Annotated in this window: 44 protein-coding genes and 1 pseudogene; 18 read left to right on the forward strand and 27 right to left on the reverse strand. The window is 64.9% G+C overall.

Annotated features, from left to right (window positions below):
* Nucleotides 1-138 precede the first annotated feature (138 nt).
* The 10 genes from Q4G50_RS07330 to eccCa form a co-directional block, all read right to left on the reverse strand.
* Complete coding sequence (locus Q4G50_RS07330) at nt 139-717, reverse strand: hypothetical protein (protein WP_303377000.1); 579 nt, start codon at nt 715-717, stop codon at nt 139-141.
* 276 nt (nt 718-993) lie between these two features.
* Entirely contained in the window at nt 994-1,572 is a 579-nt protein-coding gene (locus tag Q4G50_RS07335) for a hypothetical protein (RefSeq protein ID WP_303377001.1), read from the reverse strand.
* A 95-nt stretch (nt 1,573-1,667) separates the two neighbouring features.
* Nucleotides 1,668-2,597 carry an RHS repeat-associated core domain-containing protein gene (locus tag Q4G50_RS07340; RefSeq protein ID WP_303377002.1) on the reverse strand — a complete coding sequence of 310 codons (930 nt, stop codon included), beginning with the start codon at nt 2,595-2,597 and terminating at the stop codon, nt 1,668-1,670.
* 58 nt (nt 2,598-2,655) lie between these two features.
* A complete protein-coding gene (locus tag Q4G50_RS07345; RefSeq protein WP_303377003.1) occupies nt 2,656-6,651 on the reverse strand; it encodes a DUF6531 domain-containing protein in 3,996 nt (1,331 codons plus the stop codon).
* A gap of 57 nt (nt 6,652-6,708) precedes the next feature.
* Entirely contained in the window at nt 6,709-6,999 is a 291-nt protein-coding gene (locus tag Q4G50_RS07350) for a WXG100 family type VII secretion target (RefSeq protein WP_303377004.1), read from the reverse strand.
* 30 nt (nt 7,000-7,029) lie between these two features.
* Nucleotides 7,030-7,365, reverse strand: coding sequence for a WXG100 family type VII secretion target (locus tag Q4G50_RS07355; protein ID WP_303377005.1), 336 nt, complete (start codon nt 7,363-7,365; stop codon nt 7,030-7,032).
* Nucleotides 7,366-7,497: 132 nt separating this feature from the next.
* The gene (locus Q4G50_RS07360) at nt 7,498-7,800 is read right to left on the reverse strand and encodes a hypothetical protein (protein WP_303377006.1); all 303 of its coding nucleotides are present in this window, start codon (nt 7,798-7,800) and stop codon (nt 7,498-7,500) included.
* Nucleotides 7,800-8,129: a hypothetical protein gene (locus Q4G50_RS07365; RefSeq protein ID WP_303377007.1), complete on the reverse strand. Its 330-nt coding sequence runs from the start codon at nt 8,127-8,129 to the stop codon at nt 7,800-7,802. The genes Q4G50_RS07360 and Q4G50_RS07365 overlap by 1 nt, the downstream gene beginning before the upstream one ends.
* A 39-nt stretch (nt 8,130-8,168) precedes the next feature.
* Entirely contained in the window at nt 8,169-8,885 is a 717-nt protein-coding gene (locus Q4G50_RS07370) for a hypothetical protein (RefSeq protein WP_303377008.1), read from the reverse strand.
* Between the two features lie 196 nt (nt 8,886-9,081).
* Nucleotides 9,082-13,113 carry a type VII secretion protein EccCa gene (gene eccCa / locus Q4G50_RS07375; protein WP_303377009.1) on the reverse strand — a complete coding sequence of 1,344 codons (4,032 nt, stop codon included), beginning with the start codon at nt 13,111-13,113 and terminating at the stop codon, nt 9,082-9,084.
* Between the two features lie 52 nt (nt 13,114-13,165).
* On the opposite strand from eccCa, the gene Q4G50_RS07380 reads away from it, so the two are divergent.
* The gene (locus tag Q4G50_RS07380) at nt 13,166-14,563 is read left to right on the forward strand and encodes an EsaB/YukD family protein (protein WP_303377010.1); all 1,398 of its coding nucleotides are present in this window, start codon (nt 13,166-13,168) and stop codon (nt 14,561-14,563) included.
* Nucleotides 14,564-14,615: 52 nt separating this feature from the next.
* On the opposite strand, the gene Q4G50_RS07385 is transcribed toward Q4G50_RS07380, so the two are convergent.
* On the reverse strand, nt 14,616-17,339 hold the full coding sequence (locus Q4G50_RS07385; RefSeq protein WP_303377011.1) for an ATP-dependent Clp protease ATP-binding subunit: 2,724 nt from the start codon (nt 17,337-17,339) through the stop codon (nt 14,616-14,618).
* A gap of 227 nt (nt 17,340-17,566) precedes the next feature.
* Between Q4G50_RS07385 and Q4G50_RS07390 the strand changes: the two genes are divergently transcribed.
* Nucleotides 17,567-18,124, forward strand: a complete 558-nt coding sequence (locus Q4G50_RS07390; protein WP_303377012.1) for a CAP domain-containing protein — start codon at nt 17,567-17,569, stop codon at nt 18,122-18,124.
* Between the two features lie 234 nt (nt 18,125-18,358).
* Here the strand turns inward: Q4G50_RS07390 and Q4G50_RS07395 are convergent, their stop codons facing one another.
* The gene (locus Q4G50_RS07395; RefSeq protein WP_303377013.1) at nt 18,359-18,733 is read right to left on the reverse strand and encodes a hypothetical protein; all 375 of its coding nucleotides are present in this window, start codon (nt 18,731-18,733) and stop codon (nt 18,359-18,361) included.
* A 159-nt stretch (nt 18,734-18,892) separates the two neighbouring features.
* Between Q4G50_RS07395 and Q4G50_RS07400 the strand changes: the two genes are divergently transcribed.
* The gene (locus Q4G50_RS07400; RefSeq protein WP_303377014.1) at nt 18,893-19,543 is read left to right on the forward strand and encodes an ATP/GTP-binding protein; all 651 of its coding nucleotides are present in this window, start codon (nt 18,893-18,895) and stop codon (nt 19,541-19,543) included.
* Nucleotides 19,540-20,007 (forward strand): hypothetical protein, encoded by a 468-nt coding sequence (locus Q4G50_RS07405; RefSeq protein WP_303377015.1) that lies wholly within the window; start codon nt 19,540-19,542, stop codon nt 20,005-20,007. Before Q4G50_RS07400 ends, Q4G50_RS07405 begins: the two co-directional genes overlap by 4 nt.
* Here Q4G50_RS07405 and Q4G50_RS07410 read toward each other — a convergent pair.
* The gene (locus Q4G50_RS07410; protein WP_303377016.1) at nt 20,004-21,425 is read right to left on the reverse strand and encodes an MDR family MFS transporter; all 1,422 of its coding nucleotides are present in this window, start codon (nt 21,423-21,425) and stop codon (nt 20,004-20,006) included. The genes Q4G50_RS07405 and Q4G50_RS07410 overlap by 4 nt on opposite strands.
* 83 nt (nt 21,426-21,508) lie before the next feature.
* Here Q4G50_RS07410 and Q4G50_RS07415 point away from each other — a divergent pair, with 83 nt between their 5' ends.
* The 6 genes from Q4G50_RS07415 (at nt 21,509) to Q4G50_RS07440 (ending at nt 28,532) form a co-directional block, all read left to right on the forward strand.
* Nucleotides 21,509-23,374, forward strand: coding sequence for a hypothetical protein (locus Q4G50_RS07415; RefSeq protein ID WP_303377017.1), 1,866 nt, complete (start codon nt 21,509-21,511; stop codon nt 23,372-23,374).
* A 261-nt stretch (nt 23,375-23,635) separates the two neighbouring features.
* A complete protein-coding gene (locus tag Q4G50_RS07420; RefSeq protein ID WP_303377018.1) occupies nt 23,636-24,625 on the forward strand; it encodes a hypothetical protein in 990 nt (329 codons plus the stop codon).
* Between the two features lie 3 nt (nt 24,626-24,628).
* Nucleotides 24,629-25,771, forward strand: coding sequence for a hypothetical protein (locus Q4G50_RS07425; protein WP_303377019.1), 1,143 nt, complete (start codon nt 24,629-24,631; stop codon nt 25,769-25,771).
* Nucleotide 25,772: 1 nt separating this feature from the next.
* Complete coding sequence (locus Q4G50_RS07430) at nt 25,773-27,266, forward strand: hypothetical protein (RefSeq protein WP_303377020.1); 1,494 nt, start codon at nt 25,773-25,775, stop codon at nt 27,264-27,266.
* 9 nt (nt 27,267-27,275) lie between these two features.
* Nucleotides 27,276-28,346, forward strand: coding sequence for a hypothetical protein (locus tag Q4G50_RS07435; protein WP_303377021.1), 1,071 nt, complete (start codon nt 27,276-27,278; stop codon nt 28,344-28,346).
* 9 nt (nt 28,347-28,355) lie between these two features.
* Nucleotides 28,356-28,532 carry a hypothetical protein gene (locus Q4G50_RS07440; protein ID WP_303377022.1) on the forward strand — a complete coding sequence of 59 codons (177 nt, stop codon included), beginning with the start codon at nt 28,356-28,358 and terminating at the stop codon, nt 28,530-28,532.
* A gap of 447 nt (nt 28,533-28,979) precedes the next feature.
* On the opposite strand, the gene Q4G50_RS07445 is transcribed toward Q4G50_RS07440, so the two are convergent.
* The gene (locus tag Q4G50_RS07445; RefSeq protein WP_303377023.1) at nt 28,980-30,296 is read right to left on the reverse strand and encodes a DUF418 domain-containing protein; all 1,317 of its coding nucleotides are present in this window, start codon (nt 30,294-30,296) and stop codon (nt 28,980-28,982) included.
* Nucleotides 30,297-30,569: 273 nt separating this feature from the next.
* On the opposite strand from Q4G50_RS07445, the gene Q4G50_RS07450 reads away from it, so the two are divergent.
* Complete coding sequence (locus Q4G50_RS07450) at nt 30,570-31,697, forward strand: hypothetical protein (protein WP_303377024.1); 1,128 nt, start codon at nt 30,570-30,572, stop codon at nt 31,695-31,697.
* Nucleotides 31,698-31,701: 4 nt separating this feature from the next.
* Here the strand turns inward: Q4G50_RS07450 and lysS are convergent, their stop codons facing one another.
* Complete coding sequence (gene lysS, locus Q4G50_RS07455) at nt 31,702-33,270, reverse strand: lysine--tRNA ligase (RefSeq protein WP_303377025.1); 1,569 nt, start codon at nt 33,268-33,270, stop codon at nt 31,702-31,704.
* 118 nt (nt 33,271-33,388) lie between these two features.
* Between lysS and Q4G50_RS07460 the strand changes: the two genes are divergently transcribed.
* The 3 genes from Q4G50_RS07460 to Q4G50_RS07470 are packed head-to-tail and all read left to right on the forward strand — an operon-like array spanning nt 33,389 to nt 35,054.
* On the forward strand, nt 33,389-34,351 hold the full coding sequence (locus tag Q4G50_RS07460; RefSeq protein WP_303377026.1) for an SPFH domain-containing protein: 963 nt from the start codon (nt 33,389-33,391) through the stop codon (nt 34,349-34,351).
* Nucleotides 34,352-34,546 (forward strand): hypothetical protein, encoded by a 195-nt coding sequence (locus Q4G50_RS07465; RefSeq protein ID WP_085549359.1) that lies wholly within the window; start codon nt 34,352-34,354, stop codon nt 34,544-34,546.
* Between the two features lie 10 nt (nt 34,547-34,556).
* On the forward strand, nt 34,557-35,054 hold the full coding sequence (locus tag Q4G50_RS07470; RefSeq protein WP_303377027.1) for a DUF456 domain-containing protein: 498 nt from the start codon (nt 34,557-34,559) through the stop codon (nt 35,052-35,054).
* Between the two features lie 111 nt (nt 35,055-35,165).
* Here Q4G50_RS07470 and Q4G50_RS07475 read toward each other — a convergent pair whose 3' ends face one another.
* Both Q4G50_RS07475 and Q4G50_RS07480 read right to left on the reverse strand, forming a co-directional pair.
* On the reverse strand, nt 35,166-36,590 hold the full coding sequence (locus tag Q4G50_RS07475) for an alkaline phosphatase (protein WP_303377028.1): 1,425 nt from the start codon (nt 36,588-36,590) through the stop codon (nt 35,166-35,168).
* A 160-nt stretch (nt 36,591-36,750) separates the two neighbouring features.
* Nucleotides 36,751-37,926, reverse strand: coding sequence for a globin domain-containing protein (locus Q4G50_RS07480; protein WP_303377029.1), 1,176 nt, complete (start codon nt 37,924-37,926; stop codon nt 36,751-36,753).
* 205 nt (nt 37,927-38,131) lie between these two features.
* On the opposite strand from Q4G50_RS07480, the gene Q4G50_RS07485 reads away from it, so the two are divergent.
* The 4 genes from Q4G50_RS07485 to Q4G50_RS07500 all read left to right on the forward strand — a co-directional run bounded on the left by Q4G50_RS07485 (nt 38,132) and on the right by Q4G50_RS07500 (nt 43,387).
* Nucleotides 38,132-40,213 (forward strand): PhoX family phosphatase, encoded by a 2,082-nt coding sequence (locus Q4G50_RS07485; RefSeq protein WP_303377030.1) that lies wholly within the window; start codon nt 38,132-38,134, stop codon nt 40,211-40,213.
* 240 nt (nt 40,214-40,453) lie between these two features.
* Nucleotides 40,454-42,169, forward strand: a complete 1,716-nt coding sequence (locus tag Q4G50_RS07490; RefSeq protein WP_303377031.1) for a carbon starvation protein A — start codon at nt 40,454-40,456, stop codon at nt 42,167-42,169.
* A 4-nt stretch (nt 42,170-42,173) separates the two neighbouring features.
* A complete protein-coding gene (locus Q4G50_RS07495; RefSeq protein ID WP_303377032.1) occupies nt 42,174-42,437 on the forward strand; it encodes a cory-CC-star protein in 264 nt (87 codons plus the stop codon).
* Nucleotides 42,428-43,387 (forward strand): ArsA family ATPase, encoded by a 960-nt coding sequence (locus tag Q4G50_RS07500; RefSeq protein ID WP_303377033.1) that lies wholly within the window; start codon nt 42,428-42,430, stop codon nt 43,385-43,387. Before Q4G50_RS07495 ends, Q4G50_RS07500 begins: the two co-directional genes overlap by 10 nt.
* A 71-nt stretch (nt 43,388-43,458) precedes the next feature.
* On the opposite strand, the gene Q4G50_RS07505 is transcribed toward Q4G50_RS07500, so the two are convergent.
* The 10 genes and pseudogenes from Q4G50_RS07505 to Q4G50_RS07550 form a co-directional block, all read right to left on the reverse strand.
* Nucleotides 43,459-43,686 (reverse strand): hypothetical protein, encoded by a 228-nt coding sequence (locus Q4G50_RS07505; RefSeq protein ID WP_303377034.1) that lies wholly within the window; start codon nt 43,684-43,686, stop codon nt 43,459-43,461.
* A 318-nt stretch (nt 43,687-44,004) separates the two neighbouring features.
* A complete protein-coding gene (locus Q4G50_RS07510) occupies nt 44,005-44,313 on the reverse strand; it encodes a hypothetical protein (RefSeq protein ID WP_303377035.1) in 309 nt (102 codons plus the stop codon).
* 119 nt (nt 44,314-44,432) lie between these two features.
* Nucleotides 44,433-44,759: a hypothetical protein gene (locus tag Q4G50_RS07515; protein WP_303377036.1), complete on the reverse strand. Its 327-nt coding sequence runs from the start codon at nt 44,757-44,759 to the stop codon at nt 44,433-44,435.
* Between the two features lie 2 nt (nt 44,760-44,761).
* A complete protein-coding gene (locus Q4G50_RS07520) occupies nt 44,762-45,565 on the reverse strand; it encodes a pantoate--beta-alanine ligase (RefSeq protein WP_303377037.1) in 804 nt (267 codons plus the stop codon).
* The gene (locus Q4G50_RS07525) at nt 45,562-46,266 is read right to left on the reverse strand and encodes a hypothetical protein (protein ID WP_303377038.1); all 705 of its coding nucleotides are present in this window, start codon (nt 46,264-46,266) and stop codon (nt 45,562-45,564) included. The genes Q4G50_RS07520 and Q4G50_RS07525 overlap by 4 nt, the downstream gene beginning before the upstream one ends.
* Nucleotides 46,266-47,078: a DUF6779 domain-containing protein gene (locus Q4G50_RS07530; RefSeq protein ID WP_303377039.1), complete on the reverse strand. Its 813-nt coding sequence runs from the start codon at nt 47,076-47,078 to the stop codon at nt 46,266-46,268. The genes Q4G50_RS07525 and Q4G50_RS07530 overlap by 1 nt, the downstream gene beginning before the upstream one ends.
* Before the next feature lie 10 nt (nt 47,079-47,088).
* Nucleotides 47,089-47,556 (reverse strand): DUF3180 domain-containing protein, encoded by a 468-nt coding sequence (locus tag Q4G50_RS07535; protein ID WP_303377040.1) that lies wholly within the window; start codon nt 47,554-47,556, stop codon nt 47,089-47,091.
* Nucleotides 47,553-48,029: a 2-amino-4-hydroxy-6-hydroxymethyldihydropteridine diphosphokinase gene (folK, locus tag Q4G50_RS07540; RefSeq protein ID WP_303377041.1), complete on the reverse strand. Its 477-nt coding sequence runs from the start codon at nt 48,027-48,029 to the stop codon at nt 47,553-47,555. The genes Q4G50_RS07535 and folK overlap by 4 nt, the downstream gene beginning before the upstream one ends.
* Nucleotides 48,029-48,421, reverse strand: a complete 393-nt coding sequence (gene folB, locus Q4G50_RS07545; RefSeq protein ID WP_303377042.1) for a dihydroneopterin aldolase — start codon at nt 48,419-48,421, stop codon at nt 48,029-48,031. Before folB ends, folK begins: the two co-directional genes overlap by 1 nt.
* A pseudogene (locus Q4G50_RS07550) lies at nt 48,414-48,542 on the reverse strand (dihydropteroate synthase); the annotation flags it as partial. The gene folB and the pseudogene Q4G50_RS07550, both read right to left, overlap by 8 nt.

A 48,542-nucleotide genomic window follows, 5' to 3' on the forward strand; every position in this document is an offset into this window, starting at 1 on the left:
CTCCCCAGTGCAAGATCATCCGCAGAGAGACGATTCACGAGAATGTTGGGATTGTTGCCGACGGCTGATAAGACATTGGTGTCATGCCGCACCCCCAACTCCAGGACGCCGCCGCTATCACCGGCGGGAAAAGTACTGTCACTGAGATTCCGGCTCCGGCAGCCACATGTTCAATCCCCGCTCTGAGGCGATCTTCAGTACCCGTTCCCGGCTGAACGAGGTCTTCGCATACGGGCGGGTGATGAAAGGTGCAACGCTATCCCACTGCTCCTGTGTGAAAAGACGGGCCGCTTCAGTGTTAAGCAAAGTTTGAGCGTGGGCATCCATGTACGGGAACAGATCCACCAGATCAGCCACCCGCTTTTTACTCGTCCCCACAACAATCCTCAACCAGGAGACCAGAGCGGCCGAACCATTCCTATCGTCTGGGACTTCACGCAACGCCGCTGTCATCTGCTCCCACATGTCCCGATGATGCGGTTTGATGTGCTCCCGCAGCCCCCACCCGAAATCCGAGATCGCGTACGGGCAGTCCCGTAGAGCACGGACTACCGCCGCCGCCTCTGAAAGATAGGCACGAACCAACTCATCCGAGACCGAGTCATAGCGACGAGGCAGCGGGGCGGGTAGTCCCGCTTCCACCAGAGCCCGATTCACTCTTTCGGCAATGAGCCTTAACTCCTCGTTGTCCCGCTGAATAGCAGAATAATCTTCCATACCTGAATTCCTCCTAAATGAGTTTATTGATCCGACTGCGCAACAGAGCACATGGGCAGCGCACCGCCGCTTTGATGAGAGGCGTTGTCGGCCTGCTAGACGAAGAACTTCACCGTGTCACTGTCAATGAGATGTTGTCTCCCCAGTGCAAGATCATCCGCAGAGAGACGATTCACGAGAATGTTGGGATTGTTGCCGACGGCTGATAAGACATTGGTGTCATGCCGCACCCCCAACTCCAGGACGCCGCCGCTATCACCGGCGGGAAAAGTACTGTCACTGAGATTCCTGCCCCGGCAGCCACATGTTCAATCCCCGCTCTGAGGCGATCTTCAGCACCCGTTCCCAGCCGAACGCCTCCCTCGCATACGGGTCGGTAATCAAAGGCGCAACGCTATCCCACTGCTCCTGTGTGAAAAGACGGGCCGCTTCAGGGTTGAGCAATCTCTGAGCTTCTCCATCCATGTACGGGAACAAGTCCACCAGATCAGCCACCCGCTTTTTACTCGTCCCCACAACAACCTTCAGCCAGGAGACCAGAGCGGCCGAACCATTCCTATCGTCTGGGACTTCACGCAACGCCGCTGTCATCTGCTCCCACATGTCCCGATGATGCGGTTTGATGTGCTCCCGCAGCCCCCACCCGAAATCCGAGATCGCGTACGGGCAGTCCCGTAGAGCACGGACTACCGCCGCCGCCTCTGAAAGATAGGCACGAACCAACTCATCCGAGACCGAGTCATAGCGACGAGGCAGCGGGGCGGGTAGTCCCGCTTCCACCAGAGCCCGATTCACTCTTTCGGCAATGAGCCTTAACTCCTCGTTGTCCCGCTGAATAGCAGAATAATCTTCCATACCTGAATTCCTCCTAAATGAGTTTATTGATCCGACTGCGCAACAGAGCACATGGGCAGCGCACCGCCGCTTTGATGAGAGGCGTTGTCGGCCTGCTAGACGAAGAACTTCACCGTGTCACTGTCAATGAGATGTTGTCTCCCCAGTGCAAGATCATCCGCAGAGAGACGATTCACGAGAATGTTGGGATTGTCTGCGACGGTTGATAAGACATTGGTGTCATGCCGTACCCACAACTCCAGGACGCCGCCGCGATCACCGGCGTATGCGACAGCATCTTTGAGCTGCTGGGTATTGGCAAGATTCTTGACGTTCTTGACCTCTACCAGGTTCGCCTTGTAAGAACCGTCGGAGATCCGCAGTCCGTGGAGACCATCGTAATTGAGCCTTCTCCCGATCCCGTTCCGCCGCCCCAAGTCCCGCAGCTTTATATCAGTTGCCACCTCACCGATCTTGCCCTGGTTGAGAATATTCTTGACCCAATGCGGGGCATTAAGCGGGTACTGATACAACCCGAACTCGTCATACCAGGTGACTGGACTAGTCACATACGCCTGCGCTGAGGCCAAGTTGGCACTGGCCCCCATGGGGTCCTGAGCTCCATACACCCCCAGGTGCGGGCTGTAGTACCGGAAACGGTTGTACGCCCATCCGGACTCCTCATCCAGGTACTGTCCACGGAACAGCCAGGGGCACCGCGCCGTGCCCTGCCAGGCCCGACGTCCGAAAGCACTGTGCCGGGATACCCCGACAAGCTCACCGGTGCCAGGATCGAGCAGTTCCTGCGGGGCACCCGCAAGATCCGTGACCACCACATGGGATGCAATCGTGCCCACCCCACCGGAACCAGCCGAAGTCATGTCGATCTGCGCCGTAAGGTCCGTGGTGGCCGGATCCCGCACCCATACCAGGGAATCACCTACCTGGCCATCCTCGCCTACAGTCACCTGCTCGGCCACCAAATCGTTACCATGATGAAGGAACACTTTCCGCGACATAACTCGCCCGGTCGCCTGGTCAATCATCTCCTTGGCGACACGTCGTCCCAGGCCGTCATACAAGTAGCGCCATCCCCTGCCGGGCTCATCCGAAGACTCGAAAACCCACCGGCTGGCCGGTCGCCTCGTAGTAGAACTTCTGCACCAAGGGAGGCCTAGACACCCGACGGGTACGAGTCGTGGTGACACGCCCGGCGTCGTCATAGCTCACCGAGGTCCGGCCCACTCTGACCGGCATGGTGCCACCGAATTCCGTGTTCTCTCCCGCCTTGACCCGCACGCCGGCTGCGGAATAGCGGAACTCTTCCAACGCGCTGTCCGCCTCCGGTGTATCCCCGAAGCCGTGCATCTGGTTCGCGGTGATCCGTCCCAGGTTGTCGTGCTCCAGGTGGCGCGTTCCCCGGAGGCGGTCGTCGATCTGCTCCAGAACATTGTCGGCCCGCCACCCGTACAGACGGCTCACCAAATCCTCGGTGCCGGCCGCACGCGGCGTCCGAGTGCACAGCGTGTCCGAAACGACGCGCCCCCTTTGATCATGCTCGAAATGGCGGGCCACATTGCCCGTCGACCAGGTGTTTCGATGTTGTCGGGAATCGACTCCCAACCGGACGTCGAGAACCTCTCGACCATCAACATGCACCCGCTGGCCCACGATGCCTCCGGACCCGTCCCGGGTGTAAGTCTCCAGGTACTCCGTATCATCGGGGAACACCATTGCCTGGGTCGACGATCCTACGGAGGAATCGACACCCTCCCGCGTGGTGAACGATTCCCCGGAGCTCAGAGTCACCGTCTCCCCGGTCCTCCGCCCGAAGGAGTCGAGCAGAAATTCCACTGAGGCGGACTTGTTGACCACTGAAAGCAACCGGCCCAGAGAGTCCCTGCGATAATGCACGGTATCGAAGGCTGTCTCGACCCGCGTGAGGTGGCCGTCGGCGTCATAATAACGGGTCGCGGAGCCTGCGGCGTCCTGTTCCACCGACCACCAGCCGTCTGGGTCGATGTCGAACTCGGAAATGAAGCCGTTGAAATCGGTTTCCCTGATCACTTCCCCGTCGCGGTTGCGCTCGTAGGTCCAGGTCCTGCCGTCAGCATTGGTCACACAGGTCAGTTCCATCTGAGTGTTGTACTCGAAGGTGGTGATCCCACCTGCCACATCCTCCACCGCGCGTGCCTTGTCAAAGACGGTGAACTGTGTCCGGGTGACTCGTCCCAGTTCATCCACCCTCTCCACGGCGTTACCTTCACCGTCGTAGACGACGGTAGCGCTGGTCCCGTCGGGGTGGGTGATCTGATAGGGCCAGCCCTCCGGGGTGTAGTCGATGCGGGTACAAGATCCGTCGGGTTCCATCACCTCGACAGGGAGCCCGTGCACGTTTCTCGTGTAGCTGGTGCGCCGACCGGCGGCATCGGTAACCGCGAGGATACGTCCTGCATCATCGCACTCGATGTGGACGACGCTCCCGTCAGGTTCGGTCACCGCCGTCGTCACTGCACCGCTGCTCCGCCACTCGACGTCGAAAAGCCGGGTGGCGCCGTCCGGCGCGGTCATGGACGTCACCAGACCTGCCGCGTCGACAGTGAACAGGGATTCCTGCCCGTCTCGCCCGATCACGCGGGAAGGGTTGCCCCAGGCGCCGGGCTCAATGACGATGTCGCTGCCGTCCGAGTATTCCTCTCGGATAACCAGCCCTTCATCATTTATGTGCGTTCTTCGCCACGAACCGGTTGGCCCCAGGTCACACACGATGTCGTGCCACTGGTTGTACTCGCGATCGAGAGCAGCTCCCCGGGGGGTGATCACGCGCCACACGTCACCGTTGGCTGTCGCGCGGTACACAGTGGGGCGCAGCTGACCCAACATGGAGTCAAACAGCCATTCCTCGGGGACCTGGTGATGGTCCTCGGACCGCGCCCCGTCACGCCCCCGTCCTGTGAGGCCGGCCGCGCGCAGACCGCCTGCCCGGAGCGCCTGGACCAGGGGGAGGCCCTCCAGCCTCTCGAGATAGTCCTCCACGACGCTGTCGCCGAGGTCGAGCGGGTCACCCCGGAACTGACCGACCGCTTCAATGGCGACGCACAAGGTGCCAGCGACCGGAGCATCATCTCCATCGTCGGGCAGCCACACCACGGCATTGGGGAACATTCCCCCTGTACCGACCTGGGACACCACCCGACCTGCGTCATCCAACCGGTAGTGGTAGGACACGCCGTTGCGGTCGGTCCACGTGCGGAGACGACCCTGTTCATCGTAGATATAGGACAACTGCCCGGCCGCCGAGTTGATCACCCGCAGGAGTTCACCCGCCGGGCCATACTCGTAGCTGATGAGTCGTTGCGGGCTGTCCCCGGAAGGTGCATCGGTGTGAGATACCCACACCCCGGCCACCCGGGACACGCGCTCGTCCCACGTCAGCGACAGTGTCGTACCGTCGGAACGGCGCAGGCGGACCATGTGACCGGTGGACTGGGAGTAGTCGTACTCGATCCAAGCCCCGGTGTGATGGACCTCGGCAGAGATGCCGATTTCGATTGCTTCGCCCATCTGCTCCGCGAGCGAACCGGTGCGGATGCCCATTCCCACCCGCGATCCGGTCAGGGCCGGGGAGTCGTCCGCGACCGGGGCGGATGGCCGACGTTCGGCAGCCGTCCCGGCGATCGCGAACACCCACGTCAGCCCCTGGCGGATGTCCCTCACGCGGTAGGCTCCATCGGAATAGGACAGCCGCCACGGGCGACCGTCGGCAACTACTTCGGTCCCGTCGTGGAGGGTAGCCGGGAATGTGATCACGGCCCCGTCCGGTGCGACCATGAGAACCTCTTCGGGCAGCACCTCCAGGCGGACGTCCATCCGCGACACCCAGCGCGGACCCAGCGCCCGACCCAGCTGGTGCCCCGAGTTGCAGTTGCGGTCGATCACGAGCGGTAAGACACCGTCAATGCGGACATCCTCGACGAAATCGACGATGACCCCAGACGCCATGTCCACCGGTTCCAGACCTTGCACGCATTTGCTTCCCTTGGCCAGTGCCTTGACCGCTCCTTCCCCGAGACTTTCCGCCCCGGCTCGAACGCGAATTGCTGTGTCCGAGAATCTGGTGGACATCTTCGCAGCCATCGGGCCCAACTTGCCGAGTTTCGCTAGTTTCGCCAACCCACCCACGGCACCACAAGTGACCAGATCGAAGAGGAACTCCCCCCAGGACACCTCGCCGCAAGCAGCCAGCAATCCCTTCAGTCCGACTCCCACCCCGATGAAGATCGCCCCCAACACCTGCAGTCCCGGGATAAACAACATGATCGAACCGATGATCTGCAACGCATCGGAGATGATCTTCAGCAGCTCGGCATGCTCACCCACCCAGTCCTTGATGTCCTGCCACAACGCGGCCAGGCCCTCCGGGTTCTCCTCGAAGCGCTTGCGTGCCTGCGCCTGTACCACCGCCACCTGCGCGGTGACAGCCGCCCCCAGCTCCGCCTTGATCCCCTGCGAGGAGGCGATATCCCCCTCCCATACAGCCACCGCCGCGCTATGGCGGGCCTGGGCCGCCACGAACGCGGACTGCGCTGCGGCCGCATCAGCCTGCGCGGTGGCCGCCGCCGCCGCGGTCGCCGCATTCACACCCGGAATAAGCGAGGTGGCTACCGCCGACGCCGTCGCCGCCTGCGCCGTCACCGCCGCCCGGGCAGCATTGAACTCTGCGGTGTTGTACCCCGCCACCGCGGCCTGGACCTCCGCGTGATCAATCACCGCCTTGAGCACCAAGGTCTCCATGAGCCCCAGTGCCTCCACGAGAGCTACCTGGTAGCGGCCAATCGCCTCACCGACGCCGGAGTGCGCCTGACCGGTGATATCCAGATGCGACGGGAACTGGGCGTGGACCAACTCCCGGTAACGATCACCCTCGGTGCCGATGAACCCACCATCGTTGATACCGCGCATCGCCGCAGCAGCCGTCAAGGCCTGCTCACCAAAGGCCACCCACCGGGCAGACGCGATACCAACCTCGCCGGGGTTACCACCGACGTGAAACTCCGAGGCCTTGTAATGAGCGAAAGGAAGCAAGGGCATAACCGGCATGACGATCAGGGACCTTTACTGGTAGCGGGGAGGGAAGCGGGCGTCGATTAGCAGGGTCTAGCCCTGGATGGCGGCGGAAGCGCGACCGCGGGTCTCGGCGACCGACGACGTGTTCTCATCAAGAGCTGCGCGGACCTGGCCGAGAATCTCCTTGATGTTGTTCGCCGCGGAGGACCAGCGGCCGTGGATGCCCTGATACTCCTCCTGCTCAGACCCTTCCCAGGCGGAGGCGAGCTTGCGAATGTCGGAGTCCATCTCAGAGAGGGTCGACTCGATCTGACTCATGACGGACTGCAGCTCCTGCGAAGAGGCGTCGGCGTCGGAATTGTTATACGCGTACACAGACATGATGAATATTCCTGTTCTTTCTTTGGGGCGCTACAGAATGGCGCCGTCGTTGAACTGCATACCGGCGAACTTCTGCTGGAGAGCGGACGTCTGCTCCTCCTCGCCGGCCTGGTAGGCCTTACCGGCCTCGTCGACACGGCCCGTCAACTGCTCTAGGGCCTGATTGACCTTGTCCATGTTCTCCTTCCACGCCTGGGTCATGTTGTCCCAGGCAGCAACGGAAGAACCCTTCCAGGACGCCTTCAACGGTTCGATGGCGGACATGAACTTGTCTGACTGCGCCTTCAACGACTCGTGATTGGCCTGCAGAGAGGACACATGGGAAGAAACTGCTGAATGTTCAACTGAGAGATGCTCGGAAGACACGATTTCAATCCTTTACTGGTAGATGTACGACAATCGGGGGTTGACAACGTGCACCCCGGATGAGGGGGTTTCATCGCCTGGAGATGACCGACCTCCAGGAACGTCACCGGTGGCACGCCGGTCGGGCAGGGATCAGGTGGTGGATTCCAGGACCTCCACGATCGCGGTGCGGACCTCGGTGTTGCCTGTCTGGAAGGTCTCCAGCGCCCGTTTCATATCCCGCAGGATGCTGGACATGCTCCCCAACCCGGAGCGGATCTGCTGGTTGAGCTCGTAATAGGCATCCGCTTCCACCGCCACCCACTCCGGGCGCAAAGTTTCCATCTGCAGGTCCATCGCCTCGATAGTCTCCGCGATGGAGGTGGCTGTGTCCGAGGCACTGGAATTGGAATCATCAGCGAGAGAATCCGTGAACGCGTACACACCGGCGGACATCAGCCCTGCCCTCCCTCACGCAGGGCAGCAGCAAAGTCGTTGAAGCCCTGCGCACCCTGGGTGTCAAAATCCCCTACCATCTGGGCGATGGCACCGGAGACGTCACCGAGGACACCGACGTTGTCGATGAGCGTGCGACGCGACGCCTCCCACTCCTGGAAGAACTCCGACACCGCCTCCCGCATCCGATGCCCATGCACATCATCGACCCCCATGATCGGAGCCACCCCCTGCTCCACGGAATCCAACTCAGTACGCATGGACGTCAATTGAGAGGCCAGTGTCTGCAGCTGCTCAACCGGCACCTGGATATGGTCACTGAAACTCACCGGTACTTCCCTTCCTGCTCATGTAAGCGACGCAATTCATCACCGCACCGACACCAGACCTGCAGAATTTACGGCCACCTCACGGCCCTCCGCGCCCTCCGGAGCTTTCGCCCCGATCCGCTCTCCCTGCCCTCCGGGAACCACCCGCACGCTGTTGACCAGGCGGGCGACCACCTCGCCGACGATCTCGGCCAACTCCACTGTCGGGGCCGACCCGGAGATGATCAGCGTCCAGGTAGAATCCGGCAGCGGCAGATAGCCCTGGCGGGTGTACACGGGACGGCGATTGGTCAAGGGTCCGGAGAGTGCCTCCTGGTGTACGCTCAGCCAGGAGTTGCCCTCAGGAGTGCGCTTGATCTGCGGGTCCAGGTGGGCGAAAGCGTGCTGCGCGGGGGCCAGGCTGGCCCGGCGCGGCGCGGAGTCCTCCCACCTCAGTAAAAGGGTGGCGGCGGATACGGTGCCGTCGTCGAGAAGCCCGGGGAGGACGAGGGTGAGCAGCACCCCGGCGTCCTGGGCGGCGGTCACGGTGTGGGTGAGCTGCTCGCGGATGAGGCGTTTCTCGGCCGCGCGGAGACGGTGGCCGGGAAGATAATCCTCCGCGATGCGCTCCGCCTGCGACCGCCAGGTGGCGGGATGGGTGTCCAGGAGGATCCACGTGGAGGGCAGCTGCACCCTCCACAGGAGATCCGGCCGTGGGGCGGCAGGGTGGAACTCCAGCAGGGGGACATCGGCTGCGAGGTCGTGATCGGCACTCACGCAGGGCGCTCCTTGTGGTCCAGGTGACGTTGACAATGGCTCACCCGGCAGAATGCCCCAATCCGCGCATCGTGTCAGTTCGAAAACACCGATTCACAGAGTTGACCTGCGAAATCTCAACTATCCATATGGCGCAGGCAGGATTGTCTCAACTTATCTCAACTTTCCCCGGGAACCCCTCCCGCGGGAACTGCTTTTACACCCCCTCGCTTCCGCCCGAGTGATACGCCAGCTGCACCATGCGAACCCGCCCAGCACGGTCCACCCACTGGGCACGTCCCGGCGGTAGCTCGCGGAGGTACACCTTGGGCCAGATCGCCCCCTCCTGACGGTCGCCGGAGAGCAACAACCCCTGCGCGCCCGCCTCGCGCACCCCCTGAATGAGCGGATCGTAGCTGGCACGCGACATGCCCGTCGAGCGCCGGGCGACAATGACGTGAAGCCCGAGGTCGGCGGCCTGCGTGAGAAAGGGCACAAAGGGACGCAGCGGATTGCTGGAGCCCTCAAGCATGTCCACATCGTCGATGACCAGGTAGATGTCTGGACCCGTCCACCACGATCGGGTGCGGAGCTGTTCGACGGTGACATCCGCCGGCGGCAGTCGCCGTTCCAGTTCCTTGACAATGCCCTTCGTGAGGATGTCCGCCGACTTGTGCGTTCCGGCGTAGTCACCGAGAAATGGTTCGGGCACGAATCCCAGCAGCCCTCTCCGGAGGTCGAAGACACCGAACATGACCTCACCGGGCTTCTTCTCACGGATGATCTCACTGATGAGTGTGCGCAGCGTGGAGGTCTTTCCGGTACGAGCATCGCCGACGATAAACAGGTGCCGCTGCGCACCGTCGAGATCGAATCGCACCCGCTGGAGAGTAGACTCCGCCACTCCCACCAGAGCCGGCGGGGCGCCGCGCTGCCCGGTCACCAGGTCGGCGTAGGTGACCATGTCGGGCAACATGCGTACCGACGGTGCCGTGGCCCCCTGCCAGGCACCGGCCACGGCGGCCACCAACGCACCGGGGGTGTTCTCCCGGATAACGTCGGGCTGGTCGACGGTGGGCAGCGAGACTTGACTGTAGAGCTCATCCGGTGTCAGCGCCCGGCCGGTGGGTTGCCCCTTCAAAGTGGCGGCTGGGCGGCGGCCGACGGAGGAGTCGATCGGATCATTGAGTTCCATTTCCACCCGCGTGCCGATCACCGCCTGCACCGGCAGCTTGAAGTCCGCCCACCGTCCCGAGGCGGCCACGACATGTATACCGTAACCGAGTCCACGTTCTGCGAGCTCGGTGACGGTGTCGGCGAGGTCATCGGCATCCCGCCGGAGCGCCGCCCACCCGTCGACGACGAGGAAAATGTCGGCAGCAGGCAGTTCGGGCAGCTGCCCGGCGGCATGCATGTGGCGCATCTGCTCGATGGAAGAGATCTCGTACGCTCCGAACAACCGCTCCCGCTCGGTGAGGAAACCGCGCATCTCGGCGATAAGTCGGCGGAGTTTGTCCTCGTCGAAACGGGTGGCCACGTCACCGACGTGCGGCAGGCCCACGAGGTACCCGAGGGCACTGCCAGCCATGTCGAGTATGTAGACGTTGACCTCCTCCGGCGTGTGTGTGAGAGCGAGGGAGGTGACCAGGGTGCGCAGGACGGTGGTCTTGCCGGACTGCGGAGCTCCCAGGACCGCGACGTTGCCGCCAGCCCCGGACAGGTCGAGGACCATCGGCCCCTGCCACTGGTCAAGCGGATTGTCCTTCACCCCGAGGGGGACGTGCAGCAACGCTTCTCGACGCCCCGTCAACCCCCGGTCCGAGGTCAGTTCCAGGCGTCCCAGCGCGGCCTCCAGCCCCGCTGCCTCCGGCAGCGGTGGCAGCCAGATCTGGCGGGTCCGCTCGGCCGCGGGGGTGAGACGGGAGACGACGAGGTCGAGGGTGATGCGGGAGGAGCGGACCGGTGGTTCCCGCAGAGCCAACTGGGTGCGGTGGGCCTCTGCCCGGCGCGTCAGCCAGGCCTCGGTGGTGTTGCTCAGTTCCAGGGGCATGGGAACATCCGGCAGTTCGCGGTCGATCCGGCTAGCGGTGGACTGGTAGGTCCCCGAGACGTAGGCGGCCTTGAAGCGCTGGAAGATGTCCGGGTCGACCTTGAGGTAGCCGGAGCCGGGAATCGGTGGCAGTTCATGGGCATCGGTGGTGCCGATCGCCTGGCGGGATTCCTGGGCGGAGAAGGTGCGCAGGCCGATGCGGTAGGACAAATACGATTCGAGACCCCGCAGCCGTCCCTCCTCCAGCCGTTGGGAGGCGAGCAGGAGGTGGATTCCGATGGAACGACCGATGCGGCCGATCTGCACGAACAAGTCGATGAACTCGGGTTTAGCTGCGAGCAGCTCACCGAACTCGTCGATAACGACGAAGAGGACGGGAAGCGGGTCGCTGGTTTTCCCTTCGGCACGTAACTGCTGATACTGGCCGACATTGGCCAGGTTGCCGGCCTCCTGCAGGACCCGCTGGCGGCGCTGGATCTCCCCGAGGATGGAATCGTGGAGGCGATCGACGAGGCCGACGCCCTCCTCCAGGTTGTCCACAATGGCGGCAGTATGCGGCAGGGACTCCAGACCGGCGAAAGTGGCGCCACCCTTGAAGTCGACGAGCACGAGAGAGAGCAGTTCCGGCGGGTGGCAGACCACCTGGGAAAGGACAATGGTGCGCAGAACCTCGGACTTGCCGGAACCGGTCGCCCCGACACACAGGCCGTGCGGACCCATACCGCCCTGCGCGGACTCCTTAATGTCGAGCGCCACTGGCGCCGCGGCTGCGTCGATGGCGAAAGGCACAGCCAGAAACTCCTCGCGGGGGCGGGGGGCCCATGCCTGCCGAATGTCGTAGGTGGCGAAATCCTCGATACCGAGCATGGCATCCAGCCCGATGGTCTGCTCCAGCGGGGCAGCGGGGGTGGCGTCCTCCACCAACCGCAAAGGTGAGAGCACGCGGGCAACGGACTCAGCGAGGGAGACGGGCACGGCGTCGAGACGCCCGGCGGAGCCACCGTAGAGCAGACGTTCGACGTAGCCCGCCGGCCCCTTCTCCGGTTCGCGGATCTCACCGCGGTCGAGCAACTGTACGCGGAAGGCGCGGTTGGCGTCGAGAAGCACGCGCACATCGACGTGGGAGGGTTCGAGATGCTGGACGGAGGACGTGGCCAGCACCGTCACCCGCGCGTGGTCGGCGCTGGACAACTCCCCGAGGCGTTCAGCCAACCAGGCACCGTGGGGGGAATCCATGTCGACGACGACCAGCAGGGACGCCTCATCCAGGGACTGCGCGCCGAAGCGGGACTTTTCTTTCAGCTCGGCGGCGCGGCGGGCGATCTCTGTCAGCAAAACGGTAGCGGATTCCTCGTCGTGGGAGACCCCGCGGCGACCGATGGGCCCGTCGAAGTGCTCCTCGTCGAGCAGGTGCGGCAACCACAGCGCCCACGAGCCGGTCCCCCGCTCAGACAGGGGTAACGCCAGGTGCATCCGCAGGTCATCGGGAGCATGGAACACCGCCGCCTGCAGCAGCAGCGCACGGACCGCTTCCGCCGTCACCTCCGGCGGGCCCACGAGTGAGACCACGCCACGGGCGGGGACCGCCAGAGGTAGGGAATCGATGGAGCGTGTTCGCCGCAGCATCCGTTCCAGGTGGGCCTGGGCGACCGGCTCCACAACCTGCATGGGGTCACCACCGGGACGCACCTCAACCCCGCACGCCACCTCGCCGGTGCCCACCCCGAGGCGCAGAACGAGGAAATCCTCATCACCACGACGTCGCTCCCACAAGCGGTAGGGGTCACGCACCACATCGCTGAGCGCCGTGGGCGCGGGGTTGCGCAACGCGGCCGCGCGCTGTTGATCCGCCGCCCGGGCACGCACCTCCTGTTCCTTTTCCTGCAGGTGCTCCAAGAATCGGGTCCGCTCCTCCTCCGCCCGCTTCCGGCTGCCGGTGCGGCTGCGGATGAACATGGCGATGGCGGCCAGCAGCATGAGGAAGAACATCACCGCACCCACCGCCATGCGGATGGGGCTGCCGGAGGACATCATCATGAGCACCATGCCGGCGCCACCGACGACGGGCATGAGCATCATGAGCACGTTGCCACCCCCTCCACCACTGCGGACGGTGGGAACCGCCGCAAGGTCGACGGCATCTTCGGCGACCACGCTGCGCTGGAGGCGGGCCGGGCGGTGAACGATCCGAATACTCATGGACAGTCAGCCTATCCGCCCTTTGTCAGGCAGGCATGAGAGTATGTCCGGCATGGCCCCGATGTTCATCCGACTCAGCGTGGTGCGCGACGATCGGCAGCTCGACGTCAGTCTCCCCGCGCAGCGACCCGTCATCGACTTCCTCGATGACACCATCGCCCTCCTCAACCAGCGTGACAGCGAACCGGCCGCCCCCGGCGACACAGTCACCCACGCCCACACCTGGGCCCTGTCCTCCCCACTGACCGGCACCATCGCCCCCACCGCCACGCTCGCCGAACACGGCGTCACCGACGGGCAGCGCCTCTATCTCACCCCGCGTATCGACGCCGCCCACTCCCCCTTCGTCGACGACATCATGGCCGAAATGCGCGACACCGTCTCCGACACCCAATGGAGCTGGTTCGGCGCCTCCCGCTCGGCGGGTCTGCTCATTGCCGGCGTCATCCTCCTCGCCCTGCTAGGCGGGGCGGCCGCTGCGTACACCCTCACCGGTCCCGCCGAGTGGAGTAACACCCGCCTCATCGCCACCGGGGTGCTCGCTACCCTCGGCCTCACCGGCACCGCCCTGTCCTTCTGGCAACCACAGGGGTGGCTGCGCTGGGCAGGGCTGAGCCTTCCGTTGAGCGCGGCCATCATCGCCCTGCCGCTGCTCAGGGTGCTGCCTTCCGCGCAGTTCTGGCCCTGGTGGGTGGCCACCATCGCGGTGACCGCACTGGTCGTGCCCTGGGCCACCGGTCGCCGACAGCCCGGCGGTGGACTCGCCGGGGCGACCGCCCTGGTGCTTAGCGCGCTGCTCAGCGCGGCCGCCGGGGTGGCCGTGATTGTGGGGGCCAGCCCTCTGGCACTGGCGGCCTGGTCCGCGTGGGCACCGGTCCTCGTGCTGCTCAGCGCCCCCACTCTGGCGCTGTCGTCCACGGGGCTTCCCTCCCTACTGCGTCGCCACGATTCCGGTGACGCCGTACGTCGGGAGGACATCCGCCGCCGCACCCTGCGCACCGAATCTCTCAGCCGCGGACTAGTGTGGGCGGCGATCGCGGCAGCCGCCGCCATCATCGTCGTCCTCGCCCTCGGCCCTCATTGGCAGCAGGGGCTCATCCCGGCCCTGCTCTCGCTCGTACTGCTGCTCCGCACCACCGGTTTCGCCGACGCCCGCATCATCGTGCCTCTCCTCATCGTGGGCATCGGTGGCCTGAGTCTCAGTGCCGGCGCTTTCCTGTCCTGGTTTGTCCCCACCCCCGAGCACTGGGCCGCGTGGCTACTGTCCGGCGGGCTGCTCATCGTCTCGGTCATCGCTGTCCTGGGCCTACAGGGCCGCACGGCCGATGACCTGGCCGAAGCCCGCAACGCCAAGGTGATCGGCATGATCGACGCTGTCGTTTCTTTGGCGTTCATCCCGGTCATCCTCATCGCCCAGGGCGTGTTCACCTGGTACTGGGCCACGACATAAACGCCCGCCTTCCCGGTTCGGGGAAGGCGGGCGTTGTCAGGGGCAAAAGGAGCTAGCTCTGCGGCGCCGGGGCAGCCCCACCTGCCGGACCGTCCTCGGGGTCGGTCGACAGGTCATCGGTGATCTCCGGGACATCGGGGACATCCGGGGAAATGGTGTCCGGGTCGGCCTCCACATCACGCACGGCCTCGGCGGCCTCCGGGGAGATCTCCGAGAAAGTACCCTCCGGCAGCGGCTTCGGACGCGGGGTGAAGGTGAAGGAGGCACCGTCGGTGTCCTTCGACTCGCCGTCCCAGCCGTCGACGTCGACGGTGACGATCTCGCCGGCACCGAGCTCGCCGAAGAGGATCTTCTCACTCATGGCGTCCTCGACCTCGCGCTGGATGGTGCGGCGCAGCGGGCGGGCGCCGAGGACCGGGTCGAAACCACGCTGGGCCAGGAGTGCCTTGGCCTTGTCGGTGATCTCGATGCCCATGTCCTTGGCGGCCAGAGCCTTCTCGACGCGGCCGATGAGCAGCTCCACCATCTGGACGATCTGCTCGCGGGTGAGCTGGTGGAAGACGACGATCTCGTCGATACGGTTGAGGAACTCCGGCCGGAAGTGCTTCTTCAGCTCGTCGTTGACCTTGTTCTTCATGCGCTCGTACTGGGCATCGGAATCCGTCTCCGCGGAACCGCTAAAGCCCATGCCGACGGCCTTCGAGATGTCCTGCGTGCCCAGGTTTGAGGTGAAGATGAGCACCGTGTTCTTGAAGTCGACGATACGGCCTTGGCCATCGGTGAGACGACCATCCTCCAGCACCTGCAGGAGGGTGTTGTAGATCTCCTTGTGGGCCTTCTCGATCTCGTCGAAAAGCACGACGGAGAACGGCTTACGGCGCACCTTCTCGGTGAGCTGGCCACCCTCCTCATAACCGACGTAGCCGGGGGGCGCGCCGAAGAGGCGGGAGGCGGTGAAGCGGTCGTGGAACTCACCCATGTCGATCTGGATGAGGGCGTCGTCCTCACCGAAGAGGAACTCGGCCAGAGCCTTCGACAGCTCGGTCTTACCCACACCGGAGGGGCCGGCGAAGATGAAGGAACCGGAGGGACGCTTCGGATCCTTCAGGCCCGCGCGGGTACGGCGGATGGCGCGGGAGACGGCCTTGACGGCCTCGTCCTGGCCGATGATGCGCTTGTGCAGCTCATCCTCCATGCGCAGCAGACGCGAGGATTCCTCCTCGGTGAGCTTGAACACCGGGATGCCGGTCCAGGAACCGAGGACCTCGGCGATCTGCTCCTCGCCGACCTCCGCGATCTCCTCCAGGTCACCGGAACGCCACTGCTTCTCCTTCTCGGAGCGCTCCTCGCCGAGCTTGCGCTCCTTGTCACGCAGACCCGCGGCCTTCTCGAAGTCCTGCGCGTCAATCGCCGCCTCCTTCTCGCGGCGGACATCGGCGATGCGCTCGTCGATCTCGCGCAGCCCCTCCGGGGCGGTCATCCGCTTGATGCGCATGCGGGCGCCGGCCTCATCGATGAGGTCAACGGCCTTATCCGGCAGGAAACGGTCGTTGATGTAGCGGTCGGAGAGATTCGCGGCGGCGGCCAGGGCACCGTCAGTGATGGACACGCGGTGGTGCGCCTCGTAGCGGTCGCGCAGACCCTTGAGGATCTCGATGGTCAGCTCGACGGAAGGCTCCGGGACCTGCACCGGCTGGAAACGACGCTCCAGGGCGGCGTCCTTCTCGATGTGCTTGCGGTACTCGTCCAGGGTGGTCGCACCGATGGTCTGCAGCTCACCGCGGGCCAGCTTCGGCTTGAGCAGGGAGGCGGCGTCGATGGCACCCTCGGCGGCGCCGGCACCGACCAGAGTGTGGATTTCGTCGATGAACAGGATGATGTCACCGCGCTGGTTGATCTCCTTGAGTACCTTCTTCAGGCGCTCCTCGAAGTCACCGCGGTAACGGGAACCGGCCACCAGGGAACCCAGGTCGAGGGAGTAAACCTGCTTGTCCTTGAGAGTCTCCGGGACCTTGCCGTTGACGATGTCCAGTGCCAGGCCTTCGACGACGGCGGTCTTACCCACACCGGGCTCACCGATGAGGACCGGGTTGTTCTTGGTACGACGCGAGAGCACCTGCATGATGCGCTCGATCTCCTTCTCACGGCCGACGACCGGGTCGAGCTTGCCGTCCCGGGCCGCCTGGGTGAGGTTGCGGCCGAACTGGTCGAGGACCAGCGAGTTGGAGCGGTCGCCCGGGCCACCCTGGCCCTGCGGGCCGCCGCGGGAGGCACCGGTACCGGCGCCGACGGGACCGCCGGACTCCGGAGAGCTCTCCGGGGAACCGCCCTGACCGCCCTCGTAGCCGGAGAGAAGCTGGATAACCTGCTGGCGCACGCGCGGCAGATCAGCGCCGAGCTTTACCAGCACCTGGGCTGCCACGCCCTCGCCCTCGCGGATGAGGCCGAGGAGCAGGAACTCGGTGCCAATGTACTTGTGGCCCATCTGCAGGCCCTCGCGCAGTGAAAGCTCGAGGACCTTCTTGGCGCGCGGGGTGAAAGGAATATGACCGGTGTGCGGCTGGGTGCCGTGACCGATGATCTCCTCGACCTCCTGGCGCACGGCGTCCAACGAAATGCCCATGGACTCCAAGGCCTTCGCGGCGACACCCTCACCTTCGTGGATAAGTCCGAGCAGGATGTGCTCGGTGCCGATGTAATTGTGGTTGAGCAGCCGTGCTTCCTCCTGCGCCAAGACGATGACGCGGCGTGCACGGTCGGTGAACCGTTCAAACATGTCCGTGACCCCTAACCTTTGATTTAACTTGTCATCCACTCTAACGCTAGGTGCGGGCAATCTATTTGCACTCACTTGTTTCGACTGCCAATTTCGGAACATAAGTGCAGGCCACGGGCATGTACGCCTTTAGCGAACACCCACTGGCCACATGCGCAACTAGGGCCCCTCGCGTTTCGTTACCTTTCTGTTAGCATCGCCGGGACTACGACCAAGGAGCCCCGAACATGCGCATGCGCCGTCTGGCCGCCACCACGCTGGCACTCTCCCTCGCCCTGACCCTGCCGATCCCCCACGCGCAGGCCCAGCCTTTCGCGGGTTCCTCCCTGCCGCCGCTCCCGGAGATGCCGCAGCTGCCCCATATTCAGATCCCGGACCTGCAGGTGTCGGTCATCCCGGGGCCGCAGAGCTCCAATGGCGATAAGCGGCATCAGCTTCTCGAGGCCACCAACCGCTACCGTGCCTCCCGCGGCCTTCCCCTGCTCGCCCGCCACGCCGCGCTGGACAACGTCGCGCAGTCCTGGTCGCATCACATGGCAGGACAGCGCCGCGTGCAGCACAACCCCACCTACACGGCCTCCTACCCGGCGCATTGGCGTCGCGCGGGCGAGAACGTGGGCACTTTCAACCGCGAGGTATCCGCCCAGCAGATGCTGCAGGCGTGGCTGGATTCCCCCGTCCACCGCCGCCACCTGGACAACCCGCACTTCACCCACATCGGCCTGGGCTGGGCGGTCAACGCCCAAGGCGAGCTCTACGCCGCGCAGAACTTCGCGGCCTTCTAAGCACAACTTCCGTTGACCCCTTATACAGGAGGTCAACGGGAGTTTTTCAGTGCCAACGGTTCAGCGCCAGAGCTTCCACCACGGGATATGCTCCACCGCGGCTTCCGGTTCTGGGTCGGGGACAGGTCCTAGAGTCTGCCCGGGGGTAGGCGCGGGAGCAGGCTCAGGCTCGGGAGCCTGAACGGGAGCTTCCGCCACCTCCGCGAACTCGGCGGGAACCGCCGCACGGTCACTTCAAGCCAGGGAGTGCTTGCGGGTGTTGGCGTTGACGGCCGAGCGCAGCAGCGCGAGGTTGGAGCGGTCGGAGGCTACGGCCACGTAGACGAACAGGTTGTTGTCCAGCAGCTTGATCAGGTGCAGCTGATCGCGGAGGGTGAGCAGCATATCGACCAGGCCGCCTTCGAGGCCCAGGGCGTCCATGGTCTTGAACTTGGCCTTTACCATTTCGGAGTTGTAGGCGGCCGCGACGTCGAGATCGAAATCGTGGGTGCGGGTGATGGACGCCAGGGACATGCCGGTATCCAGATCGACGACCGATCCACCGAGGAAACCATTGAGGTCATCAGCCACGCTGCTGAGGAAGTTGTTGAGATTCTCTTGCTGGGACATTAATCTTCCTTAAGGGTATATAAAGGGGCGCCGTCAGGCTCCACTGCCGTTTTCCCACCCCACCGTGGACGATGGGGTGTCTACCTGAGATTAGACAATTAGTCGGCTTCGTTCAATACTAGGGCGTGTCACTATCCACCTTTACCCGGAGGCCCTGCTATGAAGCTTCCCCCGGTGCGGCGTCGGCGGCACGGAAAATTTGAAGAACTGTCCGTCGCGGATCTCGACCCCTACCTCACCGTCCCCAAAGACGCCATCGTCGGCTCCTACTCCGACGATGAGGTCGTCTTCCTCGGTCCCGTAGGCGTGGGCAAAACCACCGCCGTCGCCTCCTTATCGACGGTCGCCCCCATCACCACCGAAGTCCGCGCCGCCACTCCCGAGGACTTCTACGCCCGGTGGAAGACCACCACCACCGTCGGCATCGATTTCGGGGTATGGGACCGCCCGGACGGCACCCGGGTCGCGCTGTTCGGCACGGCCGGCCAGGATCGATTCGATGACTCCCGCGCCCCGGCATTCAACCCCGATGCCGCGATCGTGCTGTGGTTTTTCGGCTACTCCGAACTACTCGCCGAGCAAGTCGCCGAGTGGCTGCCCATGGTCCAGGGCATCAATGCGCTCGATCGGCTGGTGGTGGCCGTCAATTTCATCGATCCGGCGGCCGCTGACCCGGTGCCGGCAATAAGGAATCTGCTGGCGGATCAGGGTCACCCGGATATCCCGGTGTCCGCCGCCGACCCGCGGGAAAAGGACGACGTCGCCGACGTCGTTACGCAGGCACTGAACCTTCTGGAGGCACGACGATGACCATCTCACCCGTGGAAGAACTGGGCCGCCACCGCCGGATCCGGGGCCGCAACTTCAACACCAACGACCTCGCCGCCGCCGCCCTGCCCTACATGTCCCGCATGCGACACCAGGTACCGGGCATCCACGCCGTCGTGCTCGGCACCGGCGACGGCATCCACGTCTGCTCCATCGGCCTCAACGACGCCCTCGACGCCGCCCGCATCACCGCCCTCAACTCCTCCATGCTCGGCGTCTCCAGCGCCCTGGCACAGGTCATTGACCCCCTCAAGGAAGAGGACCGCGACACCATCGTCACCGTCGCGATGCCCGACGAGGAATTCATGGCCCTGGCCCGCATCGAGCACGCCCCCGTCGGACACCTCGTGCTCAGCCTCTTCGCCCGCGACACCCAACTCGGCATGGTCGTCCACCAGACCCGCCAGGCTGCTGCCGCCCTGACGGAATGGCTGCTGGAGGATTAGAAGGCCTGGCCCTCTTCCTGCTGCTCCTCGGCGACCTTGGTCACAAACGGGCTGGCCGCCAGCACCAGCACGGCCATCACCCCGGCGACGATGAAGGCGGAATGTGCGCCGTCCGCGGTGGCCTGCGCCAGGTCCGCGCCCCCAGCGGCCGCGGCCTGGGTGCCAAAGGACAGCGCCGCGATAAGGATGGCCGTACCGGCCGCTCCAGCCAGTTGCTGCAGCGTGGTGAGGATCGCCGAGCCGTGCCCGTAGAGATGCTTCGGCAGAGAACCCAGCGCGGTAGTCATCAGCGGGGTCATCATGAGCGCCAGCCCGAGGGAGAACACGATGTGCATCGTAATCACCTCCGCGATGGTGGAGGCGATATCCAACCGCGTCATCGACCACACGGCACCGGCCAACAGCAGCGCACCGGGAATGACCAGCGGGCGGGGCCCGACGCGGTCATAGAGGCGACCGATAAACGGTGCCAGCAACCCCGAGGCCAGGCCACCGGGCATGAGCAGCAAACCTGTGACCAGGGCGGTGACACCGAGGGCGGTCTGCAGGTAGATCGGCAGCACCATGACCACGCCGAGCAGCGTGCCCATGAGCAGCAGCGCCACCACCACCGACAGCGTGTAGTTACGGATGGTGAAGGGGCGCAGGTCCAGCAGCGGGGTCTTAAGCCGGAGCTGGCGCCACACGAACACGGCCAGCGCCAGCGCGCCGACAACCGCTACGCCGACCGCGACGGGCAGGTTGGTGCCCAGCGTCGATAGGGCATAAACGACGCCGCCGAAGCCGAGACCGGACAACACCACGGACAGTGGGTCGAGCGGTGAGCGGGAGGTCTCGCCGATGCTGCGGATGTAGAAGGCCCCCACCACCAGTGCCACCGCGATCAGCGGCACGACCAGCCAAAACAGCCAGTGCCAGGTGAATCGGTTGAGGATGAACCCCGATACGGTCGGCCCCAGCGCGGGCGCCACGGCCATGACAATCGAGATGACACCCATGACGGAGCCACGCCGGTTGGCGGGCACCACGGTCATGGCGACGGTCATCAACAGCGGCATGATCAGCGCCGTGCCGGTGGCCTGCACGATGCGGCCCACCAGCAGAGCAGTGAACGTCGGTGCCCACGCCGCGACAATCGTGCCCACCAGGAAGCTGCTGACGGCAGCGAGGAACACCTGCTTCGTTTTAAAGCGCTGCAGGATCCAGCCGGTTGTCGGGATAACCACGGCCATGGTGAGCATGAAACCGGTGGTCAACCACTGCGCGGTCGTGGCCGGGATGTCGAAGTCAGCCATGATCGACGGCAGAGCCACCGACAGGATGGTCTCATTGAGGAACATCACCAGCGCTGCGCTGACGAGAACGATGAGGATGATTTTGACGTCGGCAGGCAGGGCCTGCTTTTTTGCGGTGCTCACGCACACCTTCCTAAATATCTATATGAAAGAGGATCAGACTAGCGCCTACCGCGCGTCCACGCTAATCGACGTAGCCTGGACCCATGCCCACCCCAGATGAACTGCGGAAACTGCTGGAACAGGGCGCCCGGACGCCAGTGACAATGCGCCTGGTGGGTGACATGGAGGTGGCCATCCACGGGTGGGTGATCGAACCGAAACTCTTCCTCCCGCTGCGCCCTTCCGGCCTACGCATCGAGCGCACCGCCGACACGCTCCACGTGCCCGGCCGCCTGCGCCGCTCCCAAGACACATGCTGGGTTCGCGATGGCGACCGCACGTGGGTGCTCGATGTCTCGCAGCTTGCTGTCGTTGGCCCCGCACAGCTGTTTCTCTTCCCTTTACTTGTCGACGCCCCCGTAGCCCTCCCCGAACCCGGTGCCGTCGACGGTCGCCCCACCTGGGTGCTTACCGTCGACGATCACCGCGTGGAGATCGATCAGGAGCACGGCGTGGTGGTGGCCGTGCAATCTGACTCAGGACGGGTAGAGGCGCGGGACCTGGACTTTCCCGAGGTGCTACCCGATCCGGCCTGGACCGGGGAGGCACAGCGCTGGGTCTTCGATGACGGCCGCTTCCCGGAAGAGAAGGTCTTATTCCCTGACGCCCTGCCGGGTGAGATCTCGCAACTGCCACCCGCACCCGTTTCGGAGCGCGTATTGCGGATCCACGTCACCACCTGGTCCCTGGAGGGTGCGCCCTTCGACTACCAGGTGGGCAAGACGGTACGCCTGCCGCTGGGACTGCGCACCAGTCAGCCGCCCATCGCCGGGCTGGAGACCACCCGGCGCGGCTGGATCCGCAACCTGGAGGAAGGGGTCGGGCAGCGCGGGTGGCCGGTCATCCTCACCGGCGATGGCTGGGCAGCTTTTGCCCACACTCCGCGCCCCCAGCTGAGAGAGGCTGAACTCACCGGCTGGTTCGCCCACGCCCCCTGGGAAGCGGAGACGGTGGTAAACGATCTGCGTATCGTGCGGATCTTCGGCGGCGTCGGCGGCCAGCGCGACCCGGAGCGTAGGTGGCAGGAGGTCTCGGACACCGCGGACGCCTGGTCTTCGGACGGGATCTCGCTGCAGGAAGTCGTCCTCGAGGTCACGCTCGACAATGTGGAACGCCCGCCGCTTAAGAACACACCCTTCATCGGCGGTCGATGCCACGTGCGCGACGGCCACCTGTGGGTATGCCACCAGTACCTGCCGGTGCTGCGCTGCTGGGCGCTGTCTGACGGAAAGTACCTGGGCGAATCCCTCGTCCCAGTCCCGGTGCGCGAGGCCTGGGAGCTGGCCTTCGATGCCGATGTCATCGCCGTGCAGTCCCAGGGCTGGACCTTGGAACCCGGCGCTCACATGCTGGCTCCGGCCGAGGATTGGGTCCGCGCACCTGCGGCCGTACTACCCGCAGAGCTCGCCGGGGGTGCTGTCACCAGTTTCGGTGACGGCTTCTACACCGTGTTCCGGGAGTCAGGCTGTGCCCTGGCCCGGCTCCGCGACGGCGAGCTGAGCGTGCGTGAGCTGCCTGCCGAGGGGATGAATGCCCTGGCTGTCACACGAATCGGGGATCGTGTGCTCGTGGAGAGTTACGGCGAGGTCCTCGTGCTGGACGATGACCTCGCCGTGCTGTCCGCGGAGCGCTCGGCGGTCCACGCCCCGGGCATTCCCCGCTGGCAGTCCACCGACGGCATCGCCTGGACAACCCTCGGCCGGACCCTGCGCTTCCACGTCCAGGACACCGGTGCGCAGCTCGGGGAGCTGACTATCCCCCAGGAGTTCGCCCCGGAGCACACGCGCGTGTTCGTCGACGAGAGCGAAGTGATGGTCCTCCTGCAGCGCTGGATTGCCCACCGGCGTGTCCCGGGGAGTGTCCACACCCTCCGCGGGGGTGTCTGGAGCAGTGTGCCGCTCGGGCATTGATACGGATGTACCCCTTTGTGTTCTCCCTTTCTCAGCAACCTGGGTTTTTAGGCAGCCCCGATTCACAAAGGGGCACGTCCGCACGCGCCCTTCGCCGCTGGAGCTACCAGCAGCCCCCCAGTGTGGGGAGCGCTCCCCTTTAGCGAGGCCGATAGCGGTGAGGGATGCGATACTCGTTACTAGAAGAAGCACCCAGAGTTATTCGAACAACTTTCGGGCCATCACCTAGCCAGCAGGTCTCACAGAAAGCAGCTTTCGATCATGTCGCACTACAACCTCTACGACAGCCTCGGCCTCGACCGCACTGAGGATCCCGCTACCCTGCGCTCCCGCATCGATGAGCTGCTGGCCAGCGACAACCCCACCAACCTCGGGGGCCGCGAGGAGCTTTACATCGCCCAGCGTGTGCTCGGTGATGAGCAGCGTCGCGCCATCTACGACTCCCGTCTCGATGATCCGAATGCCCCGGAGGTGACCGTCGACGCCCTGCGCGAACTCTCGCATATCGAGTTCGGCGCGCCCACCCCGCAGCCGCAGCAGGCGGCCGCTACCGAGCACTTCGAGGCCCCCGCCCCGGGCGATTCGCCGCTCCCGCAGCAGGAGCAGCCCTACGACAACCGTTTCGAGAATCAGGTTCCGTCCGACGGCCCGGTTGCTGAGCCCGGCCCGGCAGGCGAGCGCAAGAGCTTTTCCTTCCCGCAGGTTTCGGGCATGTCCTCGAAGGCGCAGGGTCTGCCGAAGCCGGCGATCGCAGGTGCGGCTGTCGCGGGCATCATCATTTTGGGCCTGGTGCTGTGGGGTCTGTTCAGCTTGGTCGGGGGTGGCGGTGGCAAGGTGAAGTCTGTCGCCAATGAGTTCCTTGACTTGCGTACCGTCGCGGAGACGGAGGAGTGGCTTGGCGAGTATGCCGATCCGCGTGAGCGTGACCAGATCAATCGTCAGCTGGATCTGCGGGGTGATTTCGCGGGTGTGGATAATTTCATGAGGGTCAATGATCCGCAGGTCGGCGACGTCGTCGATATGACCGGCCTGGTCCGTTCGGCGGTGTATTCCGATACGCGGGAGATCACTGAGCTTTTCGAGTCCGCCGGCATCAAGGGCATGGAGATGGTCATCGTCGAAGACCGTAACGGCAACGACACCGGTTACCGCCTGACCTTCGGCATCGATGAGCAGGGCCCCCAGCTGCTCGGAATTGACCGTGCTGTCCGGGTTGATGAGTCCGAGTTCCGCGACTACATCGAGAACTAGGCCATGACTCTCCCTGACCGGATCGACACGATCCTCAACGACGAGCACTTCGAGATCTTCTCGGCCACCGTCGACGGCACGCCCGTCACGGTGCAGGTCTTCCACTCCCCTCTTGACGATGCCGACGCCGCCGCTTTCCGCCGTGACATCCAGGGCATGGCGTGGATCACCGATCCGCCGTTCTCCTTGTTTCGCACTGGCGGTATCACTGATGACGGCCGCGCGTTTGTGGTCCGTGATCAAGCTCCGGCTCCGTTGTTGTCGTCGTTGTCTTCGCTTGACGACGCCCGCCAGCCCCTCACCATCCTCGCCGGCGTCATCGATTCCCTCGCTTCCGCCCCGGCGGGGCGTTTCCTCGGCCATGGTCTGCGCGCCGACGCCATCGCCGCCCCCGCCTACCTCCTGGCATCTGGCCCGGTGCCCCCGGGTCTGCCCCGGACCGATCCGGTGGAGGCCTTCCGCGACATTGTCACGCAGCTGAGCGGCCAGGACGCCCCTGCGGCTGACACCGCACGGGGTGTGCTCGACGGGTTGCGGGCCCCGGAACCAACACCGGAGCCAACGCCGGAGCCGTCCCCGGTGCAGGAGACCCGCGAGTTCCGCCCCGGCGAGCAGCAGGCTCCGGCTCAGCCTCCGCAGCAGTACTTCCCGCCGCAGCAGCCGGCTCGCAAGAAGAAGCGGACGGGGGCGATCGTGGCGTCGATAGCCATTGTGGGATTGCTCATCGGCGGTGGTGTGTTCGCGGCTTCCTACTTCCTGCCCGCGTGGAACGACGCGGAGCAGGAGATCGTCGACGCGTTCCCTGACATGACCGGCATGCGCAGTGGCCTGCCCGGCCACAATGGGCTGACTTGTCAGTCCCGGGACACGGATGAGGGACAGCTGGCGAAGATCACGTGCTCGGATTCCGAGCTCGGTGTGAGCATCATGAGCTGGCCCGATGCCGCCACCCGCGACGCGAGCGTGCCCGCCGGGGAGACCGTGGAGATCGCTAACGATTCCTGCACCCTCATCAGCACCGAACTCGCCGACCAGGAAAACCCTTCCTACATTCTCGCGCCTACCGACGCCCGCACCGAGCGCTTCTCCCTGCTCGTCTGGGGCCCCGACGCTGAGCAGCAACGTCTGGCGCTCCCGGTGTGCTGACATGAGCTACGACTGGGGTATCCCGCAAACCCAACCCGCACCGGTTAAGAAGCGGCGCCGTGGCCTCATCGCCGTACTCGCGTTGATCGTGGTGGCCATCGTCGCGGCGATCACCTTCCTCGTACTACCCACCGTGCTGCGCACACCGGCCGGGCTGTCCGCGAGCCAGATGCGCGGCGCCTTCCAGGACGGCCAACTCACCGACTGCGACCTCGGCGAAGAGTTCTACCGCACCGCCGGCATCACCAACCTCAGCACTGGTGACGACGGCTGCGCCGGCGAACTCCCCCGCGAAGGCGGTGCCGCACAGGTCATCGTGATCACCGAGAAACTCGAGGTCATCGAGCTTCTCGACGCCACCCCCTCCGACCCTGAACTCACCCTCTGGAAACAGGGCCAGGCGCCCGTATTCACCCAGGCAGCGGCCGAAACACCCGCAGAGCCCGACATGTGCACCCTCGCCGCCACCGACGGCCCGCTGCGCGGAGTGAGCATCCAGACCGACGCCAACTGCGAAGCCCTTTACCCGCTGGCCCGCCACCTCATCAACGCCGCCCGCTGGATCCAGTCCCAGGAAGGCTTCGGCCGCTTCAACGCTTTCGCCTCCCTCGACCTCCTCAACATCCCCACGCCCGAGGTGCTGCCCGCACTGGTGGAAAGGGATGCCGCGGAGTTCTTGTACACCGCAGACGAGCCTTGGTGGGAACTCGAGTTCAACGAGGGCCTCTGCAGCTTTGAGGATCGAGCAGGGGAAGCGGATTATTTCATGTGCGGATTTCGTACCCCTCCGTCGAACGCAGCCGAGGTGGAATGGACATCGAATGGGACCGGCCCAGCCAATGTCGTGGTATACGAACAAGGGCGGGGATTCGATGAGGAGGGTCACTCCGGCGCGAACATCAGAGGTACTAGCCCCACTCTCCTCAATCCAGGAGAAAAGGTGCGATTCGGTGATTTCCTGATCGAGAGGTTTGCCGATAAGCACCTGCGTGTCACCAAGGAGGGAGAATCCTTCGAGCGCCGCGACGACCTCCTCACCATCCGCAACGCCGCCGGCAGCGACGACAACCGTGCCGCTGGCCGTGATGACCGCCGCGACGCGGATGAGTTCGTGTTCATCGACAACGAGGACACCACGTGGTGGGGAGTCCGCCACGAGTCCATGACCTGTCTTTTCGCCGAACGGCGCAGGAATCCCCAACGTTTCGAGGGATGCGAGTTCTATCTGGTCGACAACACGCAGTCGGTAAGCGAAGGGGGGCTCCCACCCACAGACTCCAATTCACTCACCTACGAAGAGGGTGAAGGATTCCGGCAGTCGGTAAACCGGGCAGAGACTTCCTTCGGGACTAGCGCTCCCACGTTGGGACGCGGTGAAAGTGTGGCCATCCGCGGCATGCTTTTCGAGCACTCCCCCAACGGCGAATTCCGTGTGACCCGCGGCCAGGATTCCTTCCACGTCCGCGACCGCATCCTCACCATCAACAACACTTAAGGCAATGCAATGACTTATGACTGGGGTATCCCGCAATCCCAACCCGCACCGGAGAAGAAACGACGCCGCGGACTCATCGCCGTGCTGGCGTTGATTGTGGTCATCATCGTTGCGGCGATCACCTTCCTCGTGCTGCCCACCATGCTGCGCATGCCCGCCGGGCTGTCCGCGAGCCAGATGCGCGGCGCCTTCCAGGACGGCCAGCTCACCGACTGTGACCTCGGCGAAGACTTCTACCGCACTGCCGGCATCACCAACCTCAGCACCAGTGACGAAGGATGCGAAGGCATTATCGACGATGGTGAGAAGCAGGCCCGTGTTCTCATCGTCGTCGAGGAACTCAAGGTCATCGAGCTTCTCGACGCCACCCCCACCGACCCCGAGCTCACTCTCTGGAAGCAGGGCCGGGCACCCCTGCTCACCCAGGCGACGGCCGAGTCGGACATGTGCACCCTCGCCACCACCGACGGTCTCCTGCGGGGCGTAAACATCCAAACCGACGCCAATTGCGAAGCCCTTTATCCCTTGGCCCGCCAGCTGATCAACGCCGCCCGCTGGTTCCAGTCCCAGGAAGGCTTCGGCCGCTTCAACCCCTTCGCTGCTCCGGACTATCTGGACATCCCCGAACCGGTGATCACCTCCACCCTGGCGCAGCGGGATTCGGAGGATTTTTATGTGTGGCCCGATTCAGCACCCTACGCAACTAGCAGATGGTGGACTGTGGAATTAGACGGCGTCCTTCAATGCTCTTTAGGAACCGATCCTGATCCACAGACGATAGATCAGTTTAGCTGCTTCTACCTGGGCATTTCCGAGCCAGATATGGTCGAAGTCGAGGAATCACACGGCGGTGGTTTCCACCCTGCCAATTTCATCAAGTACGAGGCAGGTTCCGGTTTCAGCCAGGGGGCGCTGGCCCTCGGCCATTACGATGATCATCCACCCCTCCTCCAATCCGGTGAAACTCTGACCGTGGGTGATGTCGTCTTCGAGCATTTCCCCGATGGCGAGTTCCGCGTTACAAGCGGCGAGGACTCATTTAGCGTCATCGACCGCAAGCTCACCATCAACAACAGCTAAGGAGCCACAATGTCCTACGACTGGGGCGTCCCCCAACAACCCGCACCGACCATGCTGAACCCGGGCGAACAGATGACCCTGGCGGGCACCACCATCGCTCTCACCGCTGAGGGTGAGATCAAGGTGACCAAGAACGGTGATTCCTTCAGCATCATCGACGACGAGCTCACAATCAACAACGGTTAAGGTTCCTGTATGACTAACCCCTGGCACACCCCGCCCACGAACCCGCCAGCGCCCCGCGGTAACCGGGTGGTTCCGGTGCTGATTGCAGTGGTGACGCTCCTCGCGGTGGTGGCGGCGGGAACGATCGCCTGGCTGATCATGAGCGGCCCCGCGCAGAACTCCACCCCTTCCAGTGAGCCCGTGGTGGTGCTGCGGGAAACTACCGCGGTTACAGAGGCCGCCGAACCGACAGCCACTACCGCCACGACCACCAGTACGGTGACCACTGCGGCGGCGCCGGAGGAGGCGGCGTCGATAAGCAATTATGCCGGGATGCAGGCCACCACCCCGGCTTGCAACGGCGAGGTAGTGCTCATCATCGAGTCGGTACTCGATGACCCGGAACGGCTGCGTGAGGTGCTCGCCGCGAACCCCGGATCGACGTTCTACCTGCCGGGTGCGTGCCCGTCACTGCGTGCGCGTATCGACGGCCAGGACATCTACCCCGTCGTGCGTGAGTACGGTTCCGACGTCGCAGGTGTCTGTGCGGCGGCTGCTGGCGGGGGCGGGAACGCGCGCATCCTTAACCAGGACACGTCCTTCCCGTCGCCGTGCTGAGAAATCGGCCAGCTTGTCCACAGTGTCGTGCCACACCAATTCCACCGGCCCCCGGCGGAAGAAGTGCAGCCACACTGCGGACAGGGTGATCAGGAAACCGGCGATACCCAGGTAGATCGCCAACGTGGCCACCAGGGACCAGGGACCCTGGATCTTCGCGCTCACACCAAAGCCCCAGTCGTAGAAGATGATGGAGGCGATGAGGTTCTGCAGGATGTAGTTCGTCAGCGCCATCCGGCCCACCAGCGACAGACCGTGGCCCATCAGGCCGACGCGCTCCCGGTGCACGTAGAAGGCGGCGACGGCGGCGAGCAGGCCGAACGCCACGATCGTCGACGTGCCGTAACGGGTAATGAAACCCCCGGAATCGGACAACCGCAGAGCCCAGTCCACCGGGAAACCGACACCGAAGCCAACACCCATGACGATGCGGCGCAAACGACGACCCTCGGGGAGGAACAGCCCGGCGCGGTACAGGTGCGCGCCGACGAGAAACAGGCCCAGGCCCATGACGAACATGACCGGGATCTCCCCGCGCCCGCCGATGAAATCCTGCACGCGGGAGACGAGCATGCCCCAGTAGGACTCGGTACCTGCGAAGGTGGGGGCGGCATCGAGACGGTTGGCGTCGACCGGCAACTCCGCCATCTCGACCGGCCAGAGCCTGTCCAGGATCGACGGCACCAAACTCATCGAGGCCAGAACCACCAGATGCGCGCCGAGCCCGATAAACATCCAGATCTTCTGCACCTTCGGGCTCTTCGCCATCACCGCTGCGACAACCAGGGCTGTCAGGCCGTAACCCATCAGCACGTCGAACTCGAAGATGAAGATGTAGTTGAGCAGGCCGTCGAGGATGAGGATGCCCGCGCGCCACGGGTAGCGGCCCGGCCAGGACTCACCACGGCGCAACGCAGACTGACGCTGGATCTCCAGGCCAATGCCGAACATGATCGTCAGCAGTCCAATGAATTTGCCGTCCGTGAACAGCAGCAGGCCGGTCTCCGCGATGCGGTTGAACACGGCGAGCGCGCCTTCTGCTTGCCCGGCGTCCGGGTCGAAGGCGGACTCCGAGAAGATCCAGATGTTGGTGAGCAGCGTGCCCAGGATCGCGATACCGCGGAGCACGTCAAGGGCGATGATACGCCTGCGAGGGGAAGTGGTCATACGCTCAACCTAAAAAGTATTTCTGGGGCAACGCTGGGGTGTTTCGCCTGAGAAAGGATGCGTGACCTGGCATTTTGCGTCTGCGGCTGGGATTTCTATGCGATCGAGCGCGTGGGGTCCAGCGAACTCCCAGCTTGAGTACCCGCGAGCGGGGTCAGGTAACGCCCCTAAGGCCCCTGAGAAACCCCGCGGGGAGTAGTCCCCGAAAACTCGCCGGATGCTCTTCAACCACAGATACTTGAGGCAGAACAGCCGAGAAGAAGGAGCCAGAACATGTCCGGATACGACTGGGGAGTCGCCCCACAGCAACCCGCCGGATCGACACCGGTTGCGCCCGCCCCGCAGCAGAAGCGCGGCGTGCCCAAGGGCGCGCTCATCGCCGGTGGCGCGATCCTGGGAGTGGTGGCGCTGGGCTTCGGCGGGTTGATGGCCGCCTCCGCCATGCGTGGAGGCCCCGACAACCCCGCCGGTGTCAGCGATGAGCAGGCCGCCAGCTACTTCGACGGGTATTCGTTATCCACCTGCGATTTCGGCGAGGAGTTCTACGAGAAGGCCAGCATCCATGAGGTGGAGGTCACCGAGAACGGGTGCGTCGGGTGGACCATCCCGGAAGAGGGGCAGCCGAGTGTGCGGGTGTGGATGGAGGAAACGGAGAAAGAGCACAATTCCAACGACTCCACCGCTGTGGAAGGAGTTCCTGGCTGGAGCCAAGTCACTGGCTATAACGATCGACTCCCAGGCAACGTCACTTACGCAACTACTCACACCTCTGAACAATTCTGCCGGGCCTGGTCAAGTTCCTCACGCATCGGGGACTGGGTGCTCGCTTCCCCGGGCGGGTGTGGCGTGCTCACCCCGCTTGCCGGCCAGCTGGAGAACCTCAACCGGCAGCAGACGTGGAACGACGCGGACCGGGGTTTCTTCGATTTCGACGAGCATCCCGGCTACCTGGAAGTTAGCTCCCCAAACGCCAGCCTTTACACTACTGAGGACTGGACGGCAGGGACCACAGTGGATCCGGGTTCAGCCATCGCTTCGGAGCAGTCCGACTTCTCGGGGTCGACGGTTGCCGTTGGTTCTGTCCGGATCGAGGGTGACCAAATCTGTCTCGACGCCACCTTTACCCTGGGCGAAAACAGCAGCCGGTACTCGAATACCTTTCATCTTCCCAGTTTCACAGTGCAATTCGCCACCGCCGAAAGAGCGCCGTTGCAGGACAGTGTCCCAAGCCGATTGGAGCTCCAGGTTGGTGAGAGCTACACCTACCAGGCCTGCGGCCAGGCACCGGTGACGGTCAGGGGCGCAGATCTGCTGGTCGAGGATTCCCGTGGGTGGAGAAACGCAAACCAGCCCGCCTGGCGTTTCCCCGCTTCCCAGGTGGCGGGCGGGGAAACGGCCTGAGGGTCTACTTCTGCTCGGGCTTGACGATCGGGAAGAGCACCGTCTCACGGATGCCCAGCCCGGTCAGGGCCATGAGGAGGCGGTCGACGCCCATGCCGATGCCGGAGGTCGGGGGCATGCCCTGCTCCATCGCGGCGAGGAAATCTTCGTCGAGGACCATGGCCTCATCGTCGCCGCCGGCGGCCAGGCGGGCCTGGTCCTCGAAGCGTTCGCGCTGGATGACGGGGTCGACGAGCTCGGAGTAGCCGGTGGCCAGCTCGAAGCCGCGGACGTAGAGGTCCCACTTCTCGGTCACGCCCGGCTTGGAGCGGTGCTGGCGGGTGAGCGGGGAGGTCTCGACGGGGAAGTCCTTGACGAAGATGGGGCCGTCCAGCTGGTCTTCACAGAGCAGCTCCCAGATCTCCTCGACGAGCTTGCCGTGGCCCCAGCCGCCCTTGGCGGGCACGTCGAGGCCGATGGCGTCGGCAATCGCCTTGAGTTCCTCGACGGTGGAGTCGATGGTGACTTCCGGCTGGCCGGGGAACTTGCGGGCCAGGGCCTCGTTGAGGGAGGGGTACATCTCGATCTCGGTCCACTCGCCACCGAGGTCGTATTCGCGGCCGTCGGCAAGCGTGACCACGTGCGAGCCGAACACATCCATGGCCACGGCCTGGATGAGCTCGCGGATGGTACGCATGCCGGTGTTGTAGTCACCCCAGGCCTGGTAGGTCTCCAGCATGGCGAACTCCGGCGAGTGCGAGGAATCGACGCCCTCGTTGCGGAAGTTGCGGTTAACCTCGAAGACCTTGTCGATGCCGCCGACCACGCAGCGCTTGAGGTAGAGCTCCGGTGCGATACGCAGGTAGAGGTCGATGTCGAGGGCGTTGGAACGGGTCTCGAAGGGGCGCGCGGCGGCGCCGCCGTGCAGGGTCTGCAGCATCGGGGTCTCGACCTCGAGGAAGCCCTCCCCTTCGAGGTGATTGCGCAGCGCGCGCATCACTTTGATGCGGGTCATGGCGTTGGTGCGTGCCTGCTCACGCATGATGAGGTCCGTGTAGCGGTGGCGCACGCGGGTGTCCTCGGACATGTCGGCGAACGCCACGGGCAGTGGGCGCAGCGCCTTGGCCGCCATCTGCCAGGAGGCGGCCATGATGGACAGCTCGCCGCGTCGAGAAGCAATAACCCGGCCCCGCACCGACACGAAATCACCGAGATCAACGTCGGCCTTCCAGGAATCCAGCGCCTCCTGCCCGACCTCAGCCAGCGACAACATCGCCTGCATGTGGGTGCCGTCGCCGTCCTGCAGCGTGGCAAAACACAGCTTGCCGGTATTGCGCATGAAGATGAGGCGACCGGCGACGGCCACCTCAACATCGGTTTCCTCGCCCGGGGCGAGGTAGGTCACGCCTTCCCGCTTATCGACGTCCCCCTCCTCCCCCACAACCTCGAACTTCGCACGCAGCTCACGCAGCGAAATGGTGCGGTCGACGGCGACGGGGTAGGGCTCGACGCCGGCGTCGATAAGCTTCTGTCGCTTCTCACGACGGATGCGCAACTGTTCGGGGAGGTCCTGGGGATTCTTCTGCTCGCTCACGGCTTCCAAGGGTAGTCGATGGGCAGGGTGCGGGCTGAATCGTCCAACGCCTTGTAATCTGATATCAGATTCCACTATTCTGATATCAGATTAACTCACACCCCTTTAAGGAGCCATCATGAGCACTCCGCACGTACCCGAAGCCGAGGTCGCCGACCGCCCCGTCGGACACGAGGGAGGCAAAGTCGGGATCACCGAACGACCCGCCTGGGCCGGCGGCACCGCACTCGCCGCCCTCGTCCTCGTCGGCGCCCTGGCACTCCTGGTCGGCGGCACCGCACTGGCCATCTGGGGTGGCGTCCGCGCCGACGCCGGCGACACGGGAGTACCACTCATCATCCTCGGAATTCTGGCCATCCTCGCCGCGGTCATCCTCCTGCCGATGATCCGCATCATCTCCCCCGGGCACACACACGTCGTCCAGTTCTTCGGCCGCTACCTGGGCACCAACCGCCATACCGGCCTGTCCCTCGTGCCGCCGCTGGCCACCTCGAAGAAGGTGAGCGTGCGCGTACGCAACTTCGAAACCAACCAGATCAAGGTCAACGACTTAGGTGGCAATCCGATCATGATCGGCGCCATCATCGTCTGGCAGGTCGCCGACACCGCCAAAGCCACCTTCTCCGTCGAGGACGTCGAGGAGTTCATCCACTCCCAGTCCGAATCCGCCCTGCGCCACGTGGCCGGCAGCCACCCCTACGACGGTGGCACCGCCCAGCTGCCGTCCCTGTCTGGATCCACTGACCTGGTGTCCCGCGAACTCGCCGAAGAGGTCGCCGCCCGCGTCCGCATCGCCGGCCTGGAGATCCTCGAGGCCCGCATCTCCGCCCTGTCCTACGCCCCCGAGATCGCCCAGGCGATGCTGCAGCGCCAGCAGGCCGGCGCCATTGTCGACGCCCGCGAGACCATCGTCGACGGTGCCGTCTCCATGGTCGAGTCCGCCCTCGATGAACTGGAGAAGAAGCAGATCGTCGACCTTGATCCCGAACGTCGCGCCGCGATGGTGTCCAACCTGCTCGTCGTCCTGTGCTCCGACACCAACGCCCAGCCGATGATCAACACGGGTAGCCTCTACACCTAAATGGCCCGCAAAAACATCCCCCTGCGTATTGACCCGGCGGTGCACGAAGCCATCGCCCGGTGGGCGGGTGATGAGGCACGCAGCGTCAACGCCCAGATCGAGGTCATGCTGCGGGATTCCCTCCGCCGCGCCGGCCGCCTCCCCCGCAACGTCGGCGACCTGCCCCGACGCGGTCGGCCGCCGAAAGAGGATTAGCCTTCACCCCATGGACACCCTGGAAGCCATCACCACCGGCGCGGCCGCACTCCTGCTTGTTGTCGGCGTGTTGGGCACGATCATCCCGATCCTGCCTGGTTCGCTACTGACTATCGGCACCCTGCTCGTGTGGGCGTGGGTGCTGGGGTCGGCGGCGTCGTGGACCGCCGGGCTCATCGGTATCGCCCTGGCCGTGGTGGGGATGAGCGCCTCGGCGATCCTCACCGGCCGGAAGATGCGCCGCGAACAGATTCCACGCGGCCCGGTGCTGTTCGGCGTGGTGGTCGGCGTGGTCGGCATGTTCATCGTGCCGGTGGTGGGGCTGTTTCTCGGTTTCGCGCTGGGATTGCTGCTCGCCGAGTACGCCCGGCGGAGGGATCTGGCCGCGGCGTGGCGTTCCTCGGTGGAGGCCATGAAGTCGATGGGCTTCGGCATGCTCATCGAGTGCGCGTGTGCTTCACTGGCCACCTTCGCGTTCGTGGTGGGCGCGATCGTGCACCTCACCTAAGCGGGCTGTCCATTTGGACCTGACACTAGATCGACAAAATCCCAGGACGAGCCGAATCTGGGCGATTAACGTCAGGTCCAAATGGACAGCGGCGGGGGTTAGCTGCGGGGGTTAGCCGCGGGCCCACCACTTGTCGAGGGTGAGGTTGGCGACGGTGACGTTGTCGATGAAGTCACCGCGGACCTTGTCGGTGCCGGTGACGGCACCGAGGATGTCCTGGCTGCCGGCGCCGCGGAAGAAGAACGGCACGACCATGTTGGTGTGGTTGCCGGAGTAGTAGTCGTGCTCCGGGGTAGCACCCTTCTCACCGGTGAGGGCGTTGTAGACCGCGCCCTCGGCGGCGCCGGAAAGGTAGCCGGTCTCATGGTCGGCGGTGACGATGAGCAGGGTCTCGTCCCAGGAGGAGTTTGCCTCGACCCAAGCGACGACAGCCTCGACGGCCTTGTTGAACTCGCGGACCTCCTCGATGTCGCGGGAGATGTCGTTGGCGTGGCCGGCCCAGTCGATGGCACCTGCCTCGATCATGAGGTGGAAGCCGTCCTCATCCTGGCCGAGCACGTTGAGGGCGCCCTTGGACATGGTAGCGAGGTCGACGACGTCGTTCTGCGGGATGCTGTACGGCGCGGTGGACTCACCGGAGCGGCTCTGCTGCAGGGTGGAGGCAGCCTGGGCGAGGCCGAAGTAGCGGGTGTCGGCCTTGACCTCACCGGCGGCGAGGGCGGCGAAGGCCTCGTCGTTGTCGAAGTACTCGAAGTCGGTGTCACCGGCGACGAGGCTGTTGTACTCAGCTTCGGCGATGTACTTGTAGTCGGCGACGCTCAGCTCGGCGTTGTCGTCGCTGAAGAAGGGGTGACCGGCACCCATGATGACGTCGAGGTCGCCGTTGATCATCTGGCGGGCGATGCCGTGGTAGTCGTTGCGGCTCTGCACGTGTGCGGCCCAGGCGGCCGGGGTGGCGTGGCTGAACGGGACGTCGGAGACAACACCGGCGGACTTGCCCTGCTCCTTGGCGCGCTCGGAGGTGTTCTCCAGGGCCTGACCGGCGGAGTTGACGCCGAGGCTGCCGTTGGAGGTCTTGGTGCCGGTGGCCATGGCGGTGCCGGCGGCGGCGGAGTCGGTGAAAGACTCCTTGACGTAATTGTGGTCGGCCCAGGCGCGATCAACGTCGTAGGAGTTGCCCTCCTGGAAGGTGGTCATGGCCAGCTTGTTCCAGCCGGCACCCTCGTAGACCTGGACTGCGTTGCCGTCGGCCATGGACAGGTCGGAGCCGACCTCGCCGGCGACCTGGTAGCGGGTCTGGCCGGAGTCGTAGAGGTTGGCGGCGGCGACGTGGTTGTAGCCCATGCCGTCACCGATCATGTAGATGATGTTCTTTGGCTCACCGGCGCCGATGATCGGCTGGGCGGCGTCGGAGGAACCGGAGCTGAGTGCGGAGGAGCCGGAGAAGGCGGCGGCCGGGGAGAAGAGGCCAGCGGCGAGGGTGACGGTTGCGGCGGTGGCGAGGACGGTGCGGGGGATGCGGCGGAACGCAGACATGTATTTCCTTGAGGTCGGTGTGCCGGAGACAGAAACCGGGCCCCCACCAGGTCCTATACCGTGGTAGGGCCACACCGTGAAGGTACGTGCCTGCCGTTAAGCGGGACTGACGATCACATTAATATCGTCAGTCCCGTACATGACGGGAAGGTTAAGCCGCTTAGCCGAGCAGCCAGTCGTTGGGCGAGAACAGCTCGAAATGGACGGACTTCGGGGCCTTGTCCTGCGGGAGGGCCTGCAGGTCAGAGCGGACGGCCTGCAGGAAGGCGTTGCCGCCGCAGAGGTAGACGTCGGAGCCGGCGAGGTCGTGGGCGGCGACGTCGATAAGCTGCCCTTCTGAACGGTAACTATGGGCGACGGTAACCTCCGGCAGCCGCTCGAGCAGCGCGGTGGTCTGGCCGAGCTGGGCGTGGGTGGCCGCGGAGTCGTCGGCGTGCAGGTAGGTGGTGCGACGCTCGGAGCCGGTGGCCGCCAGGTGGGAGAGCATGCCGACCATCGGGGTGGAGCCGATGCCGGAGGAGATGAGGACGACGGGGGCGTCGTCGTCGATAAGCACGAGGTCGCCGGCCGCCAGCGTGGCCTGGATGGTGTCGCCGACGGCGACGTTGTCGCGGAGGTGGGTGGACACCTCGCCTTCCGTTTCTACGGCGATGGTGTAGCGGCCCGGCTCCTGGCCGATGATGGAGTACTGGCGGAGCTGGCGGGCGCCGTCGGCAAGCACGACGCCGATGGAGGTGTACTGGCCCGGGCGGGCCTGCGTGAGGTCTCCTTCGAGGGTATAGGTGGTGACAGTGTCGCTTAATTCCTGCTTATCGACGACCGCGACTTCCCTGAACACATCCCCATCCTCGACGCCGTCGGAAGCATAGAGCTTCTTCTCGTAGGCAATAAGGACATCGGCCATGATCCAGTAGACCTCGGACCAGGCGGCGGCCACCTCTTCGGTGACCACGTCCGCGCCGAGGACCTCGGCGATGGCGGAGAAGAGGTTCTCGTAGACGATCTGGTACTGATCCTCGGTGATGCCGAGGGAGACGTGCTTGTGGCCGATGCGGGCGAGCAGGTCAACAGGGTCGGGGGCGGTGGGGTCGACGAGCATGGTGGCAAAGGTGGCGACTGAGGCCGCGAGGGCTTTCTGCTGCTCACCGGACTTCTGGTTGCCGCGATTGAAGGTGTTGGCCAGCAGTTCGGGGTGGTTGCCGAACATGGTGCGGTAAAAGGTCTGCGCGATGGTGGCGATGTTCGCGCCGACGGCCGGCAGGGTGGCCTTGACGATCTCCTCGTGCTCCGGGGTGAGCTGGCGGTCGCGGGCGGTGGGAAGTGCAGTGGTGTACAAGAGGGCTCCTTGGTGGGGTGACTGTACTCCCGCCCGATATTAAACGGATTTATCCGTGTTTAATAGATGTGTGCGGGAGATCTACGCCACACATCCCAGCCAAAATTGTCCAGCTATTCACCTGAGCGTGGCCTTAATTCTGCCTTTCCCCTTTAGGGTTCCGAACGTCATATCATTACCCCTCCTTTAGATACCGGGAGTCCCCATGTCCCTACAGGGTCGCAACCTCTTCCGCAACAAATTCACCTCCTCCCGCAGCTCTTTGACCTGCACCTACAAGTGCGGCAACGCCTGCTTCGGCGAGTGCGAGAACAAGTCCGACAACCCCTACTTCGGCGACCTCATGTCCCGCCGTTCCGCGCTGAAGGCCGGCGGACTCACCGTCCTCACCGTCGGTGGCGGCGCCGCTTTGGCCGCCTGCTCCCCAGCCAACGAGTCCGCCTCCACCGCCTCGTCCGCCGCCACCACCGGCGTCGGCGGCCCGGAAGAGCACACCTCCGCCAAGGGCCTGCAATTCGACATGGTCGCCCCGAACGAGGACGACACCGTCACCGTCCCCCACGGCTACGAGACCTCCGTGCTCATCGCCTGGGGCGACCCGGTCATCGAGGGTGCCCCGGAATTCGACATCAACAACCAGACCCTGGAAGCCGCGGAGCAGCAGTTCGGATTCAACAACGACTTCGCCGGTCTGCTCCCCCACCCGGACGATGACAACCGAATGGTCTACGTCTGCTCCCACGAGTACACCACCGAGCCGCAGATGTTCCCAAACTACGACGCCGACAACCCCACCGAGGAGCAGGTGCGCATCGGTATCGCCAACCATGGCCACACCATCCTCGAGGTGTCCAAGGTCGGCGACACCGGCGAGCTCAAGCGCGAGTTCGGCCCGCTCAACCGCCGTATCACCGGCACCACCGAATTCAAACTCGTCGGCCCGGGCGCCGGTTCCGATTACGTCAAGACCGACGCCGATCCCACCGGCACCACCGTCCTGGGCACCTTCAACAACTGCTCCGGCGGTCTGACCCCGTGGGGCACCATGCTCTCCGGCGAGGAGAACTTCGACATCTACTTCGCCAACGCCGACGGCATCACCGATGAGCGCACCCGCACCTCCGTCGACCGCTTCGGCGCCGCCGAGGGCGAGTCCGACCGCAAGTGGGAGCGTTTCGACGAGCGCTTCGACCTGGCCAAGCACCCCAACGAGTTCAACCGCTTCGGCTACCTCGTGGAGATCGACCCCTTCGACCCCACCTCCACCCCGGTCAAGCACATGTCCAACGGCCGCTTCAAGCACGAGGCCGGCAACGTCCACATCACTGACGACGGCACCGTCGCCTGCTACTCCGGAGACGATGCCCGCTTCGAGTACCTCTACAAGTTCGTCTCCACCAAGAAGATGATCGAGGGCGATCAGGCCCACAACATGACCATCCTCGACGAGGGCACCTTGTATGTCGCCTCCATGGAGGGCAACTCCCCGCAGGACGAGATCGACGGTTCCGGCGAGCTCCCCTCCGACGGCGCCTTCGACGGTGAGGGCACCTGGCACAAGCTCATGACCGTCGACGCCGACGGCAACGCCGAGTCCCACGTCGACGGCTTCACCGGCGAGGAAGTGGCGATCTTCACCCGCGAGGCCGCCGACGCCGTGGGTGCCACCAAGATGGACCGACCGGAGGACGTCGAGGTCTCCCCGACCACCTCCAAGGTCTACATGGCCCTGACCAACAACAAGTACCGTGGCGCTGCCGAGAAGTCCCAGGAAGACGTCATGGAGTACGCCCCGGTCAAGGAGAACAAGAACGGCCTGGTCATGGAGATCGAGGACGATCACGCCGGCGAGAAGTTCACGTGGAACCTGGTGCTGGTCTGCGGCGACCCGGACGAGGCGTACACCTACTTCGGCGGCTTCGATAAGGAGAAGGTCTCCCCCATCTCCTGCCCGGACAACCTGGCCTTCGATGAGCACGGCAACCTGTGGATCTCCACCGACGGCAATGCCCTCGGTTCCAACGACGGCCTGTATGCCATGACCGTCGAGGGTGAGAACCGCGGCGAACTCAAGTGCTTCCTCACTGTTCCCTACGCGGCTGAGACGTGCGGCCCGATCGTCGAGAAGCAGCGTGTCCTGGTCAACGTCCAGCACCCGGGCGAGACCGATGAGGCGACTGTCGAGGAGCCGGCGTCCCACTGGCCGGGCGGCGGCGACTCCAAGCCGCGTCCGGCAGTGGCACAGGTGTGGAAGGCGGATGGCGGCGATATCGGTATCGACGTCTAACGTTTTCAGGCAACGAGAGGTTCCCGCACCCCCGGAAGCGACGCCCACCGCCACCCCCGGGGGTGCTTTGCGTCACAAGTCAGTTTGGTCAGACATCACTCCAATGTGCTGGACTAATGTAACTGTTGTCACAATCAACCCTGGCCAAACAGTGACCTGGGCCACTGGATATGACACTCTAAGTTACGGCATTCACCCATTGGGGCACATCCGCCCCATGAGACACACAAGGGACGGACCATGAACTCACTTGTCCTGGTAGTCATCGGCGTCGGCATGATGCTCGGCGGCTATCTCCTCTACTCCCGCTTCCTCGGGAGCAAGGTGTACCAGCTCTCCGACGCCTACAAGACCCCCGCCCACACCATGACCGACGGTGTCGACTACGTCCCGACGAACAAATTCGTCCTGTGGGGCCATCACTTCACCTCCGTCGCCGGCGCCGCCCCCATCGTCGGCCCGGCCGTCGCGGTGATCTGGGGCTGGTTCCCGGCATTCCTGTGGGTGACCATCGGTACCGTCTTCATCGCCGGTATGCACGACTTCGGCGCCCTGTGGGCCTCCCAGCGCCACAAGGGCCAGTCGATCGGCACCCTGTCTGGCCGTTACATCGGTAACCGCGGCCGCAACCTCTTCCTCGTGGTCATCTTCCTGCTGCTGCTCATGGTTGTCGCGGCCTTCGCGGTGGTCATCTCCAACCTGCTGGTCTCCACCCCCACCGCCGTCATCCCGACCTGGGGTGCGATCATCGTCGCCCTGTTCATCGGCCAGGCCATCTACCGCCTCAAGTGGAACCTGCCGCTGGTCTCGGTGGTCGGCGTGGTCGTGCTCTACGCACTCATGATCATCGGCGACCGCTTCCCCATCGAGCTGCCGGACTCCATCCTCGGCCTGTCCCCCAACGCCTTCTGGATCATTGTCCTGTTCATCTACGGCGGTATCGCCTCCCTGCTGCCGGTGTGGGTGCTGCTTCAGCCGCGTGATTACATCAACGGTCTGCAGCTCTTCGTCGGCCTGGGAATCCTCTACGGATCCTTCCTTCTCACCGCCCCGACCATCGTGGCCCCCGCCATCAACGCGAACGTCCCCGAGGGCACCCCGCCGATCTGGCCGCTGCTGTTCGTCACCATCGCCTGCGGTGCGATCTCCGGCTTCCACGGCATCGTCTCCTCCGGTACCTCCTCCAAGCAGCTGGACAAGGAGACGGACGCCCGTTTCGTCGGCTACTTCGGCGCTGTCGGTGAGGGCCTGCTGGCCCTGGGCACCATCGTCGCCACCACCGCCGGTTTCCGCACCATCGCCGACTGGGAGGAGATCTACCAGGCCTTCAACGACGGCGGCGTCAACGCCTTCGTGCAGGGTGGTGGCAACCTGATGAACCAGGGACTCGGTATCCCGCCGAGCCTGTCCGCCACCATCCTGGCCACCATGGCCGTGCTCTTCGCCGCCACCACCATGGACACCGGCGTGCGTCTGCAGCGTTTCGTGGTCCAGGAGATCGGCGAGATCATGGGCGTCAAGCTCAACGCTCTGGCCGCCACTGCGGTCGTCATCGTCGTGGCACTGGGCCTCACCTTCTCCGCGGGTGGCGACGGCTCCGGCGGCATGCTCATCTGGCCGCTGTTCGGTACCACCAACCAGCTCATGGCGGCGCTGACACTGTCCATCATCTGCGTCATTCTCACCCGCCTGCGTCGTCCGACGTGGCCGGTGCTCATCCCACTGTTGTTCGTTCTGGTTGCGTCCCTGTGGGCCGCTATTGTGCAGGTCCGCGGGTTCTGGGACACGCAGAACTGGCTGCTGCTCATCATCGACCTGGTCATCATCGTCGCCGCCATCTGGGTGACCATCGAGGCGTTTGCCGCCATGAACCGTGCCCGCAAGGAGGACCCGGTCGTGTGGACGGATGAGGACACCGACGCCCCCGCCCCGGTCGTCGTCGCGAAAAAGCTTTAGCACCATGTCATTCCGGGAGAAGTTCCGCGCATTCACGGACGGGCTCACCGAGTTTTACGCGGGCCCGTACCGCGCGACCTTCGTCAAGGCACGCCAGCAGGAAGATGACCTGTTCATGATGCTGGTCATGTCCGAGGCCCTCGGCGTGCCCAACCCGGCCAGCTACTACACGCTGGAAATGCTGCCCATCATCTACGAGGACTTCCACGCCTGGCACTGCCGCATGGGCATGGAGCATTCACCCCTGGAGAACATTCAGTGCTGCTAGAGCTCATCGGATCCACCCGCATCGTGTTCTTCGGGGGCAAGGGTGGCGTGGGCAAGACCACCGTCGCGTCCTCCACGGCGACCGCCCTGGCCGCCGCCGGCCGGCGCGTGCTGCTGGTGTCCACCGACCCGGCCCACAATCTGGGGCATCTGTGGGAGCAGCGCATCGGCGACCATGTCACCCCGGTCCGCGAGAATCTTGATGTCCTCGAGCTCGACCCGGCGGAGACCACCCGTGCGCATCTCAAGGCCGTCGGCCACACAATGCGGCAGATGATGCCGGAGCACCTGCACGGTGAGGTGAGCAAGCATCTGGAGCTCTCCGCCCAGTCACCGGGCACGCACGAGGCGGCGGTGCTCGAGCGGATCGCGGAGATCGTCGCCGGTTCTCAGGACTACGACCACGTCGTCTTCGACACCGCCCCCTCCGGCCACACCTCCCGTCTCATGGAGCTGCCCGAGCTCATGGCTGCCTGGACCGATGGTCTGCTCGATCGGCGTGACAAGTCGGAGCATCTCTCCGCCGTGGTGCGTGGGCTCTCCCCCACGGGCCGCGACCGTGTCGCTGCCGCGGAGGATCCCGTTGACCGCCGTAACCAGCAGTTGCGTTCCATCCTGCTCAAGCGGCGCCAGCGTTTCACCCAGCTTCGCGACGTCCTCCGTGACCCCGCCCAGTGCGTCTTCTTCATCGTGCTCACCGCCGAGCGCCTCCCCGTTCTGGAGACCGGCGAATTCCACGCCGAACTCCGAGCGGCGGGTGTGCGCGTCGGCGGCCTGGTGGTCAACCGCCGCTCCCCGGCGGATCAGGGCGAATTCCTGGCAGAACGCCGCTCGCTGGAGGATGCAGCCCTGGAGAAGCTGCTTATCGACGTCCCCGTCGTCCAGCTCCCCCTCCTCCCCCGCGATGTCAGTGGTTTGGACGAGGTGGAGGATTTCGCGCAGCTGCTCTAGCGGCCCCGCCCGCGAGTTCGTGCATATCCCCTGTACACATGCATGGCAGATATACACGAACGCCGGGGGTGCTACAGCTCCGGGATCGAATGGGCGATGGCCCACTCGGGTCCGTGCTTGTCCCGGATGACCGCGAGCCCATTGCTCCACAGCAAACGGAGCAAGGCGCTCAGCTCTCCGACGAAAGCAGACTCCTGGAGCAGTTCATATGTTCTGGCGTCTACCCCTCGAGCCTTTTCGGACTCGATAACGACGATCCCCACGGCGTCCCCCTCGCGGTCCAGTCTGAGAGCGACCATACTCCGCGAATGCATTTTGAGGTTCTTCGTCTCTTCGTCTCCGAAAGCCCATTTCTCGACGTTGTCTTGGTCCCATCGAGCGCGGATTTCGGGTAAGGACAGTTCAACGGCAAACCCCTCCTTCCATGCCCGCGCAATTATTCCTTGACCATCCGGATAGCGGTGACGTCCCGCCATTTGAAGGGTCGGATTCGCCGACTTCCGGGAAATGGGGACCAACTCGTGGTTTTGTCGATCCCGACAGTAGACCGTCAGGCGGATTCTTGTGACGCGTTCTTCTAACGTCAAGCTTCTCCCCTCTTCCCCCGATTGGCATACTCAGGCAGGTAGCAGCAGGTTGCTTCCCTGTTCAAAATGCTCACCGGAGGAAGCCATCCGGCGAATCATCTCATTCACAAATTCGTCGAGGGCATCCTGGGCTTCACCGAAACTCGCACCGGAGGCACGAAGGTGAATGACCAGTTCTCCTGAACCAGTCCCTTCGATGAGGCCTATCCATTCGACGTCAGTAGATGACATCATCTCCAGGGTCTTCCTGAGTTCCACGGCCAGAGCCTCCCGGGCTTGCGGAGGCGTGACGGAGATGGACAATTCAGAACGTAGCTTCTTGAGGGCGTGCCGCGGCATTCTTCGTTCTCCTTCCTGGACGTGTACTGATGAGATATTCGCCATCATAAGCCACCCGCACGACACATCGGCGCCCACCACGGGCGGGCGGGGAGGGCATTCGCGGCAAACTCTTCCGCTTATCGACGCCCCGCCCACCGCCACACCGCCACCGACACGGCGAGGCCCATATAGAGCAGTGCCAACAGATACGAGGCGATGACGGGGTGGAATACCGTGGTCTCCGGGATGCTCCGGGCCCACCACACCGAGGCCACGCCCACCGTCAATCCGGTTCCGGCCAGGACTGCAGCGTCGAAGCCATTCAATCTCCGGCGCTGAAATGCCACGGACCACACCACTACCAGGGCGAACAGCACGCAGCCCGCCCCGAAGAGCCACCAGACATCGCCCCACATCCCACCGAGCACCACAGTCAGCGCCACCAGCGTCCCCCAACGCATCACGCTCAGCCCTCGATGTTGCGGAAGCCGATGCCGAGCGGCAGGCCGACGTTGTCGGTGAGGCGCACCCCGCCGACCAGCGCGGAGACCAGCAGTCGGGCATCGCCCTGCGCGGGGGCGTCGCCGAGGTCGAGGCCGCGGACCGCGAGGTAGTCGACGTCGACACCCGCCTCGTCCAGGACCGTCCGGGCCACCGACAGCACGGCCTCGGCGCCGTGTTCGGCGGAGTGGGCCCCGGCGGTGAGCGCTGCGGATATTGCCAGCGCTTGCTCGCGGGCCGATTCCTCCACGCGCGTGTTGCGCAGGGACAGGGCCAGCCCATCAGGCATGCGGACGGTGGGCACACCGTGCAGTTTCACCGGCAGGTGCAGGTCCGTGATGGCGGCCTGCAGCGCCCGCATCTGCTCGTAGTCCTTCTCCCCAACCACCACATCGGTGGGCCCGACCGCGTTGATCAGGCTCAGCGCCAAGGTCAGCTCCCCGGCCACCTCAGCAACCGGCTCGAGGTCGTGATCCACGGGCTGGACCAGCGTGCGCAGGCCGCGGGGCCACAGTTCATCCTGGGTGTAGGTGCAGATGGCGTCGACGTGGGCGTCGATAAGCAATGAATGATCGGAGCCCGAAAAGGCGACAATGACCACCGCCCGGGGGATGCGCTGCGCTGCGCGGATGAGCGCGAGGTGGCCGGCGTGCGCGCCCGAACCGAGCGGCACGAGGACGACGGGGCGGCCCGTCTTACGCATGGCTCGGGCCAGCACACCGGCCTGCGCGAGCGAGAATTCCCGCGCCTGACCTGCTTCGAAGCTCACAGTTTCTCCTCCTGGATGGCCCACAGTTCAATGTCCTGGTTGTGCTGGGTTTCCGCGACGCGGCGCAGCACCTGCCGGAAGGCGCGGGCCTGGCCGGGATTGTCGATGGACTCCCACTGGGCGCGCAGGGACGCGGCGTCGGGAAGCCGGGGCAGGCTGCCTCGGGAGGCGGCGATGTCATCGGCCTCCTGGATGTCGCCGACCACGTCGCTGAGCATCCGCACTGCGTCGCGCCCAAGCGATTTCACGGCCTCCACATAGGTGATGGCGGCGGCGAGACGGACCCGGTCCTCGTCGAGGCACGGCACACCACTCGCCCCGAGCTCGCCGAGCAGCAGCTCCGCGATCGTCTCACCAACCTCATCGACAGTGGTCACCGCCCAGCGGATGGGGCTGAGCTCACCGAGTGCGATGACGACCGCGCCGGTGACCTCCAGCGGGTCCATGATGAGCACCCCATGCTGCAGGGAGGTGTGGATGAAGATCTGCCCGCGCCGGGCACGCTCCGCCAGCCGCTCGATCGCAGATTCCAGCAGGGAGTCCCGCACCTCCAGCACCACCAGATCAAGATCCTCGAAGGCGGGCGGGGCCGGGTCGTAGTCCATGTAGGACACGTCGTGGCCGACCTTCGACAACAGGTCGGGCAGGGAGGATGTGCGCGAGTCGCCGTACACGCCCACCCGCATCCGCGGGGCGCGCACTAGGCGTCCTTGTTCGCGCGGGCGAGCAACTCGGCGACAGTCAGTCCGCTGGTGTTTTCGTCCCGGCGGCGACGTCCGCGGCTTTCCGGTTCCGGCTCGGTCTCCGGTTCCGGCTTCTCGACGACCGGCTCGGGCTCCGGCTCCACTTCCGGCTCGGGCTCAGCTTCCCGTTCCGGCTGCCAAGACACCGTCTGGAATGCCCCGGTGTTGAAGGGGCGTGGCTCGGTGGCCTGCTGCTTTTCCCGGATGAGGTCGGCCAGCGGGTTGGACTGCGGGCGGGAGGGCTGCTGGCCGAGGCGCCCGGCGACCGCATCCGCCGAGGGGGCGCCGAAGCTGGGCTCGGGCTCGGGTACGTCGGATTCCTCCGGCGCGAACGTCGACTCCAGTTCCTGGATGCGGTGGGCGTGGGCGCGCACGGCTGCGGGCTGGTACTCGAAGGAACGGCCGGCGAGGTTTTCCAGCTGGGCACGGATGCCCGCCAGTTCCCGCTGGATGTCCTCGAGGACGGCGGTGTCGCGGGAGGGCTCCGGCTTTTCCAGCGCGCGGACTTCCTCGCGGACCTCTTCGCGGGCTTCGGCGCGGGCGAGTTCGGTGCTCAGGGCGAGTTCCTGGCGGGCGGCCTCGGCATCGCGGCGGTAGCGGAAGACGAGGAAGAAGCCGATGATCGCCGCCCACAGGGCCGCCAGGAGGGCGATTTTCAGGGCTCCGTCGCTGTCGGTGAACAGCATGACGATGCTCGCAATGAAGGCCAGAACGATCAGGATGACCAGCATCACCTGGCTGCGGTCGACGCCACCTTGCTCCTCAGTCATGTGTCCTACCTTAACCCGCCGCTTCGCCCTCGGCGGGCGGCGGTGTCTCGCAGTGTCGTTCGAGGTACAGGCCCGCGGCGGCGAGCGCCACCCCACCCACCGTGGAGGCGAGGACGCCGGGGAGGTCATCGGCGGCGGCGATGAGGTCGCCGGCACGCGGGATGATGTAGGTGGCCATGCCGAGGTAGGCGCCGCCGATGACGGCGCCGGTCCACGCGGAGGCTTTGCCGATGACCAGGAACTGGGCGGCGGTCACCGGGCTGAGCTGGGAGCGGTCCTGGCCGATGCCGCCGTCACCTTTGCGGTCGCGTACGCGCCAGGCCAGGGCTATGCACACGATGGTCATCACCCACAGGGTGACGGAGACGGTCACCGGGATCGAGGTCATCGAGCCGTAGAGACGCCAGGTGAGGATCGCGGCGACGGCGGCGATGAAGCCTCCGACGGCGATGAGCGCGGCGATCGACGTCCGTTTCATAAGCACCCCACTTCCACGATGGCGGCGACGTCGGCGGGATCAAGCGCAGCAAGAAGCTTATCGACGCCGCCCCCACCCAGCATCGCCTCCGGGTCCGCCGCCAGCCAGGGCACGAGGACGAAGGCGCGTTCGTGGGCGTGCGGGTGCGGGAGGGTGAGCACCGGGTCATCGGATTCGATGCCGTCGATGGTGACGATGTCCACGTCGAGGGTGCGCGGCCCCCAACGGCGCACGCGCACGCGTTCGGCCTCCTCTTCCAGGCGCTGGCCGCGGCGCAGCAGTTCCAGCGGGGTGTCCTCGACCTCGACAATGAGCACGGCGTTGAGGAACTCGTCCTGGTCGGTCACCCCCCACGGCGGGGTGGAGTACACGGGGCTTAAGGCGATGATCTCGCCAGCGAACTCATCGCGGACGCGGCGTAGCAGCGCCCAGCGGTCGTCCATGTTCGACCCGATCGACAGCACGGCGCGCATCAGGCGAACCTGTACGAAGCTTCTCGACGCTTCCGCGAACGCCTCGCCACCACCGCCACATCGGCGAAGGCGTGCGGGATGGGGGCCTCCGGCTTGTGGATGGTCACTTCCACCGCGTGGAGGATGTCGAAACCGGCCATGGCGCGTTCGGCGATCTCCACGGCGACGGTCTCGATGAGATCGCGCGGCTCACCTTCGACGACCTCGACGGCCAGCTGCGCGAGCTCCGCGTAGTTGACGGTCAGGTGCAGGTCATCGGAGGCGGCGGCCGGGCCGATCTCCAGCCAGCAGGTTATGTCCACGATGAAGGTCTGGCCGTCGCGGCGTTCCTCGGGGAAGACCCCGTGGTAGCCGAAGCAGGACAGGCCGGTGAGTTCGATACGGTCAGCCACGGCTGCCTCCGGCGTTCCACAGCGCGGCGACGTCGACGGCGTCACGGGAGACGGGGACGTTGTGCACGCGCACTCCCCAGGCGCCCATCTGCGCGGAGATGGCGGTGACGGCGGCGGTGGC

Origin of the sequence: Corynebacterium sp., assembly GCF_030538285.1 — a bacterium.
In the GTDB taxonomy this organism is placed as follows: domain Bacteria; phylum Actinomycetota; class Actinomycetes; order Mycobacteriales; family Mycobacteriaceae; genus Corynebacterium.

What these genes read in the sequence shown, in the direction of transcription:
- Q4G50_RS07435 (WP_303377021.1), top strand. Translation starts at nt 27,276, where the DNA reads ATGACTTATGACTGGGGTATCCCGCAATCCCAACCCGCACCGGAGAAG.
- Q4G50_RS07390 (WP_303377012.1), top strand. Translation starts at nt 17,567, where the DNA reads ATGCGCATGCGCCGTCTGGCCGCCACCACGCTGGCACTCTCCCTCGCC.
- Q4G50_RS07505 (WP_303377034.1), bottom strand. Translation starts at nt 43,686, where the DNA reads ATGGTCGCTCTCAGACTGGACCGCGAGGGGGACGCCGTGGGGATCGTC.
- Q4G50_RS07485 (WP_303377030.1), top strand. Translation starts at nt 38,132, where the DNA reads ATGTCCCTACAGGGTCGCAACCTCTTCCGCAACAAATTCACCTCCTCC.
- Q4G50_RS07490 (WP_303377031.1), top strand. Translation starts at nt 40,454, where the DNA reads ATGAACTCACTTGTCCTGGTAGTCATCGGCGTCGGCATGATGCTCGGC.
- Q4G50_RS07475 (WP_303377028.1), bottom strand. Translation starts at nt 36,590, where the DNA reads ATGTCTGCGTTCCGCCGCATCCCCCGCACCGTCCTCGCCACCGCCGCA.
- Q4G50_RS07340 (WP_303377002.1), bottom strand. Translation starts at nt 2,597, where the DNA reads ATGATTGACCAGGCGACCGGGCGAGTTATGTCGCGGAAAGTGTTCCTT.
- folK (WP_303377041.1), bottom strand. Translation starts at nt 48,029, where the DNA reads ATGCGCGCCGTGCTGTCGATCGGGTCGAACATGGACGACCGCTGGGCG.
- Q4G50_RS07415 (WP_303377017.1), top strand. Translation starts at nt 21,509, where the DNA reads ATGCCCACCCCAGATGAACTGCGGAAACTGCTGGAACAGGGCGCCCGG.
- eccCa (WP_303377009.1), bottom strand. Translation starts at nt 13,113, where the DNA reads ATGAGTATTCGGATCGTTCACCGCCCGGCCCGCCTCCAGCGCAGCGTG.
- Q4G50_RS07395 (WP_303377013.1), bottom strand. Translation starts at nt 18,733, where the DNA reads ATGTCCCAGCAAGAGAATCTCAACAACTTCCTCAGCAGCGTGGCTGAT.
- Q4G50_RS07450 (WP_303377024.1), top strand. Translation starts at nt 30,570, where the DNA reads ATGTCCGGATACGACTGGGGAGTCGCCCCACAGCAACCCGCCGGATCG.
- Q4G50_RS07425 (WP_303377019.1), top strand. Translation starts at nt 24,629, where the DNA reads ATGACTCTCCCTGACCGGATCGACACGATCCTCAACGACGAGCACTTC.
- Q4G50_RS07510 (WP_303377035.1), bottom strand. Translation starts at nt 44,313, where the DNA reads ATGCCGCGGCACGCCCTCAAGAAGCTACGTTCTGAATTGTCCATCTCC.
- Q4G50_RS07400 (WP_303377014.1), top strand. Translation starts at nt 18,893, where the DNA reads ATGAAGCTTCCCCCGGTGCGGCGTCGGCGGCACGGAAAATTTGAAGAA.
- Q4G50_RS07530 (WP_303377039.1), bottom strand. Translation starts at nt 47,078, where the DNA reads ATGACTGAGGAGCAAGGTGGCGTCGACCGCAGCCAGGTGATGCTGGTC.
- Q4G50_RS07385 (WP_303377011.1), bottom strand. Translation starts at nt 17,339, where the DNA reads ATGTTTGAACGGTTCACCGACCGTGCACGCCGCGTCATCGTCTTGGCG.
- Q4G50_RS07345 (WP_303377003.1), bottom strand. Translation starts at nt 6,651, where the DNA reads ATGCCGGTTATGCCCTTGCTTCCTTTCGCTCATTACAAGGCCTCGGAG.
- Q4G50_RS07440 (WP_303377022.1), top strand. Translation starts at nt 28,356, where the DNA reads ATGTCCTACGACTGGGGCGTCCCCCAACAACCCGCACCGACCATGCTG.
- Q4G50_RS07495 (WP_303377032.1), top strand. Translation starts at nt 42,174, where the DNA reads ATGTCATTCCGGGAGAAGTTCCGCGCATTCACGGACGGGCTCACCGAG.
- Q4G50_RS07430 (WP_303377020.1), top strand. Translation starts at nt 25,773, where the DNA reads ATGAGCTACGACTGGGGTATCCCGCAAACCCAACCCGCACCGGTTAAG.
- Q4G50_RS07470 (WP_303377027.1), top strand. Translation starts at nt 34,557, where the DNA reads ATGGACACCCTGGAAGCCATCACCACCGGCGCGGCCGCACTCCTGCTT.
- Q4G50_RS07460 (WP_303377026.1), top strand. Translation starts at nt 33,389, where the DNA reads ATGAGCACTCCGCACGTACCCGAAGCCGAGGTCGCCGACCGCCCCGTC.
- Q4G50_RS07405 (WP_303377015.1), top strand. Translation starts at nt 19,540, where the DNA reads ATGACCATCTCACCCGTGGAAGAACTGGGCCGCCACCGCCGGATCCGG.
- Q4G50_RS07465 (WP_085549359.1), top strand. Translation starts at nt 34,352, where the DNA reads ATGGCCCGCAAAAACATCCCCCTGCGTATTGACCCGGCGGTGCACGAA.
- Q4G50_RS07350 (WP_303377004.1), bottom strand. Translation starts at nt 6,999, where the DNA reads ATGTCTGTGTACGCGTATAACAATTCCGACGCCGACGCCTCTTCGCAG.
- Q4G50_RS07330 (WP_303377000.1), bottom strand. Translation starts at nt 717, where the DNA reads ATGGAAGATTATTCTGCTATTCAGCGGGACAACGAGGAGTTAAGGCTC.
- Q4G50_RS07535 (WP_303377040.1), bottom strand. Translation starts at nt 47,556, where the DNA reads ATGAAACGGACGTCGATCGCCGCGCTCATCGCCGTCGGAGGCTTCATC.
- Q4G50_RS07445 (WP_303377023.1), bottom strand. Translation starts at nt 30,296, where the DNA reads ATGACCACTTCCCCTCGCAGGCGTATCATCGCCCTTGACGTGCTCCGC.
- Q4G50_RS07420 (WP_303377018.1), top strand. Translation starts at nt 23,636, where the DNA reads ATGTCGCACTACAACCTCTACGACAGCCTCGGCCTCGACCGCACTGAG.
- Q4G50_RS07380 (WP_303377010.1), top strand. Translation starts at nt 13,166, where the DNA reads ATGGCCCCGATGTTCATCCGACTCAGCGTGGTGCGCGACGATCGGCAG.
- Q4G50_RS07335 (WP_303377001.1), bottom strand. Translation starts at nt 1,572, where the DNA reads ATGGAAGATTATTCTGCTATTCAGCGGGACAACGAGGAGTTAAGGCTC.
- Q4G50_RS07360 (WP_303377006.1), bottom strand. Translation starts at nt 7,800, where the DNA reads ATGTCCGCCGGTGTGTACGCGTTCACGGATTCTCTCGCTGATGATTCC.